General features: G+C 66.4%; 38 protein-coding genes, 2 tRNA genes and 1 pseudogene (1 of these 41 cut by a window edge). 20 read left to right on the top strand and 21 right to left on the bottom strand.

Going from position 1 to position 57,671, the window contains the following annotated elements; genetic code table 11:
- Positions 1–574, bottom strand: partial view of a D-alanyl-D-alanine endopeptidase gene (gene pbpG / locus WS70_RS06815; protein ID WP_156438427.1) — the 5' portion only. 548 nt of this gene lie to the left of the window's left edge; only the first 574 of its 1,122 coding nucleotides appear in the window; its start codon is at positions 572–574; its stop codon lies off the left edge, out of view.
- A gap of 650 nt (positions 575–1,224) precedes the next feature.
- Between pbpG and WS70_RS06805 the strand changes: the two genes are divergently transcribed.
- On the top strand, positions 1,225–1,797 hold the full coding sequence (locus tag WS70_RS06805) for a phasin family protein (protein ID WP_059473774.1): 573 nt from the start codon (positions 1,225–1,227) through the stop codon (positions 1,795–1,797).
- Positions 1,798–2,063: 266 nt separating this feature from the next.
- Here the strand turns inward: WS70_RS06805 and lpdA are convergent, their stop codons facing one another.
- The 4 genes from lpdA to WS70_RS32730 all read right to left on the bottom strand — a co-directional run bounded on the left by lpdA (position 2,064) and on the right by WS70_RS32730 (position 8,924).
- A complete protein-coding gene (lpdA, locus tag WS70_RS06800; protein WP_059473740.1) occupies positions 2,064–3,815 on the bottom strand; it encodes a dihydrolipoyl dehydrogenase in 1,752 nt (583 codons plus the stop codon).
- A gap of 275 nt (positions 3,816–4,090) precedes the next feature.
- Complete coding sequence (aceF, locus tag WS70_RS06790) at positions 4,091–5,743, bottom strand: dihydrolipoyllysine-residue acetyltransferase (protein ID WP_059596601.1); 1,653 nt, start codon at positions 5,741–5,743, stop codon at positions 4,091–4,093.
- 130 nt (positions 5,744–5,873) lie between these two features.
- Positions 5,874–8,570 (bottom strand): pyruvate dehydrogenase (acetyl-transferring), homodimeric type, encoded by a 2,697-nt coding sequence (gene aceE / locus WS70_RS06785; RefSeq protein ID WP_059596602.1) that lies wholly within the window; start codon positions 8,568–8,570, stop codon positions 5,874–5,876.
- A 132-nt stretch (positions 8,571–8,702) separates the two neighbouring features.
- Entirely contained in the window at positions 8,703–8,924 is a 222-nt protein-coding gene (locus WS70_RS32730; protein WP_226382813.1) for a hypothetical protein, read from the bottom strand.
- Between WS70_RS32730 and fixL the strand changes: the two genes are divergently transcribed.
- The 4 genes from fixL (at position 8,844) to WS70_RS06760 (ending at position 15,952) form a co-directional block, all read left to right on the top strand.
- Positions 8,844–11,354: an oxygen sensor histidine kinase FixL gene (fixL, locus tag WS70_RS06775; protein ID WP_059473743.1), complete on the top strand. Its 2,511-nt coding sequence runs from the start codon at positions 8,844–8,846 to the stop codon at positions 11,352–11,354. The genes WS70_RS32730 and fixL overlap by 81 nt on opposite strands.
- On the top strand, positions 11,351–11,989 hold the full coding sequence (fixJ, locus tag WS70_RS06770; RefSeq protein ID WP_006025940.1) for an oxygen response regulator transcription factor FixJ: 639 nt from the start codon (positions 11,351–11,353) through the stop codon (positions 11,987–11,989). The genes fixL and fixJ overlap by 4 nt, the downstream gene beginning before the upstream one ends.
- A gap of 284 nt (positions 11,990–12,273) precedes the next feature.
- The gene (gene folD, locus WS70_RS06765; protein ID WP_059473744.1) at positions 12,274–13,131 is read left to right on the top strand and encodes a bifunctional methylenetetrahydrofolate dehydrogenase/methenyltetrahydrofolate cyclohydrolase FolD; all 858 of its coding nucleotides are present in this window, start codon (positions 12,274–12,276) and stop codon (positions 13,129–13,131) included.
- A 676-nt stretch (positions 13,132–13,807) separates the two neighbouring features.
- Positions 13,808–15,952 (top strand): M3 family metallopeptidase, encoded by a 2,145-nt coding sequence (locus WS70_RS06760; protein ID WP_059473745.1) that lies wholly within the window; start codon positions 13,808–13,810, stop codon positions 15,950–15,952.
- Between the two features lie 159 nt (positions 15,953–16,111).
- On the opposite strand, the gene dinB is transcribed toward WS70_RS06760, so the two are convergent.
- Both dinB and WS70_RS06750 read right to left on the bottom strand, forming a co-directional pair.
- Entirely contained in the window at positions 16,112–17,272 is a 1,161-nt protein-coding gene (dinB, locus tag WS70_RS06755) for a DNA polymerase IV (RefSeq protein ID WP_082722152.1), read from the bottom strand.
- A gap of 370 nt (positions 17,273–17,642) precedes the next feature.
- Positions 17,643–17,719 (bottom strand) — tRNA-Met (locus tag WS70_RS06750).
- Positions 17,720–17,922: 203 nt separating this feature from the next.
- Here WS70_RS06750 and WS70_RS06745 point away from each other — a divergent pair.
- The 9 genes from WS70_RS06745 (at position 17,923) to xth (ending at position 31,632) form a co-directional block, all read left to right on the top strand.
- Positions 17,923–19,203: an MFS transporter gene (locus WS70_RS06745; RefSeq protein ID WP_059473746.1), complete on the top strand. Its 1,281-nt coding sequence runs from the start codon at positions 17,923–17,925 to the stop codon at positions 19,201–19,203.
- 41 nt (positions 19,204–19,244) lie between these two features.
- The gene (locus tag WS70_RS06740) at positions 19,245–20,630 is read left to right on the top strand and encodes a NarK family nitrate/nitrite MFS transporter (protein ID WP_059473747.1); all 1,386 of its coding nucleotides are present in this window, start codon (positions 19,245–19,247) and stop codon (positions 20,628–20,630) included.
- Positions 20,631–20,886: 256 nt separating this feature from the next.
- Positions 20,887–24,612 carry a nitrate reductase subunit alpha gene (locus tag WS70_RS06735; protein ID WP_059596615.1) on the top strand — a complete coding sequence of 1,242 codons (3,726 nt, stop codon included), beginning with the start codon at positions 20,887–20,889 and terminating at the stop codon, positions 24,610–24,612.
- On the top strand, positions 24,609–26,162 hold the full coding sequence (narH, locus tag WS70_RS06730) for a nitrate reductase subunit beta (protein WP_059596603.1): 1,554 nt from the start codon (positions 24,609–24,611) through the stop codon (positions 26,160–26,162). Before WS70_RS06735 ends, narH begins: the two co-directional genes overlap by 4 nt.
- Positions 26,159–26,863, top strand: coding sequence for a nitrate reductase molybdenum cofactor assembly chaperone (gene narJ / locus WS70_RS06725; protein ID WP_059596604.1), 705 nt, complete (start codon positions 26,159–26,161; stop codon positions 26,861–26,863). Before narH ends, narJ begins: the two co-directional genes overlap by 4 nt.
- 35 nt (positions 26,864–26,898) lie before the next feature.
- Positions 26,899–27,585 carry a respiratory nitrate reductase subunit gamma gene (narI, locus tag WS70_RS06720; protein WP_059596605.1) on the top strand — a complete coding sequence of 229 codons (687 nt, stop codon included), beginning with the start codon at positions 26,899–26,901 and terminating at the stop codon, positions 27,583–27,585.
- A 149-nt stretch (positions 27,586–27,734) separates the two neighbouring features.
- Positions 27,735–29,669: a type IV pili methyl-accepting chemotaxis transducer N-terminal domain-containing protein gene (locus WS70_RS06715; RefSeq protein ID WP_059473751.1), complete on the top strand. Its 1,935-nt coding sequence runs from the start codon at positions 27,735–27,737 to the stop codon at positions 29,667–29,669.
- A gap of 23 nt (positions 29,670–29,692) precedes the next feature.
- Positions 29,693–30,394, top strand: a complete 702-nt coding sequence (locus tag WS70_RS06710) for a response regulator (protein WP_059596606.1) — start codon at positions 29,693–29,695, stop codon at positions 30,392–30,394.
- Positions 30,395–30,855: 461 nt separating this feature from the next.
- Positions 30,856–31,632, top strand: a complete 777-nt coding sequence (xth, locus tag WS70_RS06705; protein ID WP_059473753.1) for an exodeoxyribonuclease III — start codon at positions 30,856–30,858, stop codon at positions 31,630–31,632.
- 203 nt (positions 31,633–31,835) lie between these two features.
- Here xth and ntrC read toward each other — a convergent pair whose 3' ends face one another.
- The 3 genes from ntrC to glnA form a co-directional block, all read right to left on the bottom strand.
- Positions 31,836–33,368, bottom strand: coding sequence for a nitrogen regulation protein NR(I) (gene ntrC / locus WS70_RS06700; protein ID WP_059596607.1), 1,533 nt, complete (start codon positions 33,366–33,368; stop codon positions 31,836–31,838).
- A gap of 37 nt (positions 33,369–33,405) precedes the next feature.
- Positions 33,406–34,548, bottom strand: coding sequence for a nitrogen regulation protein NR(II) (glnL, locus tag WS70_RS06695; protein ID WP_059473755.1), 1,143 nt, complete (start codon positions 34,546–34,548; stop codon positions 33,406–33,408).
- A 166-nt stretch (positions 34,549–34,714) separates the two neighbouring features.
- On the bottom strand, positions 34,715–36,130 hold the full coding sequence (gene glnA, locus WS70_RS06690; RefSeq protein ID WP_025989908.1) for a type I glutamate--ammonia ligase: 1,416 nt from the start codon (positions 36,128–36,130) through the stop codon (positions 34,715–34,717).
- A 394-nt stretch (positions 36,131–36,524) separates the two neighbouring features.
- On the opposite strand from glnA, the gene WS70_RS06685 reads away from it, so the two are divergent.
- Positions 36,525–36,989, top strand: a complete 465-nt coding sequence (locus tag WS70_RS06685; RefSeq protein ID WP_059473756.1) for a rhodanese-like domain-containing protein — start codon at positions 36,525–36,527, stop codon at positions 36,987–36,989.
- Between the two features lie 232 nt (positions 36,990–37,221).
- On the opposite strand, the gene WS70_RS06680 is transcribed toward WS70_RS06685, so the two are convergent.
- The 5 genes from WS70_RS06680 to hrpA form a co-directional block, all read right to left on the bottom strand.
- Positions 37,222–38,040: a competence/damage-inducible protein A gene (locus WS70_RS06680; protein WP_059473757.1), complete on the bottom strand. Its 819-nt coding sequence runs from the start codon at positions 38,038–38,040 to the stop codon at positions 37,222–37,224.
- Positions 38,037–38,873 (bottom strand): EI24 domain-containing protein, encoded by an 837-nt coding sequence (locus WS70_RS06675; protein ID WP_059596608.1) that lies wholly within the window; start codon positions 38,871–38,873, stop codon positions 38,037–38,039. Before WS70_RS06675 ends, WS70_RS06680 begins: the two co-directional genes overlap by 4 nt.
- Positions 38,874–39,401: 528 nt before the next feature.
- Entirely contained in the window at positions 39,402–40,391 is a 990-nt protein-coding gene (locus tag WS70_RS06665) for a sterol desaturase family protein (RefSeq protein ID WP_059473777.1), read from the bottom strand.
- Positions 40,392–40,410: 19 nt separating this feature from the next.
- The gene (locus WS70_RS06660; RefSeq protein ID WP_059473760.1) at positions 40,411–41,403 is read right to left on the bottom strand and encodes a YVTN family beta-propeller repeat protein; all 993 of its coding nucleotides are present in this window, start codon (positions 41,401–41,403) and stop codon (positions 40,411–40,413) included.
- 100 nt (positions 41,404–41,503) lie between these two features.
- A complete protein-coding gene (gene hrpA, locus WS70_RS06655) occupies positions 41,504–45,637 on the bottom strand; it encodes an ATP-dependent RNA helicase HrpA (RefSeq protein ID WP_059596609.1) in 4,134 nt (1,377 codons plus the stop codon).
- A gap of 23 nt (positions 45,638–45,660) precedes the next feature.
- Here hrpA and argA point away from each other — a divergent pair, with 23 nt between their 5' ends.
- Positions 45,661–47,037 (top strand): amino-acid N-acetyltransferase, encoded by a 1,377-nt coding sequence (gene argA / locus WS70_RS06650; protein ID WP_059473762.1) that lies wholly within the window; start codon positions 45,661–45,663, stop codon positions 47,035–47,037.
- Between the two features lie 50 nt (positions 47,038–47,087).
- A complete protein-coding gene (locus WS70_RS06645) occupies positions 47,088–47,363 on the top strand; it encodes an oxidative damage protection protein (protein ID WP_059473763.1) in 276 nt (91 codons plus the stop codon).
- Positions 47,364–47,871: 508 nt separating this feature from the next.
- Here WS70_RS06645 and WS70_RS06635 read toward each other — a convergent pair.
- From WS70_RS06635 to WS70_RS06625, 3 genes are all read right to left on the bottom strand, one after another.
- Entirely contained in the window at positions 47,872–49,203 is a 1,332-nt protein-coding gene (locus WS70_RS06635; protein ID WP_059473765.1) for an MFS transporter, read from the bottom strand.
- A 213-nt stretch (positions 49,204–49,416) separates the two neighbouring features.
- Positions 49,417–50,973 carry a CaiB/BaiF CoA transferase family protein gene (locus tag WS70_RS06630; RefSeq protein WP_059596610.1) on the bottom strand — a complete coding sequence of 519 codons (1,557 nt, stop codon included), beginning with the start codon at positions 50,971–50,973 and terminating at the stop codon, positions 49,417–49,419.
- Positions 50,970–52,745, bottom strand: a complete 1,776-nt coding sequence (locus tag WS70_RS06625) for an acyl-CoA dehydrogenase family protein (RefSeq protein WP_082716533.1) — start codon at positions 52,743–52,745, stop codon at positions 50,970–50,972. The genes WS70_RS06630 and WS70_RS06625 overlap by 4 nt, the downstream gene beginning before the upstream one ends.
- Positions 52,746–52,854: 109 nt before the next feature.
- Here WS70_RS06625 and WS70_RS06620 point away from each other — a divergent pair, with 109 nt between their 5' ends.
- From WS70_RS06620 to WS70_RS06610, 3 genes and pseudogenes are all read left to right on the top strand, one after another.
- Positions 52,855–53,757, top strand: a complete 903-nt coding sequence (locus WS70_RS06620) for a LysR family transcriptional regulator (RefSeq protein ID WP_059596611.1) — start codon at positions 52,855–52,857, stop codon at positions 53,755–53,757.
- A gap of 159 nt (positions 53,758–53,916) precedes the next feature.
- Positions 53,917–53,991 (top strand) — tRNA-Val (locus tag WS70_RS06615).
- A 230-nt stretch (positions 53,992–54,221) separates the two neighbouring features.
- Positions 54,222–54,419 (top strand): annotated as a pseudogene (locus WS70_RS06610) (ATP-binding protein); the annotation flags it as partial.
- Between the two features lie 206 nt (positions 54,420–54,625).
- Here the strand turns inward: WS70_RS06610 and WS70_RS06605 are convergent.
- The 3 genes from WS70_RS06605 to WS70_RS31375 all read right to left on the bottom strand — a co-directional run bounded on the left by WS70_RS06605 (position 54,626) and on the right by WS70_RS31375 (position 57,653).
- Complete coding sequence (locus WS70_RS06605) at positions 54,626–55,948, bottom strand: IS5 family transposase (RefSeq protein WP_059474209.1); 1,323 nt, start codon at positions 55,946–55,948, stop codon at positions 54,626–54,628.
- A 121-nt stretch (positions 55,949–56,069) separates the two neighbouring features.
- Positions 56,070–56,840, bottom strand: coding sequence for a hypothetical protein (locus tag WS70_RS31380; RefSeq protein ID WP_159082863.1), 771 nt, complete (start codon positions 56,838–56,840; stop codon positions 56,070–56,072).
- 456 nt (positions 56,841–57,296) lie between these two features.
- The gene (locus tag WS70_RS31375; protein ID WP_159082862.1) at positions 57,297–57,653 is read right to left on the bottom strand and encodes a hypothetical protein; all 357 of its coding nucleotides are present in this window, start codon (positions 57,651–57,653) and stop codon (positions 57,297–57,299) included.
- Between the last annotated feature and the right edge of the window lie 18 nt (positions 57,654–57,671).

Here is a 57,671-nt window from a genome sequence, read left to right as displayed (position 1 = left end):
ACAGCACCGAGCCGACCGACAGGCGCGAGCCCGTGCCCTTTTCGTAGTCGCGATCCTCATCGGTCACTTCGACCTGGTCGGTGAGCGGCGTCTTCGAATCGATGACGACCATCGCCGTCATCAGCTTCGTGATCGACGCGATCGGCACGACCGCATGCGAGTTCTTGTCGAAGAGCGGCTCGGACGTGTTCTGGTCGACGACGTACGCGACGCTCGACCGCAGCGCGAGCGAATCGGGCGTCTCGTGCAGGCCGAACGCCTGGCCGACCGACGGCGGACGCGGCTGGAACGCGACCCGGCGCACGCCGCTGTGGTGACGGCCGTTCGACACGTAGGTCACGCGCTTGCGTGCGCCTTTCGCGCGCGGCTCGGCGCTCGACGATGCAGCGCGCAGCGACTTCTTCGCCGCGCTCTTCTTGCCTTTCGCGCTCTGCGCGGTCTTGGCAGTGGCGGCGAACGCGTCCGCGGGCGCGACGGCGGCCGTGGCCATCATCAGCGAGACGGCGACCGAAACGGCGGTGCCGAGCGCCACGCTCTGCATCATCCTGAGCGGTGCAAACAATTGGGCTTTCATTGGGGTCCGAACAAAACGGCGGGAAGTTTCCGCAAGTGTAGTAAAAGCTGAAAAAATAAGCAATATTAGGCACTTACCGATCTTCGTTAAACCGAAATGTAAGAATCGATCGTGCCGGACCAATCGTTCCCGCCTCCCCCATCGAAAAATACGATGAAGGAAACGAGACTCCCGACGCGCGCGACACACAAATCACTCACCGGTTGATCAGAATATCGGCACTGCGACGGACAAGGTGAAGCAGGGGAAACCACGAAACCGCAGGCGAAGCGGGCCGGACGACCCGCCGACAGGTGTTCGCGCCTGCCGCCACGCCAGAAAACCGCGAGCGGTTCGACAAGCCAGAATGTTAAACGTTCCTCCGCTTCAATCGGTTTACTCGCGTCGCGATGGTGCGCCTGCGTCAATGCGGCTGACCGCCGAACCGGCCCGGGGCACAGTCTGAAACCGATCCCACGGCGACAATGCAACTCATTGTTTTGCCTAAGAATTGTCTGAATTGTGCAATGCACCAAAAGTACTTGACATTCAATTCTGACGCCCTAAAATAAGAACCATTGTTGCGTTGCACAAAGCAGTTTCAGAAATCTGTTCCCCAAAGTTGCGCCCTTTTCCTTCACGATCCTCGATCGAACTTCAGGAGCATGAACATGTCCTTGCTGACCCCCGAGCAAATCGCCGCTGCCCAGAAAACCAACATCGAAAGCCTCTTCGGCCTCACGACGAAGGCGTTCGAAGGCGTCGAAAAGCTGATCGAACTGAATCTGCAAGTGGTGAAGTCGACGCTCGCTGAAAGTCAGGAAAACGTGCAGCGCGCGCTGTCCGTGAAGGACGCGCAGGAACTCCTCGCGCTGCAAGCCAGCCTCACGCAGCCGATCGCCGAGAAGGTGCTGGCGTACGGCCGTCACGTGTACGAAATCGCGTCGGCAACGCAAGCCGAGTTCGCGAAGGTCGCCGAAGCGCAATACGAGGAACAGAACCGCAAGGTGCAAGCTCTCGTCGACAACGTCGCGAAGAATGCGCCGGCCGGCTCGGAAACCGCCGTCGCCGCGCTGAAGTCGGCGATCAACGCCGCGAACACGACGTACGAAACGGTGCAGAAGGCCGCGAAGCAAGCGGTCGAAATCGCCGAAACGAACTTCAACGCCGCGGCCGCCGTCGCCACGAAGGCGGCGAACACAGCGGCCGCCGCGTCGCGCCGCAGCGGCAACAAGCCGGCATAAGCGCTGGGCGTCACCGCCTGCTCGTTTGGGGAAAGCCGCGCGATTGTGCGGCTTTTTTCTTGGACGACGCTTTTCGACGAATCGAACGGGTGCCCAGCGGAGCAAAGGATCGAGCAAACGCAGCGGAACCGCAGTCTGGCGTTCGATCTGTCGATCTCCCGCAAACACCCGGCGCTCCGTCCGCTCTCCGCAAAATAAAACGGCGCCTCCCGAAAAGGGGAGGCGCCGTTTTATTTTGCGCGGCCGTTGCCTGTCGGCCGGGTTGCCTACTTCTTGCGCTGCGGCGGCAGGTCCGTGCAGACACCTTCGTACAACTCGGCCGCCATGCCGATCGATTCGCCGAGCGTCGGGTGCGGATGGATCGTTTTGCCGATGTCCTCCGCGTCCGCGCCCATCTCGACCGCGAGACACACTTCGCTGATGAGGTCGCCCGCGTTCAGGCCGACGATGCCGCCGCCGATCACCCGATGCGTCTCTTCGTCGAAGAGCAGCTTCGTGAAGCCCTCGTCGCGGCCGTTCGCGATCGCGCGGCCAGACGCCGCCCACGGGAACACGGCCTTGCCGTACTTGATGCCTTCGGCCTTGCACTGGTCTTCCGTCTTGCCGGCCCACGCGACTTCCGGGTCGGTGTAGGCGACGGACGGGATCTGCAGCGCGTCGAAGTAGGCTTTCTCGCCGTGCGCGGCTTCGGCCGCGACGTGACCTTCGTGCACCGCCTTGTGCGCGAGCATCGGCTGGCCGACGACGTCGCCGATCGCGAAGATGTGCGGGACGTTGGTGCGCATCTGCTTGTCGACTTCGATGAAGCCGCGATCGGTGACGGCGACGCCCGCCTTGTCGGCGCCGATCTTCTTGCCATTCGGGCTGCGGCCCACCGCGACGAGCACGAGGTCGTAGCGCTGCGCTTCCGCCGGCGCCTTCTCGCCCTCGAACTTCACGTAGATGCCGTCTTCCTTCGCCTCCGCGCCGACCGTCTTCGTCTTCAGCATCACGTTGCCGAAGCGCTTCGCGTTGTACTTCTCCCAGACCTTGACGAGATCGCGGTCCGCGCCGTTCATCAGGGTATCGAGCATTTCGACGACGTCGATCTCGGCGCCGAGCGTCGAATAGACGGTCGCCATTTCGAGACCGATGATGCCACCGCCAATCACGAGCATCCGCTTCGGCTGCTGGCGGAGTTCGAGCGCGCCGGTCGAATCGACGATGCGCGGATCGTCCGGCAGGAACGGCAGGTTCACCGACTGCGAGCCGGCCGCGATGATCGCCTGCTTGAACCTGACGACCTTCTTGCCGCCGTCGCCCTGCACTTCCATGTGGTACGGATCGACGAACGAACCGACGCCCGTCACCACTTCGACCTTGCGCGCCTTCGCCATGCCGGCGAGGCCCGTCGTCAGCTTCTTGACGACGCCGGACTTGAAGTCGCGCAGCTTGTCGAGGTCGATCTCGGGCTTGCCGAACGAGATACCGTGCGCGGCGAGCGCTTCGGCCTCTTCGACGACGAGCGCCGTATGCAGCAGCGCCTTCGACGGAATGCAGCCGACGTTCAGGCACACGCCACCGAGGGTCGAATAGCGCTCGACGAGCACGGTCTTCATGCCGAGATCGGCGGCGCGGAACGCGGCCGAATAGCCGCCGGGGCCCGCGCCGAGCACGAGCATGTCGCACTCGATGTCGGCCGTGCCGCCGAAGCTGCCGGCTTGCTGCGCCGGCGCCGGCGCGGCTGCGGCGGCCGCAGGCGTCGCCGGTTCGGCGAGCTTCGCGGGCGCGGCGGCTGCGGCCGACGCTTCGACGAGCGCGATCACGGTGCCTTGCGAAACCTTGTCGCCTGCCTTGATCTTGATTTCCTTGACGGTGCCGGCGACATCGCTCGGCACTTCCATGGATGCCTTGTCCGATTCGAGCGTGACGAGCGTCTGCTCTTTTTCGATCACGTCGCCCGGCTGGACGTTGACTTCGATGACGTCGACGCCGCTGAAATCGCCGATATCCGGCACCTTGACTTCGATGAGACTCATTACTGTCCCCTTCTTGATTAGCTGCTGAAAGAGGGAGGGAAACTCGCGCACCACTGAACTACGGCCTGACGGGAGAACGACGGCCTGGGCAGAACCACCTTTGCCGTCCGCCCAAGGACGCGCCTTTCTTTTGGTTACTTTTCTTTGGCAAGACAAAGAAAAGTGACCCCCGCCCCGGGGAGGGGCAACACACGCAGACCGCTAAGAAAACAAGTTCAACGACGAGGCATGAATACCGACATGGCATTCACGCCCCCGCGAGCCCCCAACGCTCATCAAAGAATCACACGCCGGAAATCGCCCAGAAGCGCAGCGAGATACGCATTGAACCGCGCCGCTTCGGCGCCGTCGATCACGCGATGGTCGTACGACAGCGACAGCGGCAGCGTGAGGCGCGGCACGAATTGCTTGCCGTCCCACACGGGCTTCGTCGCGCTTCGCGACAGGCCGAGGATCGCCACCTCCGGCGCATTGATGATCGGCGTGAAGTTCGTGCCGCCGATCCCGCCGAGCGACGAGATCGAGAAGCAGCCGCCTTGCATCTGGTCCGGCTTCAGCTTGCCTTCGCGTGCCGCCTTCGACAGTTCGCTCATTTCCTTCGCGATGTCGACGAGACCCTTCTTGTCCGCATCCCGGATCACCGGCACGACGAGGCCGTTCGGCGTGTCGGCGGCGAAACCGACGTGGTAGTACTGCTTGAAGACGAGGTTGTCGCCGTCGAGACTCGCGTTGAACGTCGGGAACTTCTTCAGCGCGGCCACGACCGCCTTGATCACGAACGCGAGCATCGTGAACTTCACGCCCGCCTTCTCGTGTTCCTTGTTCAGCTGCACGCGCAGCGCTTCCAGCTCGGTGATGTCCGCTTCGTCGTTGTTCGTGACGTGCGGGATCATCACCCAGTTGCGATGCAGGTTCGCGCCAGAGATCTTCTTGATCCGCGACAGCGGCTTCGCGTCGACCGGGCCGAACTTCGTGAAGTCGACCTTCGGCCACGGCAGCAGGTTCAGCTCGCCGCCGCCCGCCGGCACGGCCGCGGCGGCAGGCGCCGCGCGCTGGCCCGACATCACGCCCTTCACGAACGCGGTGACGTCTTCCTTCGTGATGCGGCCCTTCGGACCCGTGCCCAGCACGCGCGACACGTCGACGCCAAGTTCGCGCGCGAACTTGCGCACCGACGGCGACGCATGGCTCGCGCGGTACTCGCCGCTCGCAGCAGGCGCCGGCGCGGCGGCGGGCGCCGCCTGCGGTGCGGACGCTGCGGCAGGCGCCGGTGCGGGAGCGGCGGCGGGGACGGCCTGAGCAGGTGCGGGCGCGGCCGCCTGCGGCGCGCTCGCGGCGGCACCGCCCGCCGATTCGAGCACGACGATGAGCGAGCCTTCCGACACCGCATCGCCGACCTTCACCTTGATGTCCTTGACGACGCCCGCGGCCGGGCTCGGCACGTCCATCGTCGCCTTGTCCGATTCGAGCGTGACGAGCGACTGCTCCTTCTCGACCGTATCGCCGATCTTCACGGCGATCTCGATGACGGGCACGTCCTTGTAGTCGCCGATGTCCGGCACTTTCACGTCGACCGCGCCGCCGCCCGCCGACGCGGGCGCAGCGGCAGCCGCGGGGGCTGCGGCCGGCGCCGGCTGCGCGGCGGGCGCCGCGACGCCGTTCGCCTGCGCGGGCTTCGCCGCCGCTTGCGCGCCGTCGAGCAGCACGATCAGCGAACCTTGCGACACTGCGTCGCCCACCTTGACCTTCACTTCCTTGACCATGCCGCCGACGGGGCTCGGCACGTCCATCGTCGCCTTGTCGGACTCGAGCGTGACGAGCGACTGCTCGGGCTCGACCGCATCGCCCGGCTTCACGAGCACTTCGATGACGGGCACGTCCTTGTAATCGCCGATATCCGGCACCTTGACTTCGATCGCTTGACTCATCTGTTTGTGTCTCCTGTCGATCGGAGTTGCCGCTTTAGCGGCCCACTCCGATCCCATGCAAGGCGGAGCCGCGCCGCCCGCCTCCGCACTGAAAGCGGATGCGGGCGCGCAGCGTCACGTGGCGCGTGCGTTAAACCGACATCGGGTTGGGTTTGGCCGGGTCGAGGTTGTACTTCGCGATGGCGTCGGCCACGACCTTGCGGTCGATCGTGCCTTCGTCGGCGAGCGCGTTGAGCGCCGCAACCGTGACCCAATAGCGATCCACTTCGAAGAAGTGGCGCAGCGCGTTGCGCGTGTCCGAGCGGCCGAAGCCGTCGGTGCCGAGCACGACGTAGCGGCGATCGATGTGGCTGCGGATCTGGTCGGCGAGCGCCCGCACGTAGTCGGTCGACGCGATCACGGGGCCCTGCGTGTCCTTCAGGCACTTCTGCACGTGCGACACGCGGCGATCCTCGGCCGGATGCAGCAGGTTCCAGCGCTCGACGTCATGGCCTTCGCGCGCAAGCTCGGTGAAGCTCGGGACGCTCCAGAGGTCGGCCGCGACGCCCCAGTCGTTCTTCAGCAGGTCGGCGGCGGCGATCACTTCGTTGAAGATCGTGCCCGCGCCGAGCAGTTGCACGCGCGGCGCCTTCTTGTCGGCGTCGGCCTTCTTGAACTGGTACATGCCTTTCACGATGTCGGCCGCAACGTGCTCGCCCTGCGGGATCGCCGGGTGCTCGTAGTTCTCGTTCATCACCGTGACGTAGTAGTACACGTCCTCCTGCTCCTGCACCATCCGGCGCAGGCCGTCCTGCATGATGACGGCAAGCTCGTAGCCGAACGTCGGGTCGTAGCTCACGCAGTTCGGCACCGACGCCGCCCACATCAGCGAATGGCCGTCTTCGTGCTGCAGGCCTTCGCCGTTGAGCGTCGTGCGGCCCGCAGTGCCGCCGAGCAGGAAGCCGCGCGAGCGCATGTCGCCCGCCGCCCACGCCAGATCGCCGATCCGCTGGAAGCCGAACATCGAATAGAAGATGTAGAACGGCACCATGATCTCGCCGTGCGTCGAGTACGACGTCGCCGCCGCGATCCAGTCGCACATGCCGCCCGCTTCGTTGATGCCTTCCTGCAGGATCTGGCCGGTTTCCGATTCCTTGTAGAACATCAACTGATCGGAATCTTCCGGCACGTACTTCTGGCCTTCCTGGTTCCAGATGCCGATCTGGCGGAAGAGGCCCTCCATGCCGAACGTACGCGACTCGTCGGGCACGATCGGCACGACGCGCTTGCCGAGCGCCTTGTCCTTCAGCAGGATGTTCAGGATCCGCACGAACGCCATCGTCGTTGAGATCTCGCGGCCCTCGCCCGTGCCCTTCAGGAGCGGCTCGAACGCCTCGAGCGGCGGCACCGGCAGCGATTCCGCCTTCTGGCGGCGCTGCGGCAGATAGCCACCGAGCGCCTGGCGGTGCGCGCGCATGTATTCGAGTTCCTTCGAGCCTTCCTCGAACTTCAGGTATGGCACGTCGGCGATCACGTCGTCGGCGATCGGCAGGCGGAACTGGTCGCGGAACTTCTTCAGTTGCTCGACGGGCAGCTTCTTCTGCTGGTGCGTGATGTTCATCGCCTGGCCGGCTTCGCCCATCCCGTAGCCCTTGATCGTCTTCGCGAGGATCACCGTCGGCGCGCCCTTCGAATTGCTCGCCTGATGGAACGCCGCGTAGATCTTGTGCGGATCGTGGCCGCCGCGGTTCAGGTTCCAGATGTCGTCGTCGGACCAGTCGGCGACGAGCGCCTTCAGCTCAGGCGTGTTGAAGAAGTGCTCGCGCACGTACGCGCCCGACTCCGACTTGTACGTCTGGTACTCGCCGTCGACGGCTTCCATCATCCGGCGCATCAGCGCGCCCGTCTTGTCGCGCGCGAAGAGCGCATCCCAACGGCTGCCCCAGATCACCTTGATCACATTCCAGCCCGCGCCGCGGAATTCCGATTCCAGCTCCTGGATGATCTTGCCGTTGCCGCGCACCGGGCCGTCGAGACGCTGCAAGTTGCAGTTGATCACGAACACGAGGTTGTCGAGCTTCTCGCGGCTCGCCATGCCGATCGCGCCGAGCGATTCCGGCTCGTCCGTCTCGCCGTCGCCGAGGAACGCCCAGACCTTGCGGCCTTCCGTCGTCACGATCCCGCGCGACTGCAGGTACTTCATGAAGCGCGCCTGGTAGATCGCCATGATCGGGCCGAGCCCCATCGACACGGTCGGAAACTGCCAGAAATCCGGCATCAGCCACGGGTGCGGGTACGACGAGATGCCGTTGCCGCCGACTTCCTGGCGGAAGTTGTCGAGCTGGTCTTCCGACAGGCGGCCGAGCAGGAACGCGCGCGAGTAGACACCCGGCGACGAGTGGCCCTGCACGAACACGAGATCGCCGCCGTGCTCGGCGGACGGCGCGTGCCAGAAGTGGTTGTAGCCGACGTCGTACAGCGTCGCGGCCGACGCGAACGACGCGATGTGACCGCCGACGTTCGTGTCCTTGCCCGCGCGCAACACCATCGCGATCGCGTTCCAGCGCGTGTACGAGCGGATCCGGTGCTCGATGTCCTGGTCGCCCGGAATCTTGGCCTGGGCTTCGACGGGAATCGTGTTGATGTACGGGGTGTTCGCGGAGAACGGCAGGTGTTCGCCGTGCATCCGCGCGAATTCGATCTGCTTCTCGATCAGGTAGTGCGCGCGGCCGGGACCGACGGAGGAGATCACGCCGTCGAGTGCTTCGAGCCATTCGACGGTTTCCTGCGCGTCGTCGTCGCGTTCAGCCGCGACGTACTTCATCACTTCGTTAGGTACAGCGGACATTCTCGTCTCCTGGGTGTCCTGGAATATGAAGATGGCCTTCGAGCGACGACGCATGCCGCCAGCTGCAACAAGCTCCCGCGGATTGTAAAGAGCGTCGAACGCAACGCGCAACAAAATTTTCGAATGATGAGATCATTTCTCGCAATATGAAATATTGCTGCGCCGCATCCATCTGGCCAGCGTTTGCGGCACATCATGTATCGACAATTCCGCTTTCGGTTCAATCTTTCTTGTACGCCTTTTGTGCATGACGCGCTGAGCTACAATCCTGCCATGTTGACCGATCGGCTTTTCGCACGCTCGGCGCGACCGTCGGGCTCGCCGACGGAATCGCAGCCGTCCCGCTGGCACCACGGACCGTGGTGGTCCAACTCTTACCTGCTGACGCCCCTCCTCTCGATCCTCGTCTTTCTCGTGGTGATGAGCCTCATCTTGTGGAGTCTCAACCGCCGCGAACAGCAGCAGCAGGAAGACACGCTGTTTCGCAACGTCGCGTGGGCGCAGCAGCAGATCCGGCTGTCGATGACGGGCGCGCAGGAGCAGTTGCAAGCGTTCGCGCGCGACGTCGCCGCGGGACGCATCGACGAACACGCGTTCCAGACCACGGTCGGCGACGTGATGCAGGCGCACCCCGAAATCCTCTATCTGAACTGGTACACGACGCCCGGCACGAAGCGATGGCCGACGATGCAGCTGCCGGTGCTCGGCCAGCGGCTCGCGAAGCCGAACGACGCGCAGATGGACGAAGTCGTGCGCGGCGCATTCGGCGAAGCGCGCAACACGCGCCGGCAGACCTACTCGCCGCTCGTCTACGACGACTTCGGCAACGGCTACCTGACGCTGCAGACGCCCGTCATCCGCGACCGCGAGTACTTGGGCTCGATCGCCGCGGTGTTCTCGGTCGAAGGGATCCTGAAGCACGACATTCCGCCCGAGCTGTCCGCGAAGTACAAGATCTCGATCACCGACGCGAACAATCGCGAGCTCGCGTCGACATCGTCGCGCCCGCGGCTGCCGCGCGACGCACACTACGACCTGCCGCTCGATCCGCCCGGCCAGGGCCTCACGGTGCGCGTCTACGCGTACCCGCAGACGACGAACCTGACCAACAACACGCTCGTGTGGCTCGTCGCCGGCCTGTCGTGCTTCGTGCTGTGGAGCCTCTGGAGCCTGTGGAAGCACACGCGCCAGCGCTTCGAGGCGCAGCAGGCGCTGTACGCGGAGGCGTTCTTTCGCCGCGCGATGGAGAATTCGGTGCTGATCGGCATGCGCGTGCTCGACATGCACGGCCGCATCACGCACGTGAACCCGGCGTTCTGCCGGATGACGGGCTGGGACGAGAGCGACCTCGTCGGCAAGACCGCGCCGTTTCCGTACTGGCCGCGCGACGCGTACCCCGAAATGCAGCGCCAGCTCGACATGACGCTGCGCGGCAAGGCGCCTTCGTCCGGCTTCGAGCTGCGCGTGCGCCGCAAGGACGGATCGCTGTTCCATGCGCGCCTCTACGTGTCGCCGCTCATCGACAGCTCCGGCCGGCAGACGGGCTGGATGTCGTCGATGACGGACATCACCGAGCCGAAGCGCGCGCGCGAAGAGCTCGCCGCCGCGCACGAACGCTTCACGACGGTGCTCGAGAGCCTCGACGCGGCGGTATCGGTGCTCGCCGCCGACGAAGCCGAGCTCCTGTTCGCGAACCGCTACTACCGGCATCTGTTCGGCATCCGCCCGGACGGCCATCTCGAGCTGTCGGGCGGCGGCTTCGACAGCGCGCAGGCGTCGTCGGACTCGATCGACATGGTCGACGCGTATGCGGGCCTGCCCGCCGCCGCGCTCACCGAGAGCACGGCGGACGCGCAGGAGGTATACGTCGAGAGCATCCAGAAGTGGTTCGAGGTGCGCCGCCAGTACATCCAGTGGGTGGACGGCCACCTCGCGCAGATGCAGATCGCGACCGACATCACGACGCGCAAAAAGGCGCAGGAGCTCGCGCACCAGCAGGAGGAGAAGCTGCAGTTCACGAGCCGGCTGATGACGATGGGCGAGATGGCGTCGTCGATCGCGCACGAGCTGAACCAGCCGCTCGCCGCGATCAACAACTATTGCTCCGGCACGCTCGCGCTCGTGAAGAGCGGCCGCTCGACGCCCGAGACGTTGCAGCCCGCGCTCGAGAAGACCGCACAGCAGGCGCTGCGGGCCGGGATGATCGTCAAGCGGATCCGCGAGTTCGTGAAACGCAGCGAGCCGAAGCGGCAACCGTCGCGCGTCGCCGACATCGTCGCCGACGCGGTCGGCCTGGCCGAAATCGAGGCGAGAAAGCGCCGGATTCGGATCGTCACCGAAATCCGCGCAAGAATGCCTATTATTTATGTCGACCCCGTGTTGATCGAGCAGGTGCTCGTGAACCTGATGAAGAACGCAGCCGAGGCGATGCAGGAAGCGCGGCCCCAGGCGGAGAACGGCGTGATTCGCGTCGTCGCCGACCTCGAATCGGGCTTCGTCGACATCCGCGTGATCGACCAGGGTCCGGGCGTCGACGAGGCGACGGCCGAACGCCTGTTCGAACCGTTCTACAGCACGAAATCGGACGGGATGGGCATGGGGCTCAATATCTGCCGCTCGATCATCGAATCGCATCGCGGGCGTCTGTGGGTGGTCAACAACGTCGAGCCGGACGGCTTCGTGTCGGGCGCGACGTTCCACTGCAGCCTGCCCATTGGGGAACCGGAGGATCTCGGTCGCGGATCCGAGACATCGCCATCACAAACCGTAACGGGAGAGATATGAATAGCCCTGTCACCACCTCTCAGGAAACCGTCTTTGTCGTCGACGACGACGAGGCCGTGCGCGACTCGCTGCGCTGGCTGCTGGAGGCAAACGGCTATCGCGTGCAGTGCTTTTCGAGCGCCGAGCAGTTCCTCGATGCCTACCAGCCCGCGCAGCAGGCAGGACAGATCGCGTGCCTGATCCTCGACGTCCGGATGTCCGGGATGAGCGGCCTCGAGCTGCAGGAGCGCCTGATCGCCGAGAATGCGGCGCTGCCGATCATTTTCGTGACGGGCCACGGCGACGTGCCGATGGCCGTGTCGACGATGAAGAAAGGCGCGATGGATTTCATCGAGAAGCCGTTCGACGAAGCCGAACTGCGCAAGCTCGTCGAGCGCATGCTCGACAAGGCGCGCAGCGAGAGCAAGAGCGTCCAGGAGCAGCGCGCGGCGAGCGAGCGCCTGTCGAAGCTGACGGCGCGCGAGCAGCAGGTGCTCGAGCGAATCATCGCGGGCCGCCTGAACAAGCAGATCGCCGACGATCTCGGGATCAGCATCAAGACGGTCGAGGCGCACCGCGCGAACATCATGGAAAAGCTCAACGTCAACACGGTCGCCGATCTGCTGCGGCTCGCGCTGTCGAAGAAGCAGGCGTAACACGCCGCGCCGCGTCCCACTCTCCCGCCCGGCGCACGCCGGGCGAGCAGCGGCTTTTTTGCGGCGCGGCATCCCGCGTGATCCATCCGGTTCCCGCTCCCCCATCCTCCCGCTTGCGGCGCACGCCGTCCCTGTTTTTCTCCCGCATCGCACGCCGCGCATGGCGCAAATCGACCCGGTCGGTGTCGGGTGACGGCGGGCGGGCGGTATAATTCGATGCTTCGCTGCAGCGCAACCTGGCGCCGCACGCCCGCATACCCAACCTTGCCAAGCGAATTCCCACCATGACAGCCACCCTGATCGACGGCAACGCCCTTTCGAAGACCCTGCGCGCGCACGCGGCCGCACGCGCCGCCGCGCTCGCCGCGTGCGGCCACCGGCCGGGTCTCGCGGTGATCCTCGTCGGCGACAACCCGGCGAGCGAAGTCTACGTGCGCAACAAGATCAAGGCGTGCGAAGACAACGGCTTCTTCTCGCTGAAGGACCGCTATCCGGCGACGCTCTCCGAGCCCGAACTCCTCGCGCGCATCGACGAGCTGAACCGTGATCCGAAGATCCACGGCATCCTCGTGCAACTGCCGCTGCCCGCGCATATCGACAGCCACAAGGTGATCGAGGCGATCGCGCCCGAGAAGGACGTCGACGGCTTCCACGTCGCGAACGCCGGCGCGCTGATGACGGGCAAGCCGCTCTTCCGCCCGTGCACGCCGTACGGCGTGATGAAGATGCTCGAAGCGCACGAGATCCCGCTGCAAGGCGCGAACGCGGTCGTGATCGGCCGCTCGAACATCGTCGGCAAGCCGATGGCGCTCCTGCTCCTCGAAGCGGGCGCGACCGTCACGATCTGCCACAGCAAGACGCGCGACCTCGCCGCACATACGCGCAACGCGGACGTCGTCGTCGCGGCGGTCGGCAAGCGCAACGTGCTGACCGCCGACATGGTGAAGCCGGGCGCGACGGTGATCGACGTCGGGATGAACCGCAACGACGAAGGCAAGCTGTGCGGCGACGTCGACTTCGCCGGCGTCTCGGAAGTCGCGGGCCACATCACGCCGGTACCGGGCGGCGTCGGCCCGATGACGATCACGATGCTGCTCGTCAACACGATCGAAGCCGCCGAGCGCGCCGCTGCGGCGTCCTGACGGCGAACGCGCCGGGAATCTCGCGGCGCACGCGCCGATCGGCTTCGATCGGCGATTCGATTCCCGTGCGCGGACGGCTCGGCGGCCCCCGCGCGTAGCCCGGGCGCAGTAGCGATCAGCGGGCGATGGCAGGCGCTGACTGCCGTTGGCGCCCACGGTGTTGCCCGCTGACGGCAGCTGGCCGCCATGCGGCGCCGGTCGCGCGATGCGCCAGCGCCCGGACGCCGTCGGCGCCGCATCCTGCCATCGCCGCTCAGCCCCGCATACGTTCGCCGCTGCCCTGTACGCAATGGCCGCGCCCCCAGTGCCGCTACGCATGCGGCGGCCTCCTTCTCTCGTGGCACCCGCGGCGCACCGCGCGGCCTTCCGACGGCCCGAAGAAGAGGCGCAATGGCGCATCTCGCGCGTCGCACGCCGCGCGCACGCCGCCTGCGCGAATCGAACGGCCTCGCGCACGCCCGCTTCGACGCGCCGCCCGCGCGCGCCATCCGGCTTCCCCCGCTGCGTACGCTCGGTCACCCATCGCCGCCCTGCGTTCCCGCCCCAATCGCTTCGTTAGAAACTATCGATTGGAAAGCGCGCCATGCGCCCCAATAATGTCGACATGACTCGACGGCCGGCGCCTCGCGCCGCTCGTCTTCCGCTCAACCCGAATCCGAAACCGCCAGGGAACACTATGTCCGTCAGCGCAAACGCCAATCCGCTTCTCGATTTCTCAGGCCTGCCCCGCTTCGGCGAAATTCGCCCCGAGCACGTGACGCCCGCGCTCGACACGCTGCTCGCGAACGCGAACGAAGCCGTCGAGCGCGCCGCACGGCCCGATACGCCGGCGACCTGGGCCGACATCGTCGAGACCATCGAGCATGCGACCGAGCCGCTCGGTCGCGCATGGGGCGTCGTCGGCCATCTGAACGCGGTCGCCGACACGCCCGAGCTGCGCGCCGTCTACGGCGAGAACCTGCCGCGCGTGACCGAGTTCTGGTCGAGCGTCGGCCAGAATCTCGCGCTCTACGAGAAGTACAAGACGATCGCCGCGAGCGCCGCATATCCGACGCTGTCCGCTGAGCGCAAGAAGATCCTCGACAACGCGCTGCGCGACTTCCGCCTGTCGGGCGCCGAGCTGCCGGAAGACCGCAAGCCGCGCTTCGCCGAGCTGCAGGAGCAGCAGGCGGCGCTGTCGAAATCGTTCTCCGATCACGTGCTCGACGCGACCAACGGCTACGCGTATTTCACGCAGAGCGAGGACGAACTGGCCGGCCTGCCCGCCGATGCGATCGCAGCCGCACGCGAAGCCGCGCAGAAGGAAGACAAGGCGGGCTGGAAGTTCACGCTGCACTTCCCGTCGTATTTCCCGGTGCTGCAATACGCGGAGAACCGCGCGATGCGCGAGGCGATGTACCGCGCGTACGTGACGCGCGCGTCCGAGCTCGGCCCGCAATACGGCGACGGCAAGGCCGACTGGGACAACACGACGATCGTCGCCGATCAACTGGCGCTGCGCCGCGAAGAAGCGCAGATGCTCGGCTATCACGACTTCGCCGAGGTATCGCTCGCGCCGAAGATGGCGGAATCGCCGCAGCAGGTGATCGCGTTCCTCGAGGATCTCGCGAAACGCGCACGCCCGTTCGCGGAAAAGGACTGGGACGAGCTGCGCGCGTTCGCGTCGGGCGAGCTCGGCCTCGCGGCGCTCGAGCCGTGGGACGTCGCGTATGCGGCCGAGAAGCTGCGCGAGCGGCGTTACGCGTTCTCCGAGAACGAGGTGAAGCAGTACTTCCCCGAGCCCGCGGTGCTGAAGGGCCTCTTCACCGTCGCCGAGACGCTGTTCGGCGTGAAGATCGCGCGCGACGAAGCGCCCGTCTGGCACGAGGACGTGCGCTTCTTCCGCGTCGAGAATCGCGACGGCTCGCTCATCGCGCAGTTCTATCTCGACCTGTACGCGCGCGAAGGCAAGCGCGGCGGCGCGTGGATGGACGACGCGCGCTCGCGCGCGAAGCGCGGCGACGGCAGCGTCCAGACGCCCGTCGCGTATCTGACCTGCAACTTCTCCGCGCCGATCGGCGGCAAGCCCGCGTGCTTCACGCACGACGAAGTGATCACGCTGTTCCACGAGTTCGGCCACGGGCTGCATCACATGCTGACGCGCGTCGACGAGATCGGCGTATCGGGCATCAACGGCGTCGAATGGGACGCAGTCGAGCTGCCGTCGCAGTTCATGGAGAACTTCTGCTGGGAATGGGACGTGCTGAAGTCGATGTCGTCGCACACGGACACCGGCGAGCCGCTGCCGCGCGCGCTTTTCGACAAGATGCTCGCCGCGAAGAACTTCCAGAGCGGCCTGGGCACGCTGCGCCAGATCGTGTTCTCGATGTTCGACATGCTGCTGCACGTCGACTTCGATCCGACAGGCGAACCTGCGGCAGTCGACGCGACGACGGACGCCCCTGCGGCAGACAACACGAGCGTCAACGACTTCGCGCGCGCGATCAACGAGCGCTTCCACGTGATCCCGCAGGCGCCGTTCTCGCGCTGGCCGAACACGTTCAGCCACATCTTCGCGGGCGGCTATGCGGCCGGCTATTACAGCTACAAGTGGGCGGAAGTGCTGTCCGCCGACGCGTACGCGGCATTCGAGGAAGCCGCCGGCTCCGCGGGCAGCGTGCTCGATTCGACGACGGGCGCGCGCTACCGGCGCGAGATCCTCGAAGTCGGCGGCAGCCGTCCGGCGATGGACTCGTTCAAGGCGTTCCGCGGCCGCGAGCCGAACATCGACGCGCTGCTGCGTCATAGCGGGATGGCCGACGCCGCGCAGGCGCGGGCGTAACGCTCTCGGCGCGGCACGCGCGAGCCCGACGGTCGCACGAGCCGCCGGCTGCGGCGTCCCATCGAGCCTCCGTCAGTCGAAACGAACGGCAACCCGCATCGGCGGGCTGCCGTTTTTTGTCGCCCGCTCTTGTTCATGCGGCGCGCGCCCGTCGAGCGATCACGCGCCGGACGACGTGTCGTTTTCGCCGTCGTCGTCTTCGTCATCGAAGAGCGCGATCTGCCCATGCCGCTCGGCCGTGTCCTCGTCGATCCGCACGCCGACGCCCAACAGCCGCACCGGCTGCTTGCGGCGCACCAGCCCTTTCGCGAGCAGCGCGACCGCCGTCTCGGCATCGGTCGCGTCGGCGACACATTCGACCGTCGTGCGCTGAAAATCCGCGAAGCGGATCTTCACATACAGCTTCCTGATCGAGCGCACCGCCCCTGCCCGCGCGATCCGCGCGTCGAGCAGCACCGTCAATCGCCGGATCTCGGCCGCGCATTGGTCGAGCGTGTCGAGATCCCGGACGTAGGTCGTCTCGACGCTCACCGACTTGCGCTCCTGGTCCGCGCGCACTGGCCGCTCGTCGATGCCGCGCGCGAGCTCGTAGAGCCGCCGGCCGAACGCGCCGAATTCGTGATGCAGATCAAACAGCGACCAGCCGCGCAGCTCGTCGCACGTGCGGATGCCGAGCTTGTCGAGCCGCGCGGCCGTCACCTTGCCGACGCCGTGCAGCTTGCGCACGGGCAGCGCGGCGACGAACGCGTCGACCTCGTGCGGCCGCACGACGAAGAGACCGTCGGGCTTGTTCCAGTCCGACGCGATCTTCGCGATGAACTTGTTCGGCGCGACGCCCGCCGACACCGTGACGCCCACCGTATCGCGCACGCGCTCGCGGATCTCGCGCGCGATCAGCGTGCCGCTGCCCTGGCAGCGCGTCGCGCGGCTCACGTCGAGATACGCCTCGTCGAGCGACAGCGGCTCGACGTCGGGCGTGTAGTCGCGATAGATCGCCATGATGAGCCGCGACGCCGCGCGGTACTTGTCCATCGCGGGCGGCAGGATCAGCAGCTCGGGACACTTGCGCATCGCGAGCGCCGACGACATCGCCGAATGCACGCCATAGCGGCGCGCCTCGTAGTTGCAGGTCGCGATCACGCCGCGCTGGTCGGGCCGGCCACCGACCGCGAGCGGGCGGCCGCGCAGCGACGGATCGTCGCGCATCTCGACCGACGCGTAGAAGCAGTCGCAATCGCAATGGATGATCTTGCGCGCGAACGGAGCCGCGTCGCCCGAAGGCGGCGGAAGCGTGTCGGAGGAAGGCGTCGGCTTGTCCAAGGTGCCGATACTGTACAAAAACACAGTGCGCGTTTCAACTGCGCGGTGCGTCATTGCGCACCGCGCATGCGCCGGGGCGCAGACCGCGCCGCTTTGAATACGATGTCCGCGATGCTTCGGGCACGCAACAACGTTGTGACAGCGCGCAAGAGTCCGATGCAGAGAAAGTCGGGGGCCATGCGCCGATCCGAGTGCATCGCTTGCTGGGCAACGAGAACCCGACGAGATGACGCACCGCCCGTTCGACATCGAAAGACGCGATGTGCGAGAGGCGAAACCGGCCGCGGAAAAACAAAAACCCGGCTCGAAAGCCGGGTTTTTGTTTTGACGACTCGCGCATCGGTCATTTGCGCGTGGACATCGCCGAATTTGGTTGCGGGGGTAGGATTTGAACCTACGACCTTCGGGTTATGAGCCCGACGAGCTGCCAGACTGCTCCACCCCGCGTCAAAGAAATAAAAGTATATGGGTTTTAAGCGGACGCGTCAAATCTTATTTCAAACAATTGTCACACATGCCGCCGCGCCCCCGCCGATCGAACTAGTCCGGTCGACCCAGCGACGCAGGCGCGCCCGTTCTCCCGGCGAATAGGCAAGCGCATCGCGCATCCCTACTCTTGAGACGCTCCTCCTCGTCTCGAGAGAATCATCATGGCTGCAACCTCCGCTCCTCCCGCATCGCTCGACAAGCGCGCGATGCCCGTGCTCGCATCGAGCACGATCGCATTCACGCTGTGCTTCGCCGTCTGGATGATGTTCGCGATCCTCGGCATTCCGCTCAAGAAGACCCTCGGCCTGAACGACACCGAATTTGGCCTCGTCGCCGCGATGCCAGTGCTCACCGGATCGCTGATCCGCGTGCCGCTCGGCATCTGGACCGACCGCTACGGCGGCCGCATCGTGTTCTTCATCCTGATGCTCGTCACCGTCGTGCCGATCTGGCTGATCTCGTATGCGACCCAGCTCTGGCAGTTCCTCGTGCTCGGCCTCTTCGTCGGGCTCGCGGGCGGCTCGTTCTCGGTCGGCACGCCGTACGTCGCGCGCTGGTTCCCGAAGGCGCGCCAGGGCCTCGCGATGGGCGTGTTCGGCGCCGGCAACTCGGGCGCCGCCGTCAACAAGTTCGTCGCGCCCGCGCTCATCGCGGCGGCGGGCACGTGGACCATCGTGCCGCGTGTCTATTCGATCGCGATGCTCGTGATGGCGCTCCTCTTCTGGGTGTTCTCCGCGACCGATCCCGCGCACCGCTCGACGAACGCGACGTCGCTGCGCGCGCAGCTGCGCGTGCTGAAGAATCCGCGTGTGTGGCGCTACTCGCAGTACTACTCGGTCGTGTTCGGCGGCTACGTCGGGCTGTCGCTTTGGCTCACGCAATACTACGTCGGCGAATACGGCTTCGGCATCCAGTCGGCCGCGTTCCTCGCCGCGTGCTTCTCGCTGCCGGGCGGCGTGCTCCGCGCGATCGGCGGCTGGCTGTCCGACCGCTACGGCGCCTATCGCACCACGTGGTGGGTGATGTGGGTCTGCTGGGTCACGTTCTTCATCCTCAGCTACCCGCCGACCGACTTCACGATCCATGCGGCGCACGGCCCGCTCGGCTTCCATCTCGGCCACACGCCCGTCGCGTTCACCGTGCTGCTGTTCGCGGTCGGCATCGCGATGGCGGTCGGCAAGGCGTCGGTCTTCAAGTTCATCGCCGACGAGTTCCCGGACGACATCGGCGCGGTGTCGGGCGTCGTCGGCCTCGCGGGCGGCCTCGCCGGCTTCGCGCTGCCGATCCTGTTCGGCGCGCTGGTCGACCTGACGGGCGTTCGCTCGACCTGCTTCATGCTGCTCTACGGCGCCGTCAGCGTGAGCCTCGTCTGGATGTACTTCAGCTTCCGCGCCGAGCGTGCGGCGCACGACCAGCGCGTGCTCGCCGCCCGCTCCGCGTGAGCGCCTTCTTCGTCACCTTCGTTCACTCAACGGATTCGATCATGTCCACTTCTCTACTCGTGCGCTGGGATCCCGAAAACCCGGCCTTCTGGCAAGCCAAGGGGCGCCCCGTCGCGTGGCGCAACCTCGCGATCTCGATTCCCGCGCTGATGCTCGCGTTCGTCGTCTGGTCGCTGTGGAGCGTCGTCGTCGTCAATCTCGATCGCGCGGGCTTTCACTTCGGCAAGAACCAGCTGTTCTGGCTCACCGCGCTGCCCGCGCTCTCGGGCGCGACGCTGCGCATCTTCTACTCCTTTCTCGTGCCGATCTTCGGCGGCCGCCGCTTCACCGCGATCTCGACCGCGACCCTCCTGATCCCTGCGCTCGGGATGGGCTTCGCGCTGCGCGATCCGGGCACGGGCTATCCGACGCTCCTCATCCTCGCGCTTCTGTGCGGCTTCGGCGGCGCGAACTTCAGTTCGTCGATGGCGAACATCAGCTTCTTCTTCCCGAAGGCGAAAAAGGGGCTCGCGACCGGGCTCAACGCGGGGATCGGCAACCTCGGCGTGTCGGTCGTGCAGTTCGTCACGCCGCTCGTGATTTCGGCCGGCATCTTCGGCGCGCTCGCAGGCGATCCGCAAACCGCTGTCGCGCACGGCACGACGACGAACCTGTGGTTGCAGAACGCGGGCTTCGTGTGGGTGCCGTTCATCGTCGTCGCGACGCTCGCCGCGTGGTTCGGGATGAACGACATCGCCGACGCGAAGGCGTCGTTCGCCGAGCAGGCGGTGATCTTCCGCCGGCTGCACAACTGGCTGATGTGCTGGCTGTACGTCGGCACCTTCGGCTCGTTCATCGGCTTCTCCGCCGGCTTCGCGCTCCTCACGAAGGCGCTCTTCCCGAACGTGAACCCGACCGCCTACGCGTTCATCGGCCCGCTCGCTGGCGCGCTGATGCGGCCCGTCGGCGGCTGGGTGTCCGACCGGATCGGCGGCGCGCGCGTCACGTTCTGGACGTTCGCCGCGATGATCGCGGCGGTCGCGGGCGTCATCGCGTTCCTGCCGGCGGACGGCGACGCGGGCAACTTCGCGGGCTTCCTCTCGATGTTCATCGTGCTGTTCGCGCTGACGGGCATCGGCAATGGCTCGACGTTCCGGATGATCCCGGTGATCTTCCTGACCGAGCGGCAGCGCGCCGCGCAGGGCCAGGACGAAGCCGCGCAGAAGCAGGCGCTCCTCGACGCCGGCAAGGAATCGGCCGCGGTGCTCGGCTTCTCGGGCGCGATCGGCGCATACGGCGGCTTCTTCATTCCGAAGAGCTTCGGCACGTCGCTCGACATGACAGGTTCGGCCGTGCCCGCGCTCGCGTGCTTCATCGTGTTCTACGTGTCGTGCGTCGCGATCACGTGGTGGTTCTACGCGCGCCGCAACGCGTCGATGCCGTGCTGAACGCGCGCTGACGCCGACCGTTTCCGGATGCGGCGCGCTGCGACACGCGGCCGCATTCGCGTGGCTGCATCCAACCCGCATTTCACGAGGGCGCATCGCGCCCTCTAGTTCTTTCGAACTAGTTCTTTTCCCTCCCCTTTCCCGCTCCATCGGCGAATGGGCGCGCAAGCGCACGCGCCGTAATCTCGGAGTGTCCCCTGACACAAGCATTCGCAGCACCCTGGGGCGACCGCGGATGCCCTTGGAGAAACACACGATGAGTCATTTTCTGGATCGGCTGAAGTTCATGTCGCGCGTGAAATCCACGTTCTCCGACGGCCACGGCGCCGTCGTCGACGAGGATCGGCGCTGGGAAAACGGCTACCGCAGCCGCTGGCAGCACGACAAGATCGTCCGCTCGACGCACGGCGTGAACTGCACCGGCTCCTGCTCGTGGAAGGTCTATGTGAAGAACGGCCTCATCACGTGGGAAACCCAGCAGACCGACTATCCGCGCACCCGCGCCGACCTGCCGAATCACGAGCCGCGCGGCTGCCCGCGCGGCGCGTCGTACAGCTGGTACGTCTACTCCGCGCAGCGCGTCAAATACCCGATGATCCGCGGCCGCCTGATGGAGATGTGGCGCGAGGCGCGCAAGACGATGGACCCGATCGCCGCATGGGAATCGATCAGCCAGAATCCCGAGAAGGCGCGCCGCTACAAGAGCGTGCGCGGCCTCGGCGGCTTCGTGCGCGCGGACTGGAACACCGCGACCGAGATCATCGCCGCCGCGAACGCGTACACGATCAAGCGCTACGGGCCGGATCGCGTCGTCGGCTTCTCGCCGATTCCGGCGATGTCGATGGTGTCGTACGCGGCGGGCGCGCGCTATCTGAGCCTCATCGGCGGCGCGTGCCTGTCGTTCTACGACTGGTACTGCGACCTGCCGCCCGCGAGCCCGCAGGTGTGGGGCGAGCAGACCGACGTGCCCGAATCGGCCGACTGGTACAACTCGAGCTACCTGCTCGTCTGGGGCTCGAACGTGCCGCAGACGCGCACCCCCGACGCGCACTTCTACACCGAGGTCCGCTACAAGGGGACGAAGACGGTCGCGATCTCGTCCGACTACGGCGAGATGGTCAAGTTCGGCGACATCTGGCTCGCGCCGAAGCAAGGCACCGACGCCGCGCTCGCGATGGCGATGGGCCACGTCGTGCTGAAGGAATTCCACGCGGCCGGCAAGTCCGCGTACTTCCGCGACTACGTGAAGCAGTACACGGACATGCCGATGCTCGTGCTGCTGCGCGAGCGCGACGGCATGCGCGTGCCCGATCACTTCCTGCGCGCGTCGCATCTCGCCGACTCGCTCGCCGAAGCGAATCATCCCGAATGGAAGACGCTCGCGATCGACGCCGCGACGGGCGACATCGTCGCGCCGAACGGCTCGATCGGCTTTCGCTGGGGCGAAGCCGCGCACAACGGCGGCGAGAAGGTCGGCCGCTGGAATCTCGAAATGAAGGACGGCGGCAGCGGCCGCGCAATCGATCCGAAGCTGTCGCTCGTCAACGCGCACGATGAAGTCGTCGACGTCGGCTTCCCCTACTTCGGCGGCGAGCACGAATCGCTGCTCGCGCGCCGCGTGCCCGCGAAGCGCGTCGCGCTCGCCGACGGCACGACCGCGCTCGTCGCGACCGTCTACGACCTGCAGATGGCGAACTACGGCGTCGACCAGGGCCTCGGCGGACCGAACGTCGCGGCGAGCTTCGACGACGACGTGCCGTACACGCCCGCGTGGCAGGAAAAGCACACGGGCGTCGCGCGCCATCTCGTGATCCAGGTCGCGCGCGAATTCGCCGACAACGCGGACAGAACGCGCGGCAAGAGCATGGTGATCGTCGGCGCGGCGCTCAACCACTGGTATCACAACGACATGATCTACCGCGGCATCATCAACCTCCTGATGATGTGCGGCTGCATCGGCCAGAGCGGCGGCGGCTGGGCGCACTACGTCGGCCAGGAGAAACTGCGTCCGCAGTTCGGCTGGGCGCCGCTCGCGTTCGCGCTCGACTGGTCGCGCCCGCCGCGCCAGATGAACGGCACGTCGTTCTTCTACAGCCACACGAGCCAATGGCGCCATGAAAAGCTCGCGGTCGACGAGATCCTCGGGCCGACCGCCGATCGTTCGAAGTACGAAGGCATGACGCTGCTCGACCTGAACGCGAAGTCCGAGCGGATGGGCTGGCTGCCGTCGGCGCCGCAGCTCGAAAGAAATCCGCTCGACGTCGTCGACGAAGCCGAGCGCGCGGGCAAGGAGCCCGTCGCATACGCGGTCGAGATGCTGAAGAGCGGCAAGCTCGCGTTCGCGTGCGACGATCCCGACAATCCCGCGAACTTCCCGCGCAACATGTTCGTGTGGCGCTCGAACATTCTCGGCAGCTCGGGCAAGGGGCACGAGTACTTCCTCAAGTATCTGCTCGGCACGCAGAACGCGCTCTTCAGCGACGAGGCCGATGCGCTGAAGCCGTCCGAAGTGAACGTGCGCGACGCAGCCGAAGGCAAGCTCGATCTGCTCACGGTGCTCGACTTCCGGATGAGCACGACGTGCCTGTACGGCGACATCGTGCTGCCGACCGCGACCTGGTACGAGAAGGACGACCTCAACACGTCGGACATGCATCCGTTCATCCACCCGCTGTCCGAAGCCGTGCAGCCGCTGTGGGAGAGCAAGACCGACTGGGAGATCTACAAGACGATCGCAAAGAAGTTCAGCGAGATCGCGGGCCCGTACCTCGGCACGCGGCGCGACCTCGTCTGCACGCCGCTCATGCACGACACGCCGGGCGAGCTCGGCCAGCCGTTCGAGCCGAAGGACTGGCGCCGCGGCGAATGCGACCTGATCCCCGGCAAGACCGCGCCGTCGATGACGGTCGTCGAGCGCAATTACGGCGACATCTACAAGAAGTTCACGTCGATCGGGCCGCTCCTCGACAAGCTCGGCAACGGCGGCAAGGGGATCAACTGGAACACCGAGCACGAGGTGAAGGAGATCGGCGCGCTGTCCGACACGGTCGCCGAGCCCGGCGTGAGCCGCGGCCGCCCGCGCCTCGACACCGCGATCGACGCGGCCGAGATGATCCTCACGTTCGCGCCGGAAACGAACGGCCACGTCGCGGTGAAGGCATGGGACGCCCTCTCGAAGATCACGGGCCGCGATCACGCGCATCTCGCGATCGGCCGCGAGCACGACAAGATCCGCTTTCGCGACGTGCAGGCGCAGCCCCGCAAGATCATCTCGGCGCCGACGTGGTCCGGCCTCGAATCGGAGGAAGTCAGCTACAACGCCGGCTACACGAACGTCCACGAGCTGATTCCATGGCGCACGCTGACGGGCCGCCAGCAGTTCTATCAGGACCATCGCTGGATGCTCGACTTCGGCGAAGGCTCGTGCGCGTACCGGCCGGCGATCGACACCAAGACGGTCGCGCCGCTGCACAAGCGGATGCCGAACGGCCAGCCGGAGCTCGTGCTGAACTGGATCACGCCGCACCAGAAATGGGGCATCCACTCGACCTACTCGGACAACCTGCGGATGCTGACGCTGTCGCGCGGCGGCCCGCACGTGTGGATCTCGGAGGCCGAAGCGCAGCAGGCAGGCATCAGCGACAACGACTGGGTCGAGGTGTTCAACGTGAACGGCACGCTGACCGCGCGCGCGGTCGTGTCGCAGCGCGTGCCGGCCGGCATGTGCCTCATGTACCACGCGCAGGAAAAGATCGTGAACGTGCCGGGCGCGGAAACGAGCGGCAAGCGCGGCGGGATTCACAACTCGGTCACGCGCACCGTGACGAAGCCGACGCACATGATCGGCGGCTACGCGCAGCAGGCGTACGGCTTCAACTACTACGGAACGGTCGGCAGCAACCGCGACGAATACGTGATCGTGCGCAAGATGAACCGGGTGGACTGGCTCGAGGAGCCGCTTAACGAAGGAGCAGCACAATGAAGATCCGCGCACAAGTGGCGATGGTGCTCAATCTCGACAAATGCATCGGATGCCACACCTGCTCCGTCACCTGCAAGAACGTGTGGACGTCGCGCGACGGCGTCGAGTACGCGTGGTTCAACAACGTCGAGACGAAGCCGGGCGTCGGCTATCCGCGCGAGTGGGAAAACCAGGACAAATGGCAAGGCGGCTGGAAGCGCAACGACGCGGGCAAGCTCGAGCCGCGCCAGGGCGGCAAGCTGAAGATCCTCGCGAACATCTTCGCGAATCCCAACCTTCCCGGCATCGACGACTACTACGAGCCGTTCACGTACGACTACGCGCATCTGCAGAACGCGCCGCTGTCGCAGACGCCGCCGACCGCGCGCCCGGTCTCCGCGATCACCGGCCAGAAGATGGACAAGATCGAATGGGGGCCGAACTGGGAAGACGATCTCGGCGGCGAGTTCAAGTCGCGCGGCCGCGACAAGCTGTTCGAGGACGTGCAGAAAGAGATGTACTCGACGTTCGAGAACACCTTCATGATGTACCTGCCGCGCCTTTGCGAGCACTGCCTGAATCCGGCGTGCGTCGCGTCGTGCCCGTCCGGCTCCGTCTACAAGCGCGAGGACGACGGGATCGTGCTCGTCGACCAGGACAAGTGCCGCGGTTGGCGGATGTGCATCTCGGGCTGCCCGTACAAGAAGATCTACTTCAACTGGCAAACCGGCAAGGCCGAGAAGTGCGTGTTCTGCTTCCCGCGCATCGAGGCCGGGCAGCCGACCGTCTGCTCGGAAACCTGCGTCGGCCGCATCCGCTATCTCGGCGTGATGCTGTATGACGCGGACCGCATCGAGCAGGCGGCGTCGATCGCCGATCCGCAGAAGCTCTACGAAGAGCAGCTCGCGGTGTTCGTCGATCCGCACGATCCGGCGATCGAGCGTCAGGCGCTCGCGGACGGCGTCCCGCAAAGCTGGATCGACGCGGCGAAGCGCTCGCCCGTCTACCGGATGGCATGCGAATGGAAGGTCGCGTTCCCGCTGCATCCGGAATACCGGACGCTGCCGATGGTGTGGTACGTGCCGCCCCTGTCGCCGATCCAGGGCGCCGCACAGTCGGGCCACATGGGGATGAACGGCGTGATCCCGGACGTGCGCAGCCTGCGGATTCCGCTGCGCTATCTCGCGAACCTGCTGACCGCGGGCGACGAAGCGCCGGTCGCCGCGGCGCTCGACCGGATGCTCGCGATGCGCGCGTACAAGCGCGCGCAGACCGTGCACGGCGAGCACGACGCGCAGGTGCTCGCGCAGGTCGGACTCACCGCCGAGCAGGTCGAGGACATGTATCAGTTGATGGCGATCGCGAACTACGAGGACCGCTTCGTGATTCCGTCGTCGCACAAGGAAATGGCAGAAGACAGCTTCGACGAGAAAGGCAGTTGCGGCTTCTCGTTCGGCAACGGCTGCTCGGGCGGCACGTCGGACGGCACGCTGTTCGGCCGCAAGAAGGAAACGGCGGTGTCGTACGCGGCGCTGCCGACCGTCACGCGCAAAAAAGCGAGCGCCGCATGAGCGCATCGCACGAGGAAAACGTCATGTCGATCTATCCGGTTCTGTCCGCCCTGCTGATCTATCCGGAGCAGGCGTTGCTCGACGCGCTGCCCGACGTCGAGCGCGCGCTCGACGCGTTCCCCGACGCGCGCTCGACGCTCGCGCCGCTCGTCGCGTCGCTGCGCGCGACGCCCTTGATCGAGCTGCAGGAGCGCTATGTCGCGACGTTCGACCGCACGCCATCGCACTCACTGCATCTGTTCGAGCACGTGCACGGGGAAAGCCGCGACCGCGGCCAGGCAATGGTCGATCTGCTCGACGAATACCGCCGTCACGGCTTCGAGCCGGTCGGCAACGAGCTGCCCGATTACGTGCCGCTCTTCGTCGAATTCCTCGGCGCGATCGCGGGCGACGGCGACAGCGAGCACGCGGCGCGCCTGCTCGGCGACGCGATCGACGTGCTCGCCGCGCTCGGCGAGCGCCTCGCTCGCGCGCAGAGCCCGTATGCGGCCGCGTTCGCGGTGCTGCGCGCGCTGAGCCCGGTCGAGCCGCAGCCCGTCGCCGAGCCGCCGCCGCGCACGATGGACGAGGCGCTCGAGCGCTTCGGCCCCGGCCACGACGGCGTCGAGCCGCTGCTCGCGCCCGCGGCGAGCGCGTCGCTCACTCAGCCGATCCGCTTTCATCCGCCGCGCCGCGCGGCGACGCCCGCTCCCCGCGCGTGACGCGGGGCGTCGCGAACCCGTTTCGAGGTCACGTCATGGATTATCTGAATAGTTTCGTCTACGGCATCTATCCGTACATCGCCGCCGCCATCTTCCTGTTCGGCAGCCTCGCGCGCTTCGAGCGCGAGCAATACACGTGGAAGTCCGACAGCTCGCAGCTCTTGCATCGCGGTGCGCTGCGCACAGGCAACATCCTGTTCCACGTCGGCGTGCTCGGGCTGTTCTTCGGGCATCTCGTCGGGCTGCTCACGCCCGTCGCGGTGTGGGACGCGCTCGGCGTCACCCATCATCTCAAGCAGCTCGTCGCGATGACGGCGGGCGGCGTGATGGGCTCGCTCGCGCTCGTCGGCCTCGCGATCCTGCTGCATCGGCGCCTGACGAACGCGCGCATCGCCGCCGTCACGCGCCGCGGCGACAAGGTGCTGCTCGCATGGCTGCTGATCACGCTCGTGCTCGGGCTGTCGACGATCCTCGAATCGGCGAGCCACACCGACGGCCATCTGATGGTGCAGTTGATGACGTGGGCGCAGCACATCGTCACGTTCCGCGGCGACGCAGCGAGCTTTGTCGCCGATGCGCCGTGGCTCTTCAAGGCGCATCTGTTCATGGGCATCTCGCTCTTCGCGATCTTCCCGTTCACGCGACTCGTTCACGTGTGGAGCGGCTTCGCGTCGGTCACGTATGTCGGCCGCGCATGGCAGCTCGTGCGCGCGCGCCGCTAGGGTCCATTCCCGCTTCACGTTGGAGGGTCGGAGCTAATCGATCGCGGCGCGCCGGCGAGTGCGCCGCGATGCCTCACGTGCCGCTATGTCGCAGCGGGAGCGCAACATTCGGCAGGACAATTGTCATGTCCAAAAAAACATGACGTGCTATGGCTCCCGCTCTCCCCGACTCCGCCGCCCCGTGGCGGCACCGCCTGTCGACGCGAATCGTCGCGCTGTCGGCGATCGCGTGGGCGCTCGTCCTCTCGATGGTGGGCGGCACGCTGTGGCTGTCGTGGCAGCTCGAAGGCGCGGGCGCGGCGATCAACGATGCCGGCAGCCTGCGGATGCGCGCGACGCGCACGTACGTCGAGCTGTCGGGCTCGGGCATCGAGCCGCAGCGCCAGCTCACGGCCGAAGTCGACGCGGTCGACGGCACGCTCGCGCGGCTGCGCCGCGGCGATCCGTCGCGGCCCCTCTTCCTGCCGAACACGACCGTCATCCAGCATCAGCTCGACATCGTCACCGATCGCTGGAACGCCGCGCTGCGGCCGCTCGCCGCCGCGGCGCTGACGGGCGCGCCGCGGCCTGACGCGGCCGCCGCCTATCTCGTCGCGCTGCCGGGCTTCGTCGACGAAGCCGATCTGCTCGTGCGCGAGATCGAATCGGACAACGCGCGCAAGACGACATGGCTGCGCCTGTCGCAGATCGGGCTCGGCCTGCTCGCGTGCTCGGGCACCGTCGCCGTCATCTACCTGCTGTTCCTGTGGATCATCCTGCCCGTGATGCAGCTGCGCGACGGCCTGAAGCGCATGGCCGCGCGCGAATTCGCCGTGCGGCTGCCCGTGCAGACGCGCGACGAGTTCGGCGATCTCGCGCGCGGCTTCAACCGGATGGCGAGCGAACTGCAGGAGCTGTACGCGGGGCTCGAAGAGCGCGTGCAGCAGAAGACCGCGCAGCTCGCCGCGCAGAACCGCGAGCTCACCGCGCTCTACGAAATCACCGCATTCCTGAATCGCCCGCAAGCCGTCGACGCGTTGTGCGCGGGATTCCTGTCGCGCGCGATCGCGCAGTTCGACGCCGACGCGGGCAGCATCCGCGTCACCGATCCGGCGGGCGAGAAGCTGCATCTCGTGATCGCCGAAGGACTGTCGACCGAACTCACCGATCTCGAACGCTGCATGTCGGTCGACGACTGCTTCTGCGGCACTGCGACGCGCGCGGAGACGGCCGTACTGCACGACCTGCGCGGCAGCGCCGCGCGCGCGCCGACGCCGTGCTCGCGCGAAGGCTTCGCGGCCGTCGCCGTGTTCAAGGTGATGACGCAGGACGCGGTGCTGGGCTCGTTCTCGCTGCACTACCGCGACGCGTCGCGGCTGCCCGACGCCGAGCGTCGCGTGCTCGAGACGCTCGGCCGCCATCTCGGGATCGCGCTCGATCACGTGCGTCTGTCCGCGAGCGCGCGGCAGCTCGCCGTCGCCGAAGAGCGCAATCTCGTCGCGCAAGGACTGCACGACAGCATCGCGCAGAGCCTCAACTTCGTGAACCTGCAGACGCAGATGCTCGGCGATGCGATCACGCACGACAACCTCGTCGATGCGCGCGAAATCGTGCCGATGCTCAAGCACGGCATCGAGCAGAGCTACGCGGACGTGCGCGAGCTGCTCCTCAACTTCCGCACGCGCCTCACGCAAGGCGAGCTGAAGGCGGCGATCGAGGAAACGATCGCGCGCTTCGAGAAGCAGACGCGCATCGCATGCGATCTCGACTATCGCGAGACGGGCGGCGCGCCGCTGCCGCCCGATGAGCAGTTGCAGGTGCTGTTCATCCTGCAGGAAGCGCTGTCGAACGTGCGCAAGCACGCGCATGCGCGGCATGTCGCGGTCGACGTCGAGAACGGCGCCGCGTTCAGGCTGTCCGTCGCCGACGACGGCTGCGGCTACGATCCGGCCGCGCTCGCCGCGCGCGCCGACACGCACATCGGACTCACGATCATGCGAGAGCGCGCCGCCCGCCTGCGCGCGACGCTCACGTTGACAGGTGCGCCGCAGCGCGGCGCGCGCGTCGAGCTGGTGTTGCCGGCCGACGCGCGACAGGCGGCATAGACACAAGAACGAGGACAAGCATCATGACCATACGCGTACTGTTGATCGACGACCACACACTCTTTCGCAACGGCGTCAAGCTGCTGCTGCAACGCCAGCCGGATTTCGAAGTCGTCGACGAAGCGTCCGACGGCGTCGAGGGTGTGAAGCGCGCGAAGCAGCATCAGCCCGACGTGATCCTGCTCGACCTGAACATGCCGGGGTTGTCCGGGCTCGAGACGCTGCAGTTGCTCGTGCAGGACGTGCCGTCGGCGCACGTCGTGATCCTCACGGTGTCGGAGGACGCCGAAGAGCTGACGACCGCGCTGCGTGACGGCGCGTGCGGCTTCCTCGTGAAGAACATCGACGCGGAGACGCTCGTCGCGGGCATTCGCAAGGCGGCCGCGGGCGAGCCCGTGATCGCCGAGAGCATGACCGCGAAATGGATCGCGAGCCTGCGCGCGCCGCAGGCGGCGACACGGCTCGCGCAGGCCGCCGCGCCCGCTTCCGTCTCGCATGCATCGGTCGATCCCGACCAGTTGACGCCGCGCGAGCACGACATCGTGCGCGCGCTCGCGCGCGGCACGAGCAACAAGGAAATCGCGCGCGAGTTCGACGTCGCCGAGAGCACGGTGAAGATCCACGTGCAGAACATCCTGAAGAAGCTGAATCTGACGAGCCGCGTGCAGATCGCGGTCTATGCGGTCGAGCGCGGGCTGACCGCGCCGCATCCGGCCGAAGCATGACGCGGCGCCCGACGACAGCGCGCGGACACGCATTGCCGTGACGCCCGCGCAGCGGTGCGTCGCGCCGCGCAGCGACGCGTCCATTCGCGAACGACGACGCGACCGCGCCGATCCTCATTCTTCTTTCGCACAACGAGACAACCTCCGCAAGAAAAGGCACGCGCGAGCCGCCGTCCCCTCTTCGGCTCGCGCCGAAGCCGACCGAAAGTGAGACGCCCGCCTCGCCGCCATGCGCATTCGTAACGAACGCGCCCGCCCGTCGACGGCCTGCCGAAAGCGATGAAAGCGGCAAGCAACGTGCGCGAGCATGGCGTCGCCCGCCTGATCGCCCCGCCCCGACAGGCGGCCGCCGTCCGCGACGCCGGCCGCCGCCCCTTCCCTCCGGCACGCAACCACGCTTTCCGGTCGCCGCAGGCGGCTCGCGGTAAGATGACGGCCTTACGCATCCTGCCGATCCGCCCATGAGAATTGCCACCTGGAACGTCAACTCCCTGAACGTGCGCAAGCAGCACGTGCTCGACTGGCTCGCGCAGAGCGACGTCGATGTGCTGTGCCTGCAGGAGCTCAAGATCCCCGACGAGAAATTCCCGCGCGCCGATTTCGAAGCGGCCGGCTACCGCAGTTGGTTCGCGGGCCAGAAGACCTACAACGGCGTCGCGATCCTCGCGCGCGCGAGCCTGCCGTTCGACGAGACACACATCGTGCGCAACATCCCCGGCTTCGAAGACGCGCAGCAGCGCCTGATCGCCGCGACGATCGACGGCGTGCGGATCGTGTCCGCGTACTTCCCGAACGGCCAGGCGCTCGACTCGGACAAGTTCGTCTACAAGATGCAATGGCTCGACGCGCTGCAGGCATGGCTGAAGGACGAGATGCAGCGCTACCCGAAGCTCGCGCTGCTAGGCGACTACAACATCGCGCCCGAGGATCGCGACGTGCACGATCCTGCGAAATGGGAAGGCCAGAACCTCGTGTCGCCGCAGGAGCGCGCGCACTTCGCGCAGCTTCTCTCGCTCGGCTTCATCGATGCGTTCCGCCGCTTCGATCAGCCGGGGAAGACGTTCACGTGGTGGGATTACCGAATGCTCGCGTTCCGCCGCAACGCCGGACTCCGGATCGATCACATCCTGCTGTCGCCCGCGCTCGCCGACACCTGCACGAGTTGCACGGTCGACCGCGTGCCGCGCACGTGGGAGCAGCCGTCCGATCACACGCCCGTCGTCGCGCAGATCGGTTGAGCTCGCGCACGGCAATCGTCGCGCGCGTCGACGCACGGCGGCGCCGCGCGCGATGACGCGGCGCATGCGCCGAGCGCCGCACCGTACCCATACATCGGCGAGCGCATCGCCATCCCACGCAAACGGGGCGCTCCAGGCGCCCCGTTTTCTCTTGTCGATCGATGCGGACGCCGCATGCACGGCCCGCATCGCACCACATCGGATCACGATTCGAGATGCAGTTCCTGGATCTTGCGCGTGATCGTGTTGCGGCCGATGCCGAGCCGTTCCGCCGCCTCGACCTTGCGGCCGCGCGTGAAGTCGAGCGCCTCGCGGATCACCGCGGCTTCGAAGCGGCGCGCGAGCGCATCCATCACGTCGGCCGAGTTCTCGCGCAGCAAGCGCGCGACCTCGGTGCGCAACCCGTGCTCCCACAGCGGATGTCCGGCGGTCGTGCCCGCCGCCGCGGGCGCGCTCGCCAAGACGGGCGCGGCGACGGCCACGCTTGCCGCCTGCGGCTCGGCCGCGCCGTTGCCGGCGACGACGGACGTGTTTGCGATCACCACGGCTTCCGCCGGCGCCACGCCGCCCGACGCCGTCTGCGTCGCGACGAGATCGGGCGGCAGGTCCTTGATCTCGACCGTCTGCGCGGGCGCCATCACCGTCAGCCAGTTCGCGAGGTTCTCGAGCTGCCGGACGTTGCCCGGAAACGGCAGCGACGTCAGATACGCGAGCGCCTCGTCCGACACGCGCTTCGGCTCGACGCCGAGGTCGCGCGCGCTCTTCTGCAGGAAGTGACGCGTAAGGAGCGCAATGTCCTCGCTGCGTTCGCGCAATGGCGGCAGCCGCAGCCGGATCACGTTCAGCCGGTGATACAAGTCCTCGCGGAACAGGCCCTGCCGCACGCGCGCCTCGAGATTCTGGTGCGTCGCCGCGATCACGCGCACGTTCGAGCGCAGCGGGCTGTGACCGCCGACGCGATAGAACTGCCCGTCCGACAGTACGCGCAGCAGGCGCGTCTGCAGATCGAACGGCATGTCGCCGATTTCGTCGAGGAACAGCGTGCCGTTCTCGGCCTGCTCGAAGCGGCCCTGGCGCGTCGTCTGCGCGCCCGTGAACGCGCCGCGCTCGTGGCCGAACAGTTCGGACTCCAGCAGGTCCTTCGGGATCGCCGCCGTGTTGAGCGCGATGAACGGCCCGTTCGCACGCGGGCTGTGCCGATGCAGCGCGCGCGCGACGAGCTCCTTGCCGGTGCCCGACTCGCCCGTGATCAGCACGGTCGCGGCCGAATGCGACAGCCGCCCGATCGCGCGGAACATGTCCTGCATCGCGGGCGCCTGGCCGAGCATCTCGGGCGCTTCGGCAAGCTTGTCGTCGTCGGGCACGCCGCCGCGCAGGCTCTCTTCGACCGCGCGCCGGATCAGTTCGACCGCCTTGTCGACGTCGAACGGCTTCGCGAGGTATTCGAACGCGCCGCCCTGGAAAGCCGCGACCGCGCTGTCCAGATCCGAAAACGCCGTCATGATGATGACGGGCAGTCCCGGCAGCCGGTCGTGCATCGCCTGCAGCAGCTCGAGTCCCGAGCCGCCCGGCATCCGGATGTCGGATACGAGCACCTGCGGCGTTTCCTGGTCGAGCGCGGCGAGCGCTTCGCGCACGTTCGCGAAGCTCCTCGTCGCGAAGCTCTCGCGCGCGAGCGCTTTCTCGAGCACCCAGCGGATCGATTGATCGTCGTCTACTATCCAGATCGGCTTCATGGTCGGTCAGAGGTATGGAGAATCGCTGCGCCGCCGCTCAATGATCGAGCGGCAGCAAAATCTGAAATTCGGTGCGGCCCGGCCGGCTGTCCACTTCGATCATCCCGTCGTGCTGCTGAATGAACGTCTGCGCGAGCGTGAGCCCGAGCCCGCTGCCGTCGTCGCGGCCGGACACGAGCGGATAGAAGATCCGGTCGCGAATGTCGTCTGGAATGCCGGGGCCGTTGTCGATCACGTGCAAGTCCAGTGCCAGCTTGTACAGGCGCTTCGCGATCGTCACCTTGCGCGCGACGCGCGTGCGCAGCTCGATCCTCGCGTCGCCCTGCGCGATCCGCTCGCGCAGCGCCTGCGCCGCGTTGCGCACGATGTTCAGGAGCGCCTGGATCAGCTGCTCCTTGTCGCCGCGCAGATCGGGCACGCTCACGTCGTAGTCGCGCTCGATCGTGAGGCCGCGCGGGAATTCCGCGAGCATCACCGCGCGCACCCGCTCGCACACTTCGTGGATGTTCACATCGCCGACGATGTGCGGATGGCGATGCGGCTCGAGCAGGCGATCGACGAGCGTCTGCAGCCGGTCCGATTCCTTGATGATCACCTGTGTGTACTCGCGCAACTCGTCGCGCTCGCGCTCGCCGAGCTCGAACTCGAGCAGTTGCGCGGCGCCGCGGATCCCGCCGAGCGGGTTCTTGATCTCGTGCGCGAGATTGCGGATCAATTGCTTGTTGACGGCCGTGAGGTCGTGAATCCGCTCCTCGCGGTCGGTGCGCGACTGCCGCTCGTTCTCGAACAGCTCGACGAGCACGAAGTCGGGCGCGCCTTCGAGAAAGCCGACGATCGCGTGCACGTGCAGCGGCTCGCGGCCCGGGCGGTCGAGCACGGTGTCGAGATGGGTCGCATGAAAACGCTCTTCGCCGATCGCGGTGATCGTCGTCGCGAGCTCGTTCGCATTCGGGAAGATCTCGCCCCACGGCATCTGCGACAACTGCCGGCGCGAGATGTCGAGCATCGCCTCCGCCGACGGATTGGCGAACGCGATCCTGAGCGTGCGCCGGTCGAGCACGAGCACGACCGTCGGCAGCGCTTCCAGCCCCGTGAGGAGTCCCGAGCGCACGAGCCGGTCGTCGTCCGACAGGCGCTCCGGATGGCCGGCCCTGGCCTTGATCAGATTCTTCAGAACCATCTTGCGTGGATGCCGTGTCAAAAACCGCCGTGACGGGCGGAACAAAAAGGGGACGGCGTCACGCCGTCCCCTTTCAAGGTCCGATGCCTTCGCGCGCAATTGCCGCGCGAAGGCCGGTCGGCGCCGCGGCGCTTCGTCCGCCGACGAGACGAAGCGCCATCGCCGCTTACAGCGAGTAGTACATCTCGAACTCGACCGGATGCGTCGTCATGCGGAACTTCGCGAGCTCCTGCTCCTTCAGACCGAGGTACGCATCGATCATCGCGTCCGTGAACACGCCGCCGCGCGTGAGGAACTCGCGGTCCTTGTCGAGTGCTTCGAGCGCCTGGTCGAGGCCCGCGCACACGGTCGGGATCTTTGCATCCTCTTCCGGAGGCAGGTCATACAGGTTCTTGTCCGCGGCCTCGCCCGGATGGATCTTGTTCTGGACGCCGTCGAGACCCGCCATCATCAGCGCCGAGAAGCACAGGTACGGGTTCGCCATCGGATCCGGGAAGCGCGTTTCGATGCGGCGGCCCTTCGGGTTCGACACGTGCGGAATACGGATCGACGCCGAGCGGTTGCGCGCCGAGTACGCGAGCTTCACGGGCGCTTCGAAGTGCGGCACGAGACGCTTGTACGAGTTCGTCGTCGGGTTCGTGATTGCGTTCAGCGCGCGCGCGTGCTTGATGATGCCGCCGATGTAGAACAGCGCGAATTCGGACAGGCCGGCGTAGCCGTTGCCCGCAAACAGGTTCTGGCCGTCCTTCCAGATCGACTGGTGCACGTGCATGCCCGAGCCGTTGTCGCCGACGACGGGCTTCGGCATGAACGTCGCCGTCTTGCCGTACGTGTGCGCGACGTTAAGGACGATGTACTTCAGCTGCTGCGTCCAGTCGGCGCGCTGCACCAGCGTCGAGAACTTCGTGCCGATTTCGTTCTGGCCCTGGCCCGCCACTTCGTGGTGGTGCACTTCGACCGGAATGCCGATCTGCTCGAGCAGCAGGCACATTTCCGAGCGCATGTCCTGGAACGAATCGACCGGCGCGACCGGGAAATAGCCGCCCTTCACACCCGGACGGTGGCCCGTGTTGCCGCCTTCGAATTCCTTCGCCGACGACCACGGCGCTTCTTCCGAGCCGATCTTCACGAAGCAGCCCGACATGTCCGTGTTCCACTGGACCGAGTCGAAAATGAAGAATTCCGGCTCCGGACCGAAGTACGCGGTGTCGCCGAGACCCGAGCTCTTCAGGTACGCTTCCGCGCGCCGTGCGAGCGAGCGCGGATCGCGCTCGTAGCCCTTGCCGTCCGCCGGCTCGACGACGTCGCAGGTCAGAACGAGCGTCGACTCTTCATAGAACGGATCGATGAAGGCGGTGTCCGGATCCGGCACGAGCAGCATGTCCGACGCCTCGATGCCCTTCCAGCCCGCGATCGACGAACCGTCGAACGCGTGACCGCCTTCGAACTTGTCTTCGTCAAACGCCGACACCGGCACCGACACGTGCTGCTCCTTGCCGCGCGTGTCCGTGAAGCGGAAATCGACAAACTTGACGTCCTCGTCCTTCACGAGCTGCATGACGTCGGCGACGGTTTTACTCATAACCTCTTCTCCTGATTGAACAAATCCGGCGGACTGGGACCGCCTCGTTAAGCGAGCTGCTGAGCGCAGCGTTCTTTGCCGCGTACAACCGATTCGAACGGGATCTATGTAGCAGCTTCCATGCCATGCATGCGCCAGATCGGCGCGAAACGCGCGAGGCCGCGCCCCGTCAGGGCCGGGGCGCGCTCTTTCGGGGCTTCGGTGCGCCCGGACATTGCCAAAGACGCACCCATATTGGGCAATGTCAGGCTCCGCACACTCGAAAATCACATTTTTGGTGCAAACGGTGCATTTTGCACCTTTTTGGTGACGGTCGCACATGGCGACACTGCCGGCCGTCGTCGCGCGCCCGGCACGCTAGAATGTTTTTTTGATCCGCAGGAGACCTCCCGCCATGAGTACGCTTGAACAGCTTTACGCGCAGGCCGACACGCGCCGCGCGCAAGGCAACCTGAACTACGCGGGCGCGCTCTCGCCCGCCGAGGCCTTCGAACTGCTGCAGCTCGATCGGAACGCGCGCCTCGTCGACGTGCGCACCCGCGCGGAGCTTGATTGGGTCGGCCGTCCGCTCGTCGGCGATGGCCAATACGCGCACGTCGAATGGACTCGCTATCCGGGCGGCGTGCCGAATGCGGAATTCATCGACCATCTGCGCACGGTCGTGCAGCCCGATCAGCCGGTCCTGTTCCTGTGCCGAAGCGCCGCGCGCTCGAAGCTCGCCGCGGTCGCCGCTACGCAGGCCGGCTTCACGCACGCATTCGATCTGCTCGAAGGATTCGAAGGCGCGAAAGACGCGCAAGGACACCGGAAGACCGTCGATGGCTGGTGCCACCGCGGCCTGCCCTGGATCGGCGCATGACACGTCACACGCACCGCCGCCCGCCATCGTCGTGCCGGGCGATGACACGGCAATGACACGGCGATGACGGGTGACGCCGGCGCGGCCTGCATGCGCCCCGACGCGGTGCGGCACGGCGCGACGCCCGTCGGCGCCGCCGTGCGTCCGGCCGGCATCCCGCCAGCCGGTCTTCTTCTCTTTCTTGCCAGTCGCCGGTCTTGCCAGTCGCCGGCTTGCCGACCGTCGGCTTAGCTCAGCCATGCTGCTGCATGGCCGGCTCGACGATGTCGCCGCCGAGCAGATGCACGCCTTCGCGCAGCTTCACGAACGCGGCCGCGACCGCTTCCGGCTCGCCCTTCACGCCGAGATCGATGTGCCGGCGCGCATAGATTCCGCCTCTCTCCGCGTCGCCGACGCTCGGCAGGCTGAACACCCGCACGCCCGGGAAATCGCGCTCGATCTTCTCCATGAGCGGCGTCAACGTCGATTCAGGCAGCTCGAACACGTACAGCGAACGCTCCGCATGCGGCGTCGCATGGTGCAGGTGCGCGTACCTCGTGTCGAGCACCCATTCGATCATCGGCCACGCCATCACCGGAAAGCCCGGCACGAAATGGTGATCGCCGCACGAGAAGCCCGGAATCCGGTTGTAGCCGTTCGGGATGATCGTCGCGCCGCGCGGGATCACGCCCATGTTGAAGCGATGCTGGTTCTCGGGTGAATCGAGATCGACGGGCTTCGCCGGGTCCGTATGCGTTTCGCGGATCCGCTCCTCGATCAGCGCCTTCGCCTCCGGATGCAATTCGAGCGGCACGCCGAGCGCCGCAGCCGCGCACTGGCGCGTGTGGTCGTCGGGCGTCGCGCCGATCCCGCCCGTCGCGAACACGATGTCTCCCGACGCGAACGTGCGCTCGAGCGTCGCCGTGATCCGCGCGGGATCGTCGCCGACGTACTCGGCCCAGCCGAGCGCGAGTCCGCGCGCGCCGAGGAGCTCGATCACTTTTGCGAGGTGCTTGTCTTGGCGGCGCCCGGACAGGATCTCGTCGCCGATGATGATGATGCCGATGGTCATGCTTGCCTCGTCGATTCGATGGAAGTCGCGCTCGCGGCCGCCGCCGCGCGCTGGTCCTGCAGCGCGCGCAGGCAATAGAAGCCGAACCACAGCGCCGAGAACACCAGGATGAATGCGTACACCCAGATCATCGCGGCGGCGACGAACGGAAACAGCACCATCATCCAGATCGACGACACCCAGATGAAGGTCGGCACCGTGCCGAGCAGCCCGCTCGCGACGCCGATGCCGAGAAGCGGCCAGCGATGCTTGCGAACGAGCGCGCGGCGCTCGTCGACGCTCGCGTGCAGCGCGAGCGCGTCGTAGGTCATCACGCGGTACGTGAGCCAGCCCCAGATCACGGGCGGCAGCAGTGCGAAGAACGGCGGAATCAGCCACAGCGGCACCGTGACGATCAGGAGCACGATGCTCGCGAGCGCGGCCCACAGCGAATTGAACACGCTGCCGAACCAGCTGCCGCCCCGCTTCATCTCGAGCGACGCGAACTGGCGCTTCGACAATTGGGTCACGACGGCGGGCATCGAGAGCGTCGCGATCAGCAGCAGCACGGTCAGCACGATGAGCGGGATCGCGAGCGACACGACGACGAACGGCGCGACGACCGCATGCAGCTGCGACGCGCCGATCGCGGCGAAGAACTTGTAGAGGAGCGCCGTCAGCGCGAAGCCGTCGAGCGCCGCGCGCGCGGCGTCGACGAGCGGCTGCCACACGAACCACAGCACGACGCCCCAGAGCACCGCGGCGACGATAAACGGCATGAAGGTGAGCCAGAGCATCCGCGGGTGCAGCGCACTCGCGAGCGCCCGGCCGAAGGAGCGCAGCAGGTCGTTCATGCGGGACGGATCATCGATCGGGAATGATGGGGGAAAGCTCGGCTAGGATAAACCACGCGGCGCGTGTGCGACAAAACGGGGCGGTAGCGGAACGGGGGGATGCGGATCGGAGAAACGCGCGCTGCTGCGGCGCTGGGTGACGGCGGCGGCAAGAATCGCGGCGGCTCGCGATCGACGGCGCAACGGCTGGCTGCCGGCCAACGACGCCGACGGCAACGAGATCCGGGGCGGAAAGCAATCCGGCATGACTTCCGTACGGCAGCCGAGGCGGCGTGCAATCCGCCGCGCGCAGAGAAACGGCCAAACGACGCCTGAAAACGTATACAACGGCGAAAACCGTCAAGAAACGAACGCATACCGCCACTCGGCGCAGCGTTGAACAGAAAAACGACAGACTTCGCGCCGCCGGCGAGCCAATCGAAAGACCGCGTCCTCGGCGGAACGCGCGACGCGGCATGCGAAACAAGCGACCCGCGTCGCGTCGCCCCAAACGAGCCGGCACGACGCCCCGCCCGCGCCGCGCGCCGCTTACGCCGAAGCCGCGCCGCGCGGCTTCTTCGGCGCGAGCCGCCGCGCGATCCGCATGAACGCGAGCCCGTGCTGCACCCAAAAGCCGTCGCCATACGACACGCCGTCGTACTGCTCGCGGATGCCGGTGGGCTCGGGCGCACGGTTCCACGACGCGGTCCGGAACAGCATGTCCCACCACGGGAACAGCACGCCGAAGTTGCAGCCGTACTTCGTGCCCTCGTGGCCGTAGCCGACCGCGTGATGGCGGCGATGGAACGTCGGGCTGACGAGCAGCCGCTCGCCGAGCCGGCCGAACGACAGCCGCGCGTTCGTATGCTGGACGCTCTGCACGAAGTTCGTGACCGCCGTCAGCACGACGAACTGCGACGGCGACACGCCGATCACGAGCGCGATCGCCGCGAAAAAGCACGCCTGGATCACGTCGTCGAGCAGGTGATTGCGGTCGTCGCACCAGAGCGACATCTGGCGCTGGCTGTGATGCACGGCGTGCAGCTCCCACCAGACGCCGATCCGGTGCTGCCAGCGGTGATACCAGTAGCCGGCGAAATCGAGCACGATCAAATAGATCGCGAACGCGATGATCGGTTTCGACGTGACGCCCGGCCACAGGTAGTCGAGATTGATGTTGGAAATCCCGAAGAGGCGCAGCCACGCCTGGAAGTTGTCGAAAAGCGGCTGCATCGCGAAAAAGAAGAACAGATTGAAGATGCCGAGCTTCGCGATCAGCGTGTAGATCACGTCGACGCGCGCCTCCTTGCGGTTCGCCCATCGCTCGACGGGACGCAGCGCCTCGAGCGGGCGCAGCAGCACGTACATCGCGACCACCTGCAGCGCGCCGACGATCACCCAGTAGAGCGCGTCGTACGTATCCTCGTCGTAGTCCATCAGGCCGACCTTGAACATCACCGGCTGCACGATATCGACGTACAGCCAGGTCTGCAGATCGGACACGAAGCCGTCGAGCGCGGCGACAATCATGTGCAGCATGAACCGCTCCCCCGCCGCGTCAAGCGCCGTTCGGCGCCGTCCACGGCGCGCGATCATAGAAATAGATCCCGTGCGGCGAACGGCCGACCGAAATCGTCTGGATCAGCTTGCGGCTCGGCAGATCGATCACGCCGACCTTCTTCGCGAAGCGGAACGTCACCCACAGCGTCTTCTTGTCGGCGGACAGCTCCATGTCGTCCGGGCCGGGCAGCAGGCCCGTGATGTCGCCGACGTTCGTCAGCGCGTTCTCGTCGATGATGCTGATCGTGTTCGCGACCCGGTTCGTCACGGCGACGTGCGTGCCGTCCGCGAGCGAGCGGAAATTGTGCGCGCCGTTGCCGGTCCGGATCGTCTTCACGATCTTCTGGTTGCGCCAGTCGACGACGGCGACGTAGTCGGCGCCCGTCATCCCGATCAGCACGTACTTGTCGCCGGGCGTGAGCCAGAGGCCCGCCGGCACCTTGCCGACCTTCATCTTCCACTTGACCGTCTGCGTCGCGAGGTCGATCGCGGCCAGTTCGCCCGACACCTGCAGCGTCACGAGCACCGTCTTGCCGTCCTTCGTGAACGCGAGGTGGCTCGGCATCACCTCGAGCGGCACGCGCTTGGCGAGCGTCAGGTCACGGCCGTCGTAGCGATAGATGTCGACGCGGTCGAGCCGCAGGCCCGCCGCGACGAACCACTTGCGGTCGGGCGAGAAGCCGAGCTGGTACGGATCGTCGATCCCTTCGAGCGTGCGCTGCGGCTTGCCCGTCTTCGGATCGAGGAACATCAGGCTGTTGGACACCGAGTTCGCGACGATCAGCGACGAATTGTCGGGCGTCGCCATCAAGTGGTGCGGCTCCTTGCCGGTGGGATACTGGCCGACGACCTGGCGTGTGTTCTCGTCGATCAGGGAGAGCGTCGCTTCGGCCGAATTCAGCACAATCACGTTGTTCGCGAAGGCGGCGACGGGCGCCAGCACGGCGGCGGCAAGCGCGAGCGTGCGGCCGAGGGAAAGGAAATTGCGCATGAAGACTCACGTCGTGGACTGGCGTGATTGTAAAACGCGCGAGAACGCCGCCGGTTGACGTCTCGCGCCCAAGTGTGAACCCGCGTACGCTGAACCGCGTTCAGCGCTGCATCGACTCCCACACTTTGTAGAGCCGCTTGACGGACACCGGCATCGGCGTGCGCAGTTCCTGTGCGAAAAGCGAGATCCGCAGCTCTTCGAGCAGCCAGCGAAACTCGGCGAGCCGCGCGTCCGCGACGCCGCCGCGCTGCGCGACCGCCCGCTGACAGTGCTGCGCGAGCGGCTGCAGCTCGGCGAACTGGCGCGCGTCGCGCGCGGGATCGGCCTTCAGCTTGTCGATCCGCAGCGCGACGCCCTTCAGGTAGCGCGGGAAGTGCGCAAGCTGCGCGTAAGGCGTGTCGACGACGAAGCGCTTGCCGACGAGCGCCGCGAGCTGGCCCTGCATGTCCGCGTGCGCGGCCGGAAACGGTTTCGCCTGCGCGAGCTTCTTCGCGAGCCCCGCGTATTCGGCGAGGATCTGCCCGACGAGCCGCGCGATCTCCTGCGCGAGCAGGTTGAGGCGGCTCTTGCCCTCGTTGCGGCGCGCGTGGAAGCTCGCGTCGTCGGCGGGCAGCGGATCCTGCAGGCATGCGCGGTCGAGCGCCGTCGCGATCAGCTGGTCGCGCAACTCGTCCTGCGTGCCGAGCGACATGTACTGCATCGCCATCTCGCGCAGCCCCGGCAGGTTCTTCTCCAGATACTTGATCGGCTCCTTCAACTGCAGCGCGAACAGGCGCCTGAGGCCCGCGCGGTGGATCCGCGCCGCCTCCTCGGGCGAATCGAACACCTCGACGTCGCAATGCGCGCCGCGATCGACGAGCGCCGGATAGCCGAACAGCGTCTCGCCGCGCCGGCGGATCTCGAGCAGTTCGGGCAGCTTGCCGAAATTCCAGGTCGTCAGGTTCTCGTAGAGCGCGGTCGCGCCGGCTTCGGCCGCCCCCGCGCCCGCTTGCGCCGCGGACTGGGCGGCGGCTTGCGAAGACGCGCCGCCGCGCGCGCCCGGCCGTGCGCCGGCCGCCGCAGCCGCCATGCCTGCGCCCTCGCCCGCCGGCGCAAGCGTCGCGGCGGCGGCGATCTTCTGGAAGTGCTGCTGCGCCTGCGCGCCCAGCTCCGCACGCAGTTGCGCGAGATTGCGCCCCATCGCGAGCTGCCGGCCGTGCTCGTCGATCACCTTGAAGTTCATGAACAGGTGCGCGGGCAGCGTCTCGAGCTTGAAATCGGGCGTCTTCATCGCGACCTGCGTCTCTCCGCGGATGTCGGCGATCAGCCCCTCGACGAGGCCGCCCGCGCCGAAACGCTCGGCGCCCACGCGCTCGACGAAGCCCGCCGCATACTCGGGCAGCGGCACGCAGTGGCGGCGCAGCTTCTGCGGCAGCGACTTCAGCAGCAACTGCACCTTCTCCTTCAGCATCCCCGGCACGAGCCACTCGGCGCGGCGTGCGTCGACCTGGTTCAGCGCGAAGAGCGGCACGGCGAGCGTCACGCCGTCGCGCGGCGCGCCGGGCTCGAAGTGATAGGACAGCGCCATCTCGACGCCCGCCATCGTCGCGCGCTTCGGGAACAGATCGGTCGTCACGCCGGCCGCCTCGTGGCGCATCAGATCGTCGCGCGACAGATACAGCAGGCGCAGCTTGTCTTCCGGCTGTCCGCTCTTCTTCACCTCGTCGCGATACCAGCGCTCGAACGCGACGCCCGTGTGGATGCCCGCCGGAACCGTCTGATCGTAGAACGCGTAGATCAGCTCGTCGTCGACGAGCACGTCCTGCCGGCGCGACTTGTGCTCGAGTTGCTCGATGTCGGCGAGCAGCTTGCGGTTGTGCGCGAAGAACGCGAGCTTCGTGTCGAACTCGCCGCCGACGAGCGCGCCGCGGATGAACAGCTCGCGCGCACGCGCCGGGTCCTGCCGGCCGAACGCGACGCGCCGCCGGTGATAGACGGTCAGCCCGTACAGCGTCGCGCGCTCGAACGCGGAGACCTGCGCGGGGCGCTTCTCCCAATGCGGCTCCGACAGCGACTTCTTCAGCAGGTGCGCGCCGATCCGCTCGATCCATTCCGGCTCGATCTTCGCGATGCAACGCGCGTACAGCCGGCTCGTCTCGACGAGCTCGGCCGCCATCACCCAGCGCCCCGCCTTCTTCACGAGCGCGGAACCCGGCCACAGGTGGAACTTGATCCCGCGCGCGCCGAGGTAGTGCGGCTCGTCCTCGGCCTTGAAGCCGATATTGCCGAGAAGGCCCGTCAACAGCGACAGATGGATCTGCTCGAACGTCGCATCGGCCTCGCTCAGCCGCCAGCCGTGCTCGCGCACAACGGTCAGAAGCTGCGAGTGAACGTCGCGCCATTCGCGCAGCCGCAGATGCGACAGGAAGTTCTGCCGGCACGCGTCGACGAGCTGCCGGTTCGACTTCTTGTGCGCGACCGCCTCCTCGAACCACGCCCAGATCTTCAGCCACTGGAGGAATTCGGAGCGCTCGTCGGCGAAGCGCCGGTGTGCCTGGTCGGCCTGCTCCTGCGCGTCGAGCGGGCGATCGCGCGGGTCCTGCACGGACAGCGCGCTCGCGATGACGAGCACTTCGCGCAGCGCCTGCTGGTCGCGCGCGGCGAGAATCATCCGGCCGACGCGCGGATCGAGCGGCAGGCGCGCGAGCTCGCGGCCGAGCGGCGTGAGCGCGTTGTCGTCGTCGACCGCGCCGAGCTCGTTCAGCAACTGGTAGCCGTCCGCGATCGCGCGGCCGGGCGGCGGCTCGATGAACGGAAACGATTCGATCGCCGACAGATGCAGCGACTTCATCCGCAAAATCACCGACGCGAGCGACGAGCGCAGGATTTCCGGATCGGTGAAACGCACGCGGGCGGCGAAGTCGCTCTCTTCATAGAGGCGGATGCAGATGCCGTCGGCGACGCGGCCGCAGCGGCCCGCGCGCTGATTCGCGGCCGCCTGCGAGATCGATTCGATCTGCAACTGCTCGACCTTGTTCCGATACGAATAGCGCTTCACGCGCGCGAGGCCCGTATCGACGACGTAACGGATGCCCGGCACCGTGAGCGACGTCTCGGCGACGTTCGTCGCGAGCACGATCCGGCGCGCGTTCGACGGCTTGAACACGCGCTCCTGCTCGGCCGCCGACAGCCGCGCGAACAGCGGCAGGATTTCGGTGTGCGGCGGATGGTGCTTGCGCAGCGCCTCGGCCGCGTCGCGGATCTCGCGCTCGCCGGCCAGGAACACGAGCACGTCGCCCGGGCCTTCGCGGCACAGCTCGTCGACCGCGTCGACGATGCCGTCCATCAGGTCGCGCTCCGCCTCGCGCGCGGTCTTCGCGCGGTCGCGGCCGGACGCCGCGCCCTCCGCGTGCCGCACGGCGGCCGGCCGGTCGTCGGCGACCGGCCGGTAGCGGACTTCGACCGGATACAGCCGCCCGCTCACCTCGATCACGGGCGCGGGCCGCTCGTCGCTGCCGAAATGGCGCGCGAAGCGATCGGCGTCGATCGTCGCCGACGTGACGATCAGCTTCAGGCCCGGCCGCTTCGGCAGGATCTGCTTCAGATAGCCGAGCAGGAAATCGATGTTGAGGCTGCGCTCGTGCGCCTCGTCGATGATCAGCGTGTCGTACGCCGTGAGGAGCGGATCGGTCTGCGTCTCGGCGAGCAGGATGCCGTCCGTCATCAGCTTGACGGACGCGCCCGGCGCGAGGTTGTCGGTGAAACGCACCTTGTAGCCGACCACTTCGCCGAACGGCGTGCCGAGCTCCTCGGCGATGCGGCGTCCCGTCGACGACGCCGCGAGCCGCCGCGGCTGCGTATGGCCGATCAGGCCCGCGCCGCCCGCGCCGACGCCGCGGCCGAGCGCGAGACAGATCTTCGGGAGCTGGGTCGTCTTGCCCGAGCCCGTCTCGCCGCAGACGATCACGACCTGATGATCGGCGATCGCGCGCGCGATCTCGTCGCGCCGGCCCGATACGGGCAGGCTCTCGGGAAACGTGATCGGCGGAACGGGATTCGGCGCGACGCGCGCGCGCGGCGGCCGGGCGGGCTGGGGGATGGATTCGGATTCACGGCGCGCGGCGCGCGGCGCGCGGTCCTGCGCGGGCGCGGTCCGCACAGGACGCGGCGGGCGGCCCGCCCCCGCGTCGGCGGGCCGCGGCTCGCCCGGCGTGCCCGCACGTTTTTGCGCGGGACTTTTAGGTACATTCGACATGGGGGCGCATTATAATCCCGCCCATGAATTCCCAAACCGACCTTCCCGCCGCCCAGCCGGGCGTCGCGCCCCAGCAATCCGCCGACGAAGCCGCCCTCCACGCGCAGTTCGTCGACTGGATGCGCTCCGTCGCACCCTATATCCACCGGTTTCGCAACAACACGTTCGTCGTCGGCTTCGGCGGCGAGGTCGTGCAGCGCGGGCTGCTGAACGCGCTCGTCTCCGACATCGCGCTCCTGCAGGCGATGGGCATCCAGATCGTGCTCGTGCACGGCTCGCGGCCGCAGGTCGAGGAGCAACTGAACCTGCACGGCGTCGAATCGTCGTTCTCGCACGGCCTGCGGATCACCGACGCGCGCGCGCTCGAATCGGCGAAGGAAGCGGCGGGCGAAGTGCGGCTCGACATCGAGGCGGCGATCAGCCAGGGCCTGCCGAACACGCCGATGGCGCACGCGCACATCAGCGTCGTATCGGGCAACTTCGTCACCGCGCGGCCGGTCGGGATTCTCGACGGCGTCGACTTCGCGCACACGGGCGTCGTGCGCAAGATCGACGCCGAGTCGATCCGCCACTCGCTCGCGAGCCGCAAGCTCGTGCTGCTGTCGCCGCTCGGCTTCTCGCCGACGGGCGAGGCGTTCAACCTGTCGATGGAAGACGTCGCGTCGGCGGCCGCGATCGCGCTGCGCGCGGACAAAATCATCTTCCTGACCGAAACGCCCGGCATCGTCGACGAAACGGGCGAGCTCGTGCGCGAGATGTCGCTCGACGCGGCGGCCGAGCTGCTCGACTCGGGCGACCTGCAAGGCGACGACGCGTTCTACCTGAAGCATGCGATCCGCGCGTGCCGCGGCGGCGTCGCGCGTGCGCACCTGATTCCGCAATCGCTCGACGGCAGCGTGCTGCTCGAGCTGTTCCTGCACGACGGCGTCGGCACGATGATCTCGTACGAGAACCTCGAGAGCCTGCGCGAGGCGACGCCGGACGACGTCGGCGGCATCCTGACCCTCATCGAGCCGCTCGAATCGGACGGCACGCTCGTGCGGCGCGGCCGCCACCAGATCGAGCGCGACATCGATCACTTCTCGGTCATCGAGCACGACGGCGTGCTGTTCGGCTGCGCGGCGCTCTATCCGTACTCGACGGAGAAGATCGGCGAGATGGCGTGCCTGACGGTCGCGCCCGAGGCGCAAGGCTCGGGCGACGGCGAGCGGCTCCTGAAGCGGGTCGAGCAGCGCGCGCGCGCACGCGGCCTGACGCGGATCTTCGTGCTGACGACCCGCACCGAGCACTGGTTCCTGAAGCGCGGCTTCGTGAAGGCGACCGTCGACGATCTGCCCGAAGACCGCCGCAAACTCTATAACTGGCAGCGCAAGTCGCTCGTGCTGATGAAGCAGCTCTGAGCGGCGCGGCGCGCCCTTCCCCCGGATCACGATTACAGGAGAGGTACACGATGGCCCGTATGATTCAATGCGCGAAGCTCGGCAAGGAAGCCGAAGGACTCGACTTCCCGCCGCTGCCCGGCGAGCTCGGCAAGCGTCTTTACGAGAGCGTGTCGAAGGAAGCGTGGCAAGGCTGGCTCAAGCAGCAGACGATGCTCATCAACGAGAACCGGCTGAACATGGCCGATCCGCGCGCGCGTCAGTATCTGATGAAGCAGACCGAGAAGTATTTCTTCGGCGACGGCGCGGACCAGGCGACCGGCTACGTGCCGCCGACGCAGGGCTGATACGCCGCCGCGCGGCGCGCGGCGCCGCTTCCGATTTCCGCACGTCGGACGAAAGCCTCGGGCAGCGATTGCTGTCCGAGGCTTTTTTGTGCGTACGCTTCGTCCGCCCGAGGCGGCGCCGCGGCCCGGCGCGGCGAGCATCCGGGACTTCGCGACGCCGGAACGTCGGCTCGCGCTCGTGGTTTTCGCGGCTTCGCGATTTCGCGACGTCCGCTCCGAAGATTGGCGAGGCTGCGGCATCCGCTGTTTCATCACGTAATCGCGTCGCGATTTCGCGATGTCGTCACCTTGCGAATCGTTGCTTCCGCCGGCGTGCCTGTCGGCAAACGCGGCTTCATCGCGCGCAGGCGTCGCGATCCCGCCATGTCGCCGGGCCGCGAGTCGACACGTCCGTGCACCGGCGAGCGTCCGGCAATCGCGGCTGGGCGACGCGATCGCGCCGCGCCGCCGCGCCCGCCGTCCTCGCCATTTCGTGCTGCACCCAAGATGCACCCCTCGCGCATCGCCCTCAAGGCTTCGCGAGCGCTCCGCTTCCCGCCAACGCGGTGCCCCGCCTGCCGCGCTCGAGCGTCGCGATGCACACGAGCGACACCGCCGCGAGCGCGCTGTAGAACGCGGCGAGCGGCCACCACTGGCCCGCGAAGCGGTGCGCGAGCAGCGTGCCGACGAGCGGCGTGAGCCCGCCTGCGAGCGCCGCGCACAACTGGTACGACAGCGAGATCGCCGAATAGCGGACGCGCACGTCGAACGCGGTCGACATGAAGCCCGCCATCACCGCGTACGAGCTCGACATGCACATCACCGCGATCGCGATGCCGACGACGATCGCGATCGGCCGGCCCGTCGACACGAGCGCGAACATCGGATACGGCGACGCGATCGCGAGCGCGGCGGCCGTCTTCAGGAAGCGCCCCGTGCCGACGCGCTGCGCGAACCAGCCGGACGCGAGCTGCGTGCCGAGCTGGATGAACGCGACGACGAACAGGCAATCGAGGATCAGCGCGCGGTCGAGCCCGAGCGTCTGCGTCGTGTAGTTCAGCATGAACGTGTTGACGAACCACGCGCCCGCGACGCCGATCACGTTCGCGCCGAGGCAGAGCAGCAGCGTGCGCCACGCGTTGCGCACCACTTCGGCGACGGGCAGCGCCGCCGTGCGCCGCTCCGCTTTCAAGCGCGCGAACTCCGGCGATTCGTCGACGCCCGCGCGGATCGCGAGGCCGACGACGAGGAGCGCCGCGCTCGCGAGAAACGGCAGCCGCCAGCCCCACGACAGGAACGCATCGTGCTCCATCCCGGAGACGATGCGAAACGCGAGCAGCGCGAGGATCAGCCCGGCCGGACTGCCGAGCTGCGCGAACGATGCGACGAACGTGCGCTTGTCCGCGCTCGCATGCTCGCTCGCCATCAGCACCGCGCCGCCCCATTCGCCGCCGATCGCGATGCCTTGCGCGATCCGCAGCACGACGAGCGCAATCGGCGCGGCCACGCCCGCCTGCGCGTAGGCAGGCAAGAGACCGATGCCGACCGTGCCGAGCCCCATGATGACGAGCGTCGCGACGAGCGCCTTCTTGCGGCCGATCCGGTCGCCGAGGTGGCCGAAAACGAGGCCGCCGAACGGGCGCGCAAAAAAGCCGACTGCGAACGTGCCAAACGACGCGAGCGTGCTGAAGAACGGCTCGCTCGACGGAAAGAACAGCTTGCCGAAGATGAGCGCGGACGCGGTCGCGTAGATGTAGAAGTCGTACCACTCGATCGTCGTGCCGACGAACGCCGCGAGCGCGGCGCGCGCGGGCTGGCCGACCGGCGCGCGGTCGGCGCGGTCATCGTGCTGGGATGTCATCGTTGTCTCCATGATTCTCGTCGGTGGCGCGACTCGCGCGCGCCTTTACCGTTTGGGCCGGATCGCTCCGGGTTCGGCCGTGCCGGACGAGCGACGCGGACCGTTCGGCCGAAGGCCGATCGCCTTCGGTCTCGCGGCCGCGGACTCGCCCGGCGCCGACCGTCTAGCCGCGGCCGCCGCTTCGTTTCGGCAGCCGCGTCTGTTCGCTCACGTTCATTCCTTCAATACGCCCGCCTCGACGAGCCGCGCCTGCGTCGCCGCATCGATGCCGAGCGCGTCGAGCACCGCGCGCGTGTCGCGGCCGAGCGTCGGCGGCGCGCTGCGGTACGTCGCGGGCGTGCGCGACAGCTTGATCGGCGACGCCGCCCCGCGATAGCGGCCCATCTCGACGACGAGCCCGCGATGCAGCGTGTGCGGATCGCGCGCGACCGAATCGACCGTGCGCACCGGCCCGCACGGCACGCCCTCGCCCATCAGCTCGCGCGCGAGCGTCTCGCAATCGCGAGTCGCGAGCCGCGCTTCGAGGCTCGCCTTCAGCTCGGCGCGATGCGCGCAGCGGCTCCGGTTGTCGACGAAGCGCGGATCGCCCACGAGCGCGGGCACGCCGAGATGCGCGCACAGCCGCGCGAATTGCCGATCGTTGCCGACCGCGAGAAAAATCGGCGCGGTCGCGGTGCGGTAGCTGTCGTACGGCGCGATGTTCGGATGCGCATTGCCGCTGCGCGCGGGCGTGCGTCCGGAGCCGAACCAGTTCGGCAGATGCGGATGCAGGAGCGACACGCCGCAGTCGTACAGCGCGATGTCGATCGACTGGCCGACGCCGCTTTTTTCGCGCTCGGCGAGCGCGAGCAGAATGCCGGCGAGCGCGTTCAAGCCCGTCACCATGTCGACGATCGGCAACCCGATGCGCGTCGCGTCGCCGTCGGCGTCGCCATTGACGCTCATCAGGCCTGCCATCGCCTGGATCACCGCGTCGTAGCCCGGCAGTCCGCCGAGCGGGCCGTCGGCGCCGAAGCCCGTGATCGCGCAATGGATCAAGCGAGGAAGGCGCGGGCGCAGGTCGCGCTCGTAGTCCATCCCCCAGCGCGCGAGCGTGCCGGGCTTGAAGTTCTCGACGAGCACGTCCGCGTCCTCGAGCATGCGCCAGAGGATCGCGCGGCCTTCGTCGCGCGACAGGTCGAGCGCGATCCCCTCCTTGTTGCGGTTCACGCCGGTGAAGTACCACGCGTCGTCATCGAAGAACGGCGGGCCCCAGCCGCGCGTTTCGTCGCCCGTCGGCGGTTCGACCTTGATCACGCGTGCGCCGTGGTCCGCGAGCGCCTGCGTGCAGTACGGGCCGCCGAGGACGCGGCTCAGGTCGACGATTTTCAGGCCGGCGAGCGCGCCGGACGGGGGGGACGTGGTCGTCGTCGCGTTGTTCGTGCCGTTCGGGTTCGGTGTGCTCGCGGTGCTCGCGGTGTTTGCGGTGTTTGCGGTGTTTGCGGTGTTTGCCGTGTTTGCCGTGTTTGCCGTGTTTGCCGTGTTTGCCGTGTTTGCCGTGTTTGCCGTGTTTGCCGTGTTTGTCGTATGCGAGGTATTCGCGGCGTCTGTCTCAATCGACCCATGCGCCACGTGCGACGCGCGAGGCACGCATGCCGAATGCGATGCGTTCGCCGTATTCCGCGTCTCGCCGGCAACGCCAGAGGTGCGCGCCCGATCGATCACGCGAGCCGCGGCAGGACCAGCCTGCGCCCCGCGCGCCGCACGGAATTGCTTCGCATCGCCGCTCATGCCACGTCTCCCGACGCTTCGTCGAGCAGCCTCAGCGCGTCGTCGAGCGCGACCGGCCGATCGTGCAGCAGGGCCGCAAACGCATCGGCGTCGACATCGGCACGCGAAGGTGCAAGCGGATCGACCGGCGACAGCTTGTAGCGCAGCACGAGATGCGCGAGCGCGAGCCGCCGATAATCGGGGGCAAGCCACATCCCTTCGCTCGCGAGCAGGATCGCGGTCGTCGCGTGATAGAGCGCGGACGCCGCCTGCCGCACGAGCGCGTCGTCGCCCGCTTGCGCGACGCGCTCGATCGCATCGCTCGCGCGATCGAGCGCGTCGCGCAGACGCGCAACACTCGCGCCGGGCAGCCGCGCCGCATCGAGCAAGTCGAGCAGGAACGCACGCAGCGGCGCGAGCGCGCCTTCGCGCTTGACCGCCCGCGCGACGTCGAGCGCGACGATGTTGCTCGTGCCCTCCCAGATCGAACCGAGATGCGCGTCGCGCAACACACGCGCGTCGCTCCACTCCTCGATGTAGCCCGTGCCGCCGCGCACCTCCATCGCGTCGCCGGCGACGCGGCGCGCATCGCGGCACGCGCGGAACTTGATGAGCGGCGTCAGGATGCGCACGCAGCCGGCCGCCTGCCCGTCGCCCGTATCGGCCTTCGCGAGCAACAGCGCGATCTGCATGAAAAGCGACCTCGCCTGCTCGGTCGGCACGAGCATCTTGACGAGCTGACGCCGCATCAGCGGCATGTCGATCAGCTTGCGGCCGAACGCTTCGCGATGGCGCGCGACGTGCAGCGCCTCCGTCGTCGCGCGGCGCATCAGCCCCGCCGCGCGCACGCCGTTCGACAGCCGCGACATGTTGATCATGTCCGCCATCTGATGGAAACCGCGCCCGATCTCGCCGATCAGATAGGCTTCGGCGCCGTCGAGCGTAATCTCGCCGCTCGCCATCGAGCGGCTGCCGAGCTTGTCCTTCAGACGCACGATCCGGTAGCGATTACGCGAGCCATCGGTGAGCGTCTTCGGCAACAGGAACAACGCGAGGCCCCTGACACCGTCGGGCGCGCCTTCGGGCCGCGCGAGCACCATCGCGAGATCGGCATCCGCGTTCGAGCAGAACCATTTGTCGCCGTACAGACGCCACGTCGCCGCGCCGTCGGCGGCCGTCTCGCGCACCGCTCGCGTCGCGATCCGGCCGACGTCGGAGCCCGCCGCCTGCTCGGTCATGAACATCGCGCCCTGGTACAGCACGTCGAAATCGCGCGACGCGAGCCGCGGCAGGAAACGCTCGACGAGCTCGCGCGAGCCGAAGCGGCGCAGCGTGCGCGTCAACGAATCGGTCATGCTGACGGGACAGCAGAGGCCGAACTCGGCCTGGACGAACAAGAACGTCAACGCATACTTGACGAGCGGCGGCGGCGCCTCGCTGCGATGGCTCATCGCCGCGAGGCCGAGCTCCGAATACGCGACGCGCTCGAGCGCGACGTAGTCCGGATGCTTGTCGATCGATTCGAGCGGCTCGCCGCGACGGGTGCGCGGATGGAGCACGGGCGGATGCTTGTCGGCGCGCGACGCGAGGCGGTCGAGCTCGTCGGACGCGCGCAAGCCGAGCGTGCGCAATTCGGGTTCGAGCGCGCGATAGCGCGCGTCGCCGAGATGCAACCGCAGCAACGCCGCGCAATCGGGATCGCTCGTAAAAAAATTGAGGCCCCGCGAGTCGGGGATGTTGGCGGCGCCCGCCGCGGGCGCGTTCGCTTCGACGGCTTCTTTCATCATGTTCATCGCTTGTCTCCTGGTCCGACGAGCGTAGAACTCCGGTCGATAGCCGTCCAATACAGGATTTATCCAGTACGATAAGCGTTGCTTATCGATCGACGCGAACGGAGACGAGATGGACCTGAAGCAATTGCGCTACTTCGTCGCCGTCGCGGAAGAACTGCATTTCGGCCGAGCCGCAAAACGTCTCTTCATCTCGCAGCCGGCGCTCAGCTTCGACATCCGCAAGTTCGAGAACGAGCTCGGCGTGCAGCTGTTCGCGCGCACGAGCAAGTCGGTCGCGCTGACGAATGCGGGCGAAGTGCTGCTCGGCGAGGCGCGCCGGCTGCTGCTGCAGGCGCAGGAGGCGCAACGTCTGACGATTCGGTCGGCGTCGGGGCTCGCGGGGCGGCTGCGGATCGGCTTCGTCAATTCGATGCTGTACCGTGGGCTGCCGTCCGCGGTGCGGCGCTTCGAGACGGACTATCCGAACGTCGAGGTCGTGCTGAAGGAGATGAACACGCACGAGCAGGTGCAGGCGATTCTGCGCGCACATATCGACGTCGGCTACGCACACTGGGGCACGTTCCCGCCCGAGATCGCGGCCGACACGATCTTCTCTGAGCCGTTCCTCTGCTGCCTGCCTGCCGCGCACCGGCTTGCGCGGCGCAAGCGCGTCGATCTCGCGGCGCTCGCGCACGAGCCGTTCATTCTGTTTCCGCGCGACGCGGCCCCCCACTACCACGACCTCATCATCGCGCAGTGCGTCAGCGCCGGCTTCAGTCCGGAGATCAGGCACGAGGCGCGCTTGTGGCAGACGGTGCTGACGATGATCGAGTTCGAGATGGGCGTCGCGCTCGTGCCGAGCGTGCTGCGCCAGGTGCGCAGCGAGCGGCTGCGCTACTTGCCGCTCGACGGCGGCGCGCTCGAATCGCACACGCTGCGGCTGCGGCGGGCGGACGAGCGGGAGCCAGTCGCCGAGCGGTTCGGCACGTATCTGGACGACGAGATTCGGCGGCTGCGCGGTGCGGCGAAGTGACGACGCACGCCGTGTCGAACAAACACTGGATAAAAGTACCCGGTTGCCTGTAGAATTCCGCCCCGGGCCGGGCGATGCGCGGTCCGCACCCGCAAGGTGGGTTATGTTTAAAAAGTGCTTTACGGAATGAAAAAGCTCTGACATAATTCAAAATTCTTTGGGCGGTTAGCTCAGCGGTAGAGCACTGCCTTCACACGGCAGGGGTCACTGGTTCGATCCCAGTACCGCCCACCAAAGATCTGAAGGGCCGGCAATCGCCGGCCCTTCTTGCTTTCCGGGCTTGCACTTGACGAAATGCTCGCTAAGTGCCCCTCGCCGAACCGGATTGTTGGCACATTCTTGTCACACTTCTTCTTCGAGGTGTCTGGCGCCAACCATTCGCAAGCGCAGCAACTTCCAATACCAAGCGATCGCCCGTCATCAGGGGGTTTACCAGCCTGTGCGTGCAGCTGAAGCTCGGCCGTATCGTGTTGACCAGCAACATGCCGTTCACGCAGTGGGCCACGGCGTTTGCCGACGACCAGACGCTGACGGCAGCCATGCTCGACCGGCTCTTGCATCACGCGCACATCGTGCAAATCAGCGGCGAGAGCTATCGGTTGAAGGACAAGCGAAGGGCTGGACAAACAGGTACGCGGGCAAGCGGGAAAGCAACCGCGTGACACGGGTCCGGGCGGGTCAGATTTACTTCGGCGAATCGCCGAAAAGTGGGTCAGATTTCAGTCGGCGTTGACAAGTTGTTGTCCAGGGGAGCGAACGCTGTAGCGAGATCGATATGAATTAACTGATCCGTCATGCCATTCTTCATTGCGTGAAAGTTATGGTACCGAGTCGGCCCTGAACAATTCGTTTTGTCGCGCAGATGAAGCTACGCCGCCGACGGCGCAGCGGCTCGGAAGCTGAGCAAAGCGACGAGAATCAGGGCGTAAAAAAGCCGCAGGTTGCGCAGGATCATCCGCAGGTTGTGGCCAGCGCCGCACAGCACCGCATGAATCGCATCGCCCAACGAACCCTTGAGCCAATTTCGATCGAGCTTGCCGTCGGCCTTCATGTGCCCGATGGCCGGTTCGATTGCGCTGCGACGCCGGATCATTGCTCGCAGGCCGCGTGTGATACCGCGTCGCAAACCTGGGTGATAGACCTTCACACCATCGACGGCGACGCCCTTGTAGCCGCGGTCGACGACGGCGATCTCCGGCTGCACATCGCTCAGGATCGCCGCTTGTTCTAACGCTTCGGCCAACGTGTGCCCGTCGTATGGATTGCCCGGCATTGAACGAGCTCCGACTACCAGACCTTCCTTGTGCGTCGTGGTGATCGACACCTTCACGCCAAATTCGTACGGCTTGCGCGCTTTGCCTTTCGCCAGGCACTCCACTTCCGGCGCGTGCAGCGCATACAGCTTGTTTTTGTCCTTCTGCTTCTGCGTGAGAATCCGCTTCGTGCGGCTGATCAAGTCTTCCAACTCCGCGCGACTTTGCTGAACAACGCCTTCCAGTTGCCGCTCCACGTCACGCATCACGCGCCCCACTCGTGAACGCAAAGTGCGCAGCGCCTTCTTCATCCGCTTGTACTGCTTCGCATGCGCATAGCGCCCGATCTGGCCCGCCAGACGCGGCGCTTCGCGGTTGTAGTTCTGCCGCAGCTTCAGCCCGTGCTGGGCGGCGGCCTTCACCAGATGTTCCCGGCAACGTTCGAGCAGGCGCGAATCGGTGGGATGCGCAATCGCCTTTTCCATCACCGTCGTATCGACAATCACCCGCTTCAGGCTCGTCGTCTTGATGACCTTTGCGCGTTTGGCCGCTTCGATCGTCTCAGCCAACAGTTCTTCAACGCCGGCTTCGCCCAGGCGCTTACGCCAGCGCGTCAGGCTCGACGGATCGATCGGCGGTTTCGTCTGCAAGTACGTCTCGCCGGTGAACACTTGCCAGTACGGGTTCTCCAGCCATTGCCAGACGACCTCTTCATCCGACAGGTCGAACGCGTGCTGCAAGTACAGCAGCCCTGCGATCAAACGCGGCGACGTTGCCGGTCGGCCACGAGACGATGCGAAACTCGCACTCATCGTCGTGCTCAACCGAGCCCAGTCGATCAGATCGGCCAGGCGAATCAACGGATGCTTCAGATTGATCTGCTCGCGCAGCGGTTGGCGGAAGAAATCTCCCTCTGTCACCGGCAACTTCGGACCCATCCACACCTCGTCAGGATTTGCAGGATTCACGCGTCAATATGCCTGCTTCCTGCAAATCCAACAACACCGTTTCGGCCTCACCGCCTTTCCGTATAAGCCGTCCAGGATTGTTCAGGTTCGACTACCGAGCGAGCCATTCGTATTTCTGACGCTCGCGAACCCTTGATACGTTTTCGGTCAACCCGCCCTGAACAAATTTCCGATGCCATTTCAGTTTCGATTCGAGGAATATTTTCCTCCCTAGATAGTCAAGGAAAACGCGCCCATCAGCGTCCCGTAATGCAAGAGAACTATAGCGGCCTTCTGGCTTTATGTATCGGAGAACGGACTGACTCAAAAGTACTCTTGGAAAAAGCGCGACTTTTTCCAGCTCAACCGCCTCAACCAGCGCGGGGCCAAAAAGAAACCTGTCAGAGAACATCAACGGCCCTGCTGTCACTGCACCGCGCACTGGAAACCCGGCGAAAAGTGTTAGTTCATGTATCTGTGCCGTGAGTTCATCTAGGAACAGTGCAACAACCTGTTCATCGCCCATCGTAGGATGCGAGCCCAAAGGAAACGCTGCGAAGATATTGTCGCTGAAGGTTTTAACGAGAGCGCGTGTTTGGCGTTTCTCTGGAAAATGAGATGACCATCCATTCATTCGACGCTCAAACTCCTCCAAGCAGGCGAAAAAATCCGCAGCTCGCCCCCTTTCTTTTCCTCTAAACAGATTGGCTCCTCCGAGCACATCAATAAACGCACATACCTGATTGTGCAATCTAATTTTTGCCATTTTTATATGTGCCCCCAATTTAAAGCCAATGAATTTATCGCAAGCTTTGACGAAAATTATCCAGCGTCTTTGGTCTACATGAATTCGCGCGTTTACAGAAACGATTACTTCTGACATAGGTCATAGCCAGGAATGTTATCAGGTTGACGAGTGGCGGAGCAGATACTGGACATCGTGGTGCGGAAGGAATGTTCTTGGGAAAAGTTAACCGAGGTTATTTGGTCGCGCCCGCGAATGCATCGAAAACGACGTACCTTTAACGCATGAACGACGCATTGGCAGCCACCGACATATGGCGATCAACTTGGTTTGTGGTCGCGCCGCTTCGCACTCGCGATCTTGAAGCGAGCGAGTCGATCAACCTTCGGTGAATGGCGGACCGGCCGCAAATTTCAACGATCAACGCTTTCACCCCGCTGCCCTTTCTTCCGTGTATCCCATGACCGTACTTGCCAGTCGAGTAATCGGATAAGTGGCCCATTGCCTTGGCCGCGTCCTCGAGTGACACGGTGGGATCGCACTTGAGATCCCATGCATGCTGATGCCTGAAGCAATACGGGCTAACACGCGTCCTCATGCAAGGAAAGCGCGCGGAAACTGAGCGCGCACGAGTGGTTCCCGCGCGCACTTGAAGGCCGGAGAGCTTGTTCTCTCCGGGATGCTCGACGTGCGTAGCGCGCAGTACGCGGCCATGATCGTGGAATGCGGCAGTCTCGACTCGAAGCGGAAAGCGCCGGCCCGTCGAGCCGGCGCTTTGCGCGAATCGCGATCGAGCAGCGGATCGGCTCCGCGCGATCGCGACGCCCCCTCTTTTCCGCTTGCCGCCGCGCAGGAACGCTGCTCGGGATTGCGTTCGCAAGCGGTATGGCGGCGGGCGCGGATCGTCTGTTCGTAATCGCGCGGCAAACGAATGAAGGTGGAGCGTTGCACCCGAAACGCATTCCATCC

The sequence above is a fragment of the Burkholderia mayonis genome (assembly GCF_001523745.2).
Taxonomy (GTDB): Bacteria; Pseudomonadota; Gammaproteobacteria; order Burkholderiales; family Burkholderiaceae; genus Burkholderia; species Burkholderia mayonis.
This window is presented reverse-complemented; position numbering and strand designations above follow the sequence as displayed.

Bases quoted from the DNA above. Each gene is read 5' to 3' on its own strand.
- aceE (WP_059596602.1), bottom strand. From the start codon at position 8,570: ATGTCCGCTGTACCTAACGAAGTGATGAAGTACGTCGCGGCTGAACGC.
- WS70_RS06760 (WP_059473745.1), top strand. From the start codon at position 13,808: ATGTCCGTCAGCGCAAACGCCAATCCGCTTCTCGATTTCTCAGGCCTG.
- WS70_RS06735 (WP_059596615.1), top strand. From the start codon at position 20,887: ATGAGTCATTTTCTGGATCGGCTGAAGTTCATGTCGCGCGTGAAATCC.
- WS70_RS06625 (WP_082716533.1), bottom strand. From the start codon at position 52,745: ATGAACATGATGAAAGAAGCCGTCGAAGCGAACGCGCCCGCGGCGGGC.
- hrpA (WP_059596609.1), bottom strand. From the start codon at position 45,637: ATGTCGAATGTACCTAAAAGTCCCGCGCAAAAACGTGCGGGCACGCCG.
- fixJ (WP_006025940.1), top strand. From the start codon at position 11,351: ATGAATAGCCCTGTCACCACCTCTCAGGAAACCGTCTTTGTCGTCGAC.
- lpdA (WP_059473740.1), bottom strand. From the start codon at position 3,815: ATGAGTCTCATCGAAGTCAAGGTGCCGGATATCGGCGATTTCAGCGGC.
- narH (WP_059596603.1), top strand. From the start codon at position 24,609: ATGAAGATCCGCGCACAAGTGGCGATGGTGCTCAATCTCGACAAATGC.
- WS70_RS06660 (WP_059473760.1), bottom strand. From the start codon at position 41,403: ATGCGCAATTTCCTTTCCCTCGGCCGCACGCTCGCGCTTGCCGCCGCC.
- WS70_RS06630 (WP_059596610.1), bottom strand. From the start codon at position 50,973: ATGAGCGGCGATGCGAAGCAATTCCGTGCGGCGCGCGGGGCGCAGGCT.
- WS70_RS06620 (WP_059596611.1), top strand. From the start codon at position 52,855: ATGGACCTGAAGCAATTGCGCTACTTCGTCGCCGTCGCGGAAGAACTG.
- aceF (WP_059596601.1), bottom strand. From the start codon at position 5,743: ATGAGTCAAGCGATCGAAGTCAAGGTGCCGGATATCGGCGATTACAAG.
- fixL (WP_059473743.1), top strand. From the start codon at position 8,844: ATGTTGACCGATCGGCTTTTCGCACGCTCGGCGCGACCGTCGGGCTCG.
- argA (WP_059473762.1), top strand. From the start codon at position 45,661: ATGAATTCCCAAACCGACCTTCCCGCCGCCCAGCCGGGCGTCGCGCCC.
- WS70_RS06710 (WP_059596606.1), top strand. From the start codon at position 29,693: ATGACCATACGCGTACTGTTGATCGACGACCACACACTCTTTCGCAAC.
- WS70_RS06680 (WP_059473757.1), bottom strand. From the start codon at position 38,040: ATGACCATCGGCATCATCATCATCGGCGACGAGATCCTGTCCGGGCGC.
- narJ (WP_059596604.1), top strand. From the start codon at position 26,159: ATGAGCGCATCGCACGAGGAAAACGTCATGTCGATCTATCCGGTTCTG.
- WS70_RS06605 (WP_059474209.1), bottom strand. From the start codon at position 55,948: ATGGGTCCGAAGTTGCCGGTGACAGAGGGAGATTTCTTCCGCCAACCG.
- folD (WP_059473744.1), top strand. From the start codon at position 12,274: ATGACAGCCACCCTGATCGACGGCAACGCCCTTTCGAAGACCCTGCGC.
- narI (WP_059596605.1), top strand. From the start codon at position 26,899: ATGGATTATCTGAATAGTTTCGTCTACGGCATCTATCCGTACATCGCC.
- WS70_RS06740 (WP_059473747.1), top strand. From the start codon at position 19,245: ATGTCCACTTCTCTACTCGTGCGCTGGGATCCCGAAAACCCGGCCTTC.
- xth (WP_059473753.1), top strand. From the start codon at position 30,856: ATGAGAATTGCCACCTGGAACGTCAACTCCCTGAACGTGCGCAAGCAG.
- WS70_RS06645 (WP_059473763.1), top strand. From the start codon at position 47,088: ATGGCCCGTATGATTCAATGCGCGAAGCTCGGCAAGGAAGCCGAAGGA.
- WS70_RS06685 (WP_059473756.1), top strand. From the start codon at position 36,525: ATGAGTACGCTTGAACAGCTTTACGCGCAGGCCGACACGCGCCGCGCG.
- WS70_RS06665 (WP_059473777.1), bottom strand. From the start codon at position 40,391: ATGCTGCACATGATTGTCGCCGCGCTCGACGGCTTCGTGTCCGATCTG.
- WS70_RS06745 (WP_059473746.1), top strand. From the start codon at position 17,923: ATGGCTGCAACCTCCGCTCCTCCCGCATCGCTCGACAAGCGCGCGATG.
- glnA (WP_025989908.1), bottom strand. From the start codon at position 36,130: ATGAGTAAAACCGTCGCCGACGTCATGCAGCTCGTGAAGGACGAGGAC.
- WS70_RS06715 (WP_059473751.1), top strand. From the start codon at position 27,735: ATGGCTCCCGCTCTCCCCGACTCCGCCGCCCCGTGGCGGCACCGCCTG.
- WS70_RS06675 (WP_059596608.1), bottom strand. From the start codon at position 38,873: ATGAACGACCTGCTGCGCTCCTTCGGCCGGGCGCTCGCGAGTGCGCTG.
- WS70_RS06635 (WP_059473765.1), bottom strand. From the start codon at position 49,203: ATGACATCCCAGCACGATGACCGCGCCGACCGCGCGCCGGTCGGCCAG.
- WS70_RS31380 (WP_159082863.1), bottom strand. From the start codon at position 56,840: ATGTCAGAAGTAATCGTTTCTGTAAACGCGCGAATTCATGTAGACCAA.
- glnL (WP_059473755.1), bottom strand. From the start codon at position 34,548: ATGGTTCTGAAGAATCTGATCAAGGCCAGGGCCGGCCATCCGGAGCGC.
- ntrC (WP_059596607.1), bottom strand. From the start codon at position 33,368: ATGAAGCCGATCTGGATAGTAGACGACGATCAATCGATCCGCTGGGTG.
- WS70_RS06805 (WP_059473774.1), top strand. From the start codon at position 1,225: ATGTCCTTGCTGACCCCCGAGCAAATCGCCGCTGCCCAGAAAACCAAC.